This is a genomic window from Paenibacillus macerans, from assembly GCF_050565405.1.
GTDB classification, from domain to species: domain Bacteria; phylum Bacillota; class Bacilli; order Paenibacillales; family Paenibacillaceae; genus Fontibacillus; species Fontibacillus macerans_B.
In genome coordinates, this window is sequence record NZ_JBNYYG010000001.1 from 57,672 (window position 1) to 115,342 (window position 57,671).

Genomic DNA, 57,671 nt, shown 5'->3' on the forward strand with positions numbered 1-57,671 from the left:
TCTGAAGCGAATCCTATGTTAACCTTGGATATCCACGGGGAGGACCTGATGGTGCGGGATTGGCGGGATCCTTATGTTTGGAAAGAGGGAGACCGTTGGCTCTTGGTGCTGGGAGGGAGCGTACAAGGCCAAGGTTGCGCGTTATTGTACGAGTCGGCGAACCTGCGGAATTGGACGTTCCTTGGACTCCTTCATACGGGGGAGGAAAGCCTTTGGGAGTGCCCCAATTACTTCCGCCTGCAAGACAAATCGGTCCTGATTTATTCGCCAAGCGACAAAGTCAAATATCTTGTTGGCTCCATGGGGGAAGACTGGCGTTTTGTAAAGGAACGGGAGGGCATCGTGGATCATGGCGGCTGGGAAGGATATTATGCCCCGCAATCCATGCTTGCTCCGGACGGACGCAGAATCATGTGGGGCTGGCTTCCCGAAACCGCACGCGGAGAGATGACGGATATTCGGGGATGGTCGGGGGCGCAGTCGATCCCGAGAACCGTCGAGCTCCATCCGGATACGAACGCACTGATCTTTAAACCGGCCGCCGAGCTCCAGGTATTAAGGGATAACCCGTACGAACTTCCGAAGACGGTCTGGCCGCAAGGCGATCATGAGCTAGGGACAAAAGGAAAAGCCGTCGAGATCATGGCCGTATTTGAGCTGACCGGATCTGAAGCTGCATTTGGATTCGAGGTATTTCGGTCGCCCGACGGGCAAGAACAAACGACCCTCATGTTCGACGTTTCGGGGGGACGCATTGTACTGGATCGCACCCGATCGAGCCAAGCGGAGGGAGTCCATGCTTGGGAACTCGCTGCCCCATACGAGATGCAGCAGCTTAAAGAGCTCCGGGTTCACTTGTTTATCGACCATTCCATTGTTGAAATGTTCGTCAATGACGAACTCTGCTTGACTGGCAGGGTGTACCCTCTTCGTGTGGACAGCGAATGGATCCGGCTGTTCGTGCAAGGGCCTAGCGTGGTGATGAGATCGCTTTCGGCATGGAATTTGCGCAGTATTTGGTGAGGGGGGGCAGATCTTGCTCCGAACTTGGTTTCTTTTGAGCGAAGCGTCGGGGGGAGATATCCAATAACATATATTGGAATGGAAACGGAGATGCGGATTCGATATGATTATAGGATCGACATATTGACATACAGGCTTTGGTACATCCCCCGCTATACATAACCACGAACCCAGGGTCCGCGGTTATTACTTCAAACTTAGGGGGGAAAGAAATGATAACCGTTCTGAATGTGGATGGCCAGGAACTAACCCCATGCTTGCCGCACCGGGCATGGCGGGAAGTGAACCGAACCCGTGCCGTCTGGATCGACGAGCAGACCATCCAATTACGATACAACCCGTTCTCATTTCGGGACTATCGAAAAGCGGCATTAGAAAGAGACAATCACACATGTTTATGGTGCGGGTGTCCCGCAACGACAGTCGATCATATTATCCCTTCGAGTAAAGGCGGTTCGGATCTTCCTCGGAATTTGCTTGCCTCTTGCAGCGAATGCAACTCGAAACGCGGAAACCGCTCGGCGTTCGCCTATTTCAAGGAAAAGGCGCATTCCGTACCGAATGCTGTAAAGCTGTGTTACCGTATCATGAAAGCAACCTGCGGTTCATCGTCGAGGGTTTGACATAAAAGGGCACTGACATCATCCGTCAGTGCCCTTTCGTTTATATCAAAAAAGGTTTTTGGTAATTTTTTGAGTCAGATGCTCAATTCTCGGCATCATGATTGCATCATCGATTGCCATTTTTGCGTTGCCTTAACCTTGCACCGGCTTGATGGTGTCACGTATGACCAAGCTTGTAGGCAGCATGACTTTCTTATTGCCATAAGACGAGCCTTCGGTAATTTCGAACAGCAGCTTGGCACTCTCATAGCCGAGGACGTCGAAATATTGCTTCACGGTGCTCAAGGCAACCTTGGCGAATTTGGAGCTCTCGAAATCGTCAAAGCCCATTAGGGATACTTGTTCGGGGATACGAATGTCAAGTGCGGTGAGCCGTTCGAGTACCTCAAGGGCCCGCTTGTCGTTCGCGCAGAACAGCGCGGTCAGCTCTCCGTTATGGATAAGGCGCGCAAGTTGGGCGTAGTCCAGTTCCTTGTCCAGGAACAAGAGCGAATCCGGTATCGGAATGGACGCATTCGACATGGCGTTGCAATAACCGTTGTATCTGTCAACCTCCGGACTCAGGTAGTAGTCGTAAGCCGCAAATCCGATTCGTCGATGACCTTGCTTTATCAAGTATTCCACTGCTTCATAAGCTCCATCGTGGTTGTTGCAGGTGACGACGTTGACCGGATAGCCGGAAGGGGAACGATCGAGCATCACGAACGGAATCGCCTTTTTGCGAATCTCCCCGAGATAGCCCTTCGCAGCTTCGGGATCAGAAGAATAGATAAGTATGCCTCTTAGTTCGGTTTGAATCAGCCCCAGTACGAGCTCTCGCTCCTGTTCGAAGTCGTTCTCCACGAATTCGATGATCAGCTTGCAACCCTGCTTGCCCAGAAAGGACTGGATGCCCCTCATGATCTGCATATACGAACTATCGTACAGCTCGACGCCGGAGATGACGAAGGCCACCAGATTTGAGGTCTTCTCCGGGACGGCCGCTTGGCTGGCGACAAAGCTTCCCTTACCCCTGATGCGGTAGATCACGCCTTCGTTTACCAGCTCTGACAGCGCTTTGCGCACAGTAATAGAGCTGACGTCCAGAAGCTTGGAAAATTCCGACTCGCTGGGAATCCGGTCATCCTTCGTAAATTCCTGATTCTCAATCTGGGATAAGACATAGTCTTTCACCATCTGGTACTTTGGCGGAGCCAAGTCCTTCTTGCTCAAGTAGGTTCACCTCGTATCAATATTTCCTCAATTATAGCGCACATCGCTTTAAAAAGTATACGTACTTGGAGCGTATCTCGGAAAAAGATTTTGTCGAATAAGCGGGCGTTTTTCAGAAAACAAGCAGGAATGGAGTGAAATTAGATAAAAGGTTTGAATTTCGTGCAGGTCCGTATTACTATAGGGTCAAATAAAGCATACGTTTTCATTGACCTATCATAATAACTTCAAGACGGAATCCCTTGCAAAATGAATGGTACTATACCACGCCGTCGCGGGACATAAAAAGGAGCCGCCGGGGAATCCGGCAGCTCGATGCTTGAGTATTTCCGTCTATAAGAGTAAGAGGTTGCATTATAAGGCTACAATAGCGCCTTCCTTTTCGAACGGGTAATCGATGACGATGCGCGCCGCTTCGGTATCGCCGATGCCGCTGTACAGATTGACCTTGCCGTCGGGACGCATTTCGATGCCGGCGGTGAACGCGCAGTCGGTCAGATGCGGCTTCTTGGCCGGGCCGTCCGGATAACAAGGACGGGTGCCGATGATTTTCAAATCCGAGAATTGATTCGTCTGCGGGTCCAATACGAAGGCCATGTTCATATAGGTCGATCTATCCCCTTGAGCGTAGCAGATATGGCCGATGACGCCGATCTTCCCGCTCTCGAGCAAGTAGGCCTGGTTGCAGCCGCCCCACTCCTCCTTGTGGAACAGTCCGTGGATATAATTGGCGTTCTCGATGACTTCCGGAGACAGGGCGTCCAGGTTATCGATGACGGTGAATCCCACTAAGGATTCGCTTCCGAATTGCTTGCGCACATCTTCGCCGCGTGGTCGTGAGAAGACGCCGATCCTGCCGTCTTGGAGCTCAACGAGCCGAATGTCCTTCATATAATCCGGACCGGTCGTGAAGTAGAAGAGATCATGAAGATCGCGGCCTTTGTAGAAATAGCCGTAGAAGGTATCGAGCCGCCCCTGCTTGTATCGAACATGCGTGCCGCCCAATACGATCTCTTTGTCGATCACGCTAATATAAGGGTCCTCAAGCTGATAAATCATCGTATTCGGCACGGCCGTCCACTCGTCCGGACCGCTCTGCTCGAACAGGCGAACCCATGACCTCGCCCACTCCTGGCGTTTCTCCACGCGTCCGTAAATGTAGCGCTTGCCGTTCCATTCGAACGGAATCGTAGGATTGTAGACATCAAAGCCTTCGACTCCGCGGAAGACAAGCTTGGCGCTTTCGTAAATGCGTTTGTTTGCTTCGAATTGCTGGCGCTGTTTGGGTAAGTTCATTCGTGGCCAATCTCCTTTCAGGCTTCAATCACAATACTATCCTAAACGAAAGTCTTGCTCCCAATCTTGCTCCATTTTGGAATGCATTATGGTGTTTTGACATCGGAGGAACTTGTCACTATCCAAACAAGGAGGGATATCGCCTATGTTGAAGCTTCTTGCGGCGGACGGCATTGATTCAGAAATCCAGGCCCACTATCGGCTGATCGCTTCGGTGCGCGATACGATCGGCATGCATACTCACGACTTCTTTGAATTGTTTCTTATCCTGAAGGGAAGCGTTGTGCATGTCATTAACGGCAGACGGCAGTTGCTGCAGGAAAATACACTCGTGTTCATACGGGACCGGGACGTCCATTACTATGAGCAGACGGCGGATAGCGATTGCCAGTTCATCAATTTGTCGTTCAATCGAGAGGTCCTGAACGACTTGATTGCTTTCTTGGGAGAAGGCTTCCCAAGCGAAAGGCTGCTTGAGCCGGCCATGCCGCCGTCGACCGTGCTGTCCAAAACGGAGAAGGAATATGTGCGGTACCGGCTGGACCAGCTCAGTCTGATCCCGCAGGAGAAGAAGCTGGCCGTCAAAGCGGAGGTAAGAGCCATCTTGACCGACCTGTTCTCCCGGTACATAAAGGCCGAAGCGGATCCGATTGAACTAACCGGACAGCCGGAATGGTTTAAGGCCCTATGCAGAGAGGCGAGAAAGAAAGAGCACTTCACGCGGGGAACCGCTGCACTTGTTGAGCTGTCGGGCAAATCGCATGCCTACATATGCAGGATGTTCAGGAAGCATCTCGGGATGTCCCCGACCCAGTATATTAACGAATTAAGAATGTCCTACGCCGAGAATTTGCTGCTGAACACGGATATGGACATCGTGGACATCAGCCTAGAGATCGGACTTGATAACGTCAGCTACTTCTACGATTTATTCAAGCGGAAGCATAGCCTAACGCCGCATCGATATCGCCAATTCGGGATAACTCACAGATAGCATACTAATTTTAAATGGATTTACAGACATTTTTATGTGTTGACGAGGTAAATGGTATGTGTTATTTTCTACCTGGTATAATAACGTGTGAACCATCATGATGATCGATCTGTAGGGGACGGCAACTGGAAGCTATTACGTTTTCGACGAACGTAAGAATACGGTCTGGAGGTGAAAATGAATGCGCTTACATATAGAGCGAACCAAATGGCCAGGTTCATGCGTCTGCGAGCAGTAGCACCCGCCGTATCCGACCGCAACATGTTAACAGTCAGGAGGTGTTCCTTTTTGAAGACAACCAACAACAGGCTAGTGGCCAGAATCGTCAAGCACCGCTATCTCTACCTTATGGTGCTTCCCGGCTTTCTGACGCTGTTAATCTTTCACTATTTTCCGATGTACGGAATTTTAATCGCTTTCAAAGATTTCAACGCTTCCAAGGGGATATGGGGAAGCGAATGGGTGGGGGTAAAGTACTTCACTTCTTTTTTTAACGATCCCATGGCGTTCCGGGTTTTAAAGAACACATTGCTTCTAGGTTTGTATACTTTGTTTTGGTCATTTCCGGCACCGATTATATTGGCTCTGCTGTTTAATGAACTGAAAAACAAGGGCTTCAAGAAGTTTGTACAGACGGTTTCTTATTTCCCGCATTTTATTTCGGTGGTCATTGTTGCGGGGATGCTTAAGGAATTTACGGCGAGAGACGGTTTGTTTAACCATATTGTCGCCTTCTTCGGCGGAGATACGGTCATGTTTCTTCTTGAGCCGGGCTTTTTCCGGACTATCTTCATCTCTTCCGGCATATGGCAGGGAGTCGGGTTCGGTACGATCATCTACCTTGCCGCGCTAAGCGGAATAGATCCTACGCTGTATGACGTAGCCGAGGTAGACGGCGCGGGCCGATGGAAGAAGGTCTTGCATGTCACATGGCCGTCGCTCAAGCCGACCACGATCATTTTGCTGATTTTCGCCGTAGGCGGAATCCTCGGGAGCGATTTCCAGAAGATCATTCTGCTCTACTCGCCTGAGACTTACGAGGTAGCGGATGTCATCGGATCCTATGTTTATCGCCAAGGTATACTGGGCGCGCAATACGAATACACGACGGCAATTGGACTATTTATGTCGGTGATTTCCTTTATTATTCTTTACTTGACCAATCGGATAAGCCGGAAAGTTTCAGATACGAGTTTATTCTAGGTGGTGTGATGTTGAAAAAGGCTAACTTGGGTTCCAGAGCTTTCGATGTAATCAATGTTGTTATCATGCTATTCATCCTGATTGTCGTGCTGTATCCGATTCTGCATATTATCGCGACATCGCTAAGCGCTACACGTTACATCTCCTCCGGGAGCGTAACGATTTGGCCTAAGGGATTTAATCTGGAAGCGTACACGACGGTATTTCATGATCCCTACATTTTTAAAGGGTATCTGAACTCGATCCTTTATGCGGTCGGCTCTACGGGCATCATGCTGTTGTTTACGGCGCTGATGGCGTATCCGCTCACGATCCCGGGATTTGCGGGCAAGAAGTTTCTTACCCTTTTCCTCATGATTACGATGTTTTTCGGCGGCGGCTTAATCCCGACCTATCTGCTTATGCGCAGTCTGAACCTGTTGGATACGGTATGGGTCATGATTCTCCCCGGCGCGATCAGCGCTTATAATGTGTTTCTATTTCGAACCTTCTTTCTGAATATTCCTTCTGAACTGAAGGACTCCGCCTATATCGATGGAGCGAATGATTTGGTGGTTCTATTCAAGATTATCCTGCCGTTGTCGAAAGCGCTTTTTGCAACCTTTGCTCTATTTGGCCTGGTCGGAAGCTGGAACAGTTGGTTCGAAGCTTTGATTTATCTTCGAGATCAAGATAAGTATCCTTTGCAGATGGTGTTAAGAAACTACCTGTTCACCTTGGACACGACTGCGATTCAAGGACGAGTGGGCGGCGGCGCGGTTGCCATCAATGCCCCGGGGGAAACGCTTGATCCGAAGGCGGTACGAATGAGCGTCATTATTATTACCATGTTTCCGATCATGTGTATCTATCCGATCTTCCAGAAGCATTTCACCAAAGGGATATTCGTCGGCTCCATCAAAGGCTAAGGTACGGAGGCGGCGGTGTAAGGAGGTGAGTACGCGGACGGTTCATTGCAAGTAATGAATAGCGGATTTGAAGAAGCGGTTTATCGTCAAATTTTAGGGGGAAATCGAATGAACAAACTGGCAAAAATGCTTGTCCTTGGGTTGGTCGCGCTGATGGTTTTTTCCGGATGTTCGAATAATTCCAAAAATTCCGTCGCCAAAGAGGACGATCAAGAAGTGATGCGCTTCTCGGTGACGCTGCCCGCGAACGGCGTGGACAATCCGAATAGCCTGGTAGGCAAGGAATGGCACAAACGTATGGAAGCTTATATGGGCAAGAAGGTAGAAATTGAATATAACTATATTCCGTCTTCCGAGTATGACGAGAAGGTCAAGCTCATGATCGCAAGCGACGATCTGACGGACTTCTTCGTGACGCCGCTATTCTATGACACGAGTGAAATGGCCGCACAAGGCCAGCTTCTCGAGTTAGCCCAATATAAAGATTTAATGCCGAACTATATGAATTACCTTAGCAAGGTAAAGAACGGGATGAAGCGGGTAACGAATTCCGACGGAGAGATGTTCACCTTTAAAGAAACCTCCACGCCCAGGTTCCCCGAGGATCGGGGCATGCTCATCCAGAATACGTCCGCTTACCGCTATGACGTGTTCGAGGCCAATAACATCAAAATTCCGGAAACGCTCGATGAATTTTATGAGGCTGCCCAAAAGCTTAAAGAGCTCTACCCCGACAAATATCCCGTCGCGACAAAATGGAACAGCCTAAGATCGTTGTTCTCTGCGAACCACCTTCGGGACGAAATCTTCTGGAACGGCGAGAAATATGTATACGGGGTTCTGGAAGAAGGATATAAAGACGCGCTCCAATTTGCGAATAAGCTGTATTCGGAGAAGCTGTTAGATCCGGAGTACACGATTGATACGGACGATACGCTGAAAAGAAAAGCGTTGAACGGCGACAACTTCATGTGGTTGACGCAGTGGTTTACGACGCCGGCCGAATACACGAGAACGGCCAACGACGGCAAGATTTTCGCAGTCTCGCTGTATCCCGACAATCCGAAGTATGGGAAGGCTTGGCAGGAAGTCGTGAATGGCAATACTCCTGATTTGGGCTGGGGGGCCTACGCCCTAAGCGCAAAAGTAAAAAATCCTGAAGAATTGATCAAATTCATCGATTATCAATATTCGGATGAAATGATCAGACTCATCACTTGGGGAATTGAGGGCACGACTTATACGATCGGGGAAGACGGCGTTCCGACCTTTGTGGACTCGCTGAAAAATGCTGCGGATCCGTGGTTGGAAGGCGATAAATACGGTATGCGCGCAAGTAAAAACTATAACCCCGGCTTGCAGATGGTTAGCGATGCAAGAGCGTTCGTAGACTTTGCCGCGACAGACTATACGGTATTTAACAGCAAATATGAAGAGGTGCCGATTGAGAAGTCGCCATTCCTGACGAGTCTGCCAATGCCTGAGAACGACTACGTTCCTTCCTGGTTGAGCGAGCCGTCGATTCAACTCACGGGCGAGGAAAGCCAGCGGGTCTCGGAGATTATGAACCCGGTTAAGACGTTCGTTACGGAAGAGCAGGCCAAATTCGTAGCAGGCAAGAACAGCTTCGATGATTGGCAGGCATTTATCGATAAGGTCCAAAAAATGGGCGACATTGATGAGGCGCTGAAAATCTATAATGATGCTGCACAAAGAGCAATAGCAAACTAATAGATAACGAAACCATAGGATGTGAGAAACCTTGAGTGAAAAAAAAGAGATTTTATTCCATGCGGAAAAGCTGCTGAACAAAAGAGATCAATTTATGATTACGAAGCTTTCTTCGATAGATTTTTCCGGTTTTACGACAATGGAACAACTGTTCATTCATGAAATGGATGGACAACCGTTCCGGAGCGTCGCTCCGGGTCAACAGTGGGGAGAAAAATGGGGATACGGCTGGTTCCGCGGGGCCGTCGTCGTTCCCGAGGAGGCCGAAGGCAAACGGCTTGTGGTCAAGCTTGATTTCGGTTCCGAAGCGACCGTATACATTAACGGCATCGTGAGCGGCGCAAAAGATCTTAACCATCATTACTTAACTTTAACCCGTTCGGCGAAAGCCGGAGATCGATTTGAAATTGTCGCGGAAGCGTACGCCGGCCATTCGGATTCCAGGCCGACGTTCGGAGAGTCGCAGCTCTGCGTTTTTGAAGAGGAAGTCTACCAATTTTTCATCGATTTGGAATGCTTGTACGATCTTCGCAATCATCTTGATGCCAAATCCCTCCGCGTTGCGGAGATTGATCATTGCCTGACTCAGGTGTTCGCGACGATCGACCTGACCCTGCGTCAGGAATTGTTGGGAGAGAACGCAAAGCAGTGCCGGAAGCTGATGGAGCCGCTTTTGGCCTGCGTGAACGGTTCGACGGCGCCGACCCTGTACCTTATGGGACAGTCGCACCTGGATGTCGCCTGGCTGTGGCCGATCGCGGAGACGAAGCGGAAGATTGCGCGGACCCTGTCCAATCAGTTGGCGCTCATGGACGAATACCCGGAATACACTTACACCCAGAGCCAGCCGTATTTGTTCCAGGTGGTCAAGACGCTGTATCCGGAGCTGTATGAGCGAATCAAACAGGCGGTGAAGGAAGGCAGAATCGTTCCCGAAGGCTCCATGTGGGTAGAACCCGACACCAATTTACCCGGCGGCGAGAGTTTGATCCGCCAGGCGTTGCACGGCAAGCGGTTCTTCAAGGACGAATTCGGCGTGGATAACGAGATGCTGTGGCTGCCTGACGTATTCGGCTATTCCGGGAACCTGCCGCAAATTATGAAGGGCTGCGGGATCAAGTATTTCGGCTCCGTGAAATTGTTCGGCACTTACGATAATGTAGCGGACCCGTTCCCGCATAATACGTTCCTGTGGGAAGGGATCGACGGCTCGCAAATCCTGTCGCATCTGCTCAACTACGGCGACTACTACCCGATTCGGATCAACCCGTCGTTCTTGATCCATCAGTGGAACGATCGCGTCCAGCTTGAAGGAATCTCTACGCGGCTCACGCAGTTCGGACACGGCGACGGAGGCGGCGGCTCCAATCGGGATGATCTCGAGTTTATGCGCAGGCTCGGGAATTTGGAGGGCGTCCCCAAGACGAAACATGGCTCGCCGATCGAATTTTTTGAGGATCAGATCGAAAAAGGCGTTCCTGATGTCAAATATGTGGGAGAACTCTATTATCCCGCTCACCGCGGGACTTATACGACGCAAGCGATCATCAAAAAGCTGAACCGGAAGGCGGAAATCGGTTTCCGCGAGGCGGAGCTTTGGGGGGCTGCGGCGGAGCTGCTTTATAATCGGACCTACCCTCGCGAGGATCTGGACGGTCTATGGAAGGTTCTGCTGCTGCACCAATTCCACGATATTCTGCCTGGCTCATCTATTCATCGCGTCCATGAAGAGGCGCAGCTTGAGCTGAAGAAATTGAATAAGAACGTGTATTACATGGCTTCTGGCGCAAGAGATGCGCTTACGGACGGCGATGCCTCCTGCGTTACCGTCTTTAACTCGCTGTCCTGGCTAAGAAAGGAACTGGTCGCATTGCCTGCCGGCGTCCATGGAATTGCGAACGAGCATGGCGTGGTTATGCCGGTGCAAATGCACGAAGGCGTTCGCTATGCCGAGGTGGAGGCTCCTCCCATGGGCTGGTCCACGTTCAAGGCTGAACCGGAAGCGGCGGATGTACCTGCGGTGTCTGCAGTCATCGCAACGGAATCGCATCTGGAGAACGAATGGATTGCGCTCGAAATGAACGAGCAGGGCGAGTTTACGCGTATTTTTGATAAAGAGACCGGTACGGAATGGGCGGCGGATCGCTGCAACGTCATGCGGATGTATCGGGATCAAAATTCGGATTTCGATGCCTGGGAGATCGACCGGCGCTACCGCTTGGCACCTATCGAGCTGAATACGAGCGCCAAGGTATCCGTTACCGCGAACGGCCCGCTCTTTGCGAATATTCGGGTTGAGCGCGAACTGAACCAATCGACCATGGTCCAGGATATCCGGCTTTGTGCCGGCAGCCGCCGAGTGGAATTCCATACGACGATTCACTGGCGCGAGAAGAATAAGCTGCTGAAAGTCGATTTCCCAGTTCGCGTTCATACGAACGAGTCGCTGCAGGAAATTCAGTTCGGTTACGTCAAGAGGCCGAATCATGCCTCGCGTCCGCATGATGCGGATCGTTACGAAGTGGTTCAGCATAAGTGGTCGGCGCTTGCAGAGGCGAACCGCGGCTTCGCGCTGCTGAACGACTGCAAATACGGGATTTCCGTCGACGATAACACGATGAGCTTAACGCTGCTTCGGGCTCCGACGTGGCCGGATGAGACGTCCGATCAAGGCGTGCACCGTTTTACTTATGGGTTTACGTTCTGGAACGGCGCGTTCCTGGACAGTCCCGTCGTGCGGGAAGCCTACGAGTTGAACTATCCCGTCAGCCTCGTGTCCGGTGGAAGCCGTGAGGCGCAATCGCTGCTCTCTATCGATCAAGCCAATGTGATCGCGGAGACGGTCAAGCTTGCCGAAGACGGATCGGGCGATTGGATCGTTCGTCTGTACGAGAGCAAGGGAGCCTCCGTCGCGTGCGGGCTTCGCTTCGGGCTGTCCGTTGCGGCGGTTTATGAGACGAATATGCTGGAGGAGAAGTTGGCGGATTTGCCGCGCGAGGGCGAAGCGGTATCGCTTCAGTTCCGTCCGTTCGAGGTGAAGACGATCAGGCTCCGGCCGAATGGGAGAAAGAGAGGATGAAGATGCCATGAACAGGCTCAAATACGTTAACCCGCTGCAGGGGACGGACTCGACCTTCTCGTATTCAAGCGGCAATACGCTGCCGCTCATCACGCGCCCGTTCGGGATGGCGTCGTGGAGCCCGCAGACGAGTGAAGCATCGGGCGGCTGGTTTTTTCATCCGGATCATCGTACCTTCGAAGGGCTCAGGTTAACGCATCAACCGAGTCCCTGGATCGGCGACTACGCCCATCTCGCGGTCATGCCGCAGTCCGGACCGCTCTATCTAGCGGCAGATCGTCGCGCTTCCTCTTTTCGTCCGGAGGATCGGATCGTGAAACCGGACTATGTCCGGTACGAGCTTTTGAGGTACGGAATCGAGTTGGAGTTGACGCCTTCGATTCGGGGCGCCTGTATGCGGCTGCGATTCAAACGAAAGGAGGAAGCGGCAAGGCTGATCATTGCGCCGTTCAACCGCGAGTCCCGGATGGAGATCCTTCCGGAGAAGCGCCGCATTGTCGGCTTTACAAGGGGCAACAGCGGCGGCGCGCCGGACAACTTCGCCATGTACTTTGTCGTCGATTTCGACTGTTCCATCGATGGAACTCAGAGCGGCGTGTTCGACGGTTCCTATACGTCGTATGGGGAATTGACCCGGATCGGCGAACGGACAGGTGCATTCGTTGGTCTGGATCTGCCCGAGTCAGGAACGGTGAATGCAAGAATCGGTACTTCCTTTATCAGCGTGGAGCAAGCGATCCGCAATTTGCATGCCGAGATCGCCGCGAAGTCGTTCGCGGAAATTCGCGACGAAGCGGCAGAGGATTGGGGGCGTTATTTGGGTCGAATCGATGTTGAAGATGAGGATGAGGAGAAACTGCGAACGTTCTACTCCTGCTTGTACCGGACTTGTTTGTTCCCGCGGATCTGGCATGAGCTTGATGAAGAAGGGCGTACGGTTCATTACAGTCCTTACACAGGGAAAGTTCATGAGGGACCGATGTATTCGGATAACGGCTTCTGGGACACGTACAGAACGGAGTACCCTCTGCTCGCGATGCTTGCCCCGACGGTCCTGAGTGAAATACTTCAGTCTTGGGTGAATATCTATCGGGAGAGCGGCTGGATGCCGAAGTGGGTGTCTCCAGGTGAGCGGAGCGGGATGCCCGGGACGTTAATCGATGCCGTCTTTGCCGATGCCTTCGTGAAGGGGATTCGGAATTTCGATGTGGAAATGGCCTATGAAGGCCTTTGCAAGCATGCATTGGAGCAAGCGCCGCAGCCGCATCTAGGGCGTAAAGGCTTCTCGGACTACGCGGCGCTCGGGTATCTCCCGAGCGACCGGTATCACGAGAGCGTGAACAATACACTGGATTACATTTACGGCGATTTTTGCATCGCACAGATGGCGCGGGGGCTGGGCAGACAGGAGGATTATAAGCTTCTGCTGGCACGCTCGCGCGGATATTTGAAGCTGTTCGACCCGGTCGTCGGCTTCATGCGCCCGCTGAAGGAAGACGGCAGTCGTGAGGAGCCGTTCGACCCGCTCGCATGGGGCGGCGCTTATTGCGAAGGAGGTCCTTGGCAATGCAGTTGGGCGGTTCAGCATGATGTTCTGGGACTCGCGCAGGCGGCGGGCGGACGACAGCTGTTCAAGGCCAAGCTGGATGAATTGATGACGATGGCGCCAACATTCAGGATCGGCTCTTATCCGATCGAGATCCATGAGATGTCGGAGATGGCTGCGGTCGACTTTGGACAGTTCGCCATCAGCAACCAACCGAGCTTCCACATTCCGTATTTGTATACAGCCATCGGCTATCCGGCTGAAGCCCAGCACTGGGTGAGGAGAGCTGCGGAGGAACTGTTCAGCGCAAGGCAGGACGGCTTCCCGGGTGACGAGGATAACGGAAGCATGGGCGCGTGGTATGTTTTTGCTGCGTTGGGTCTTTATCCGTTATGTCCGGGCGTGCCGGAATATGTACTGGGCAGCCCGATGTTCGCACGGGCAACGCTGCATCTGGAGAATGGCAACAGGATCTCGCTTCGAACCGAGTATCATCATCCGGCGAACCGGTACGTTGAGAAGGCGCTGTTGAACGGCGAGCCCATTAGCAGGTTGTATGTAACGCATCAGGAGCTAACCCGCGGCGCCGAGTTGAAGTTCGTCATGAGTGGAGAGCCTGCCGCCGAGGCTCATTATGACGAAGCGGACCTGCCTTATTCGCTAAGCGGCGTGGCGCGGTATCAATAAGCAGGGAGGTGATGTGGGAAGAGTTCGTCATCAGCGGTTAGCACAGAAGCTATTCGACAGCGTAGCGATTTCATTCTATCAAAACGACAAAGGTCGGGAGGTAAACGAAATGAAATTGAAACCGTGGAAAAGTGCGGGAATATGGGCTTGCGTCATGCTGATGGTCATGACGGCACCGGGCGCCGCGGCTGCGGCGCAAGCCGAGGATATCGGCGACCGGCAGCAGGATGTGAACGGGGGAAGGATCGTCATCCCGGCGCCATTCATGATCAAGGTCGTGGATGCCGAGACAGGCCGGGGCATTCCTCAAGTTCAGTTGAAGACGACGAACAACGTACTGTATTATACGGACAGTGCTGGTGTTGTGGCATTCGACGAGCCGGGCCTGATGGATCAGTCGGTCTTCTTCCATCTGTCGAGCGACGGCTACGACATCCCTGCCGACATGTTCGGCAATCGTGGGCAGGCTGTGCAGATTAAGCCCGGGGGCAGTGTTACGCTTGAGATGAACCGGATCAACATTGCCGAGCGGCTGTACCGGGTTACAGGCCAAGGTATTTATCGCGACAGCTTGCTGGTTGGTCAGAAAGCGCCGATTCGGGAGCCGCTGATCAACGGCTTGGTCATGGGACAGGATTCCGTACAGACAATCGAGTACAACGATAAGCTGTACTGGTTTTGGGGCGATACCGACAGACCCGCCTATCCGCTGGGGAACTTCCGCGTGACGGGAGCGACTTCTGAACTGCCGCAAAAGGGCGGACTGGATCCGGATGTCGGCGTGAATCTGAGCTATTTTACGAAAGAGGACGGTTTTGTCAAAAGCCTGGTGCCTCCGTTGCCCGACGGTGCAGGCATAGCCTGGGTATTCGGTTTGATGACCGCCAAGGACAGCACCGGACAGGAGCGCCTGCTCGCCGGCTACAGCACGCACAATCCCGAACTCAGCGCCTTCGGCATTCTCGCCTTTAACGACAATACTAAGGAGTTCGAACAGGTCGTCCAGTTCCCTTTCAAGGACGATTGGCGCCATCCGGGCGGCCAGGCAAGCTATTACGAGGAGGACGGGAAGGGATATTGGCTCTTTACCGAACACCGGCTGCCGAATTTGCGAGTTGCCGCCAGCTATGACGCCATCATCGACTACACCCAATACGAGTCGTTTACTTGCCTGACGCCGGGAACGACATACAACGGGGCTCAAACCTCGCTCGAACGCGACGAGAACGGCAACCTGGTATGGGGCTGGAAAAAAGATACCCCGCCGCTCACCCAGGATCAAGAGAAGGAGCTGATCCAGCTTGGACTGCTCAAAGCTGACGATCCGCAATATGATCAACTGAAAGATACCGATACCGGCGAAGACGTTAAAATCGCCTCAAGCTCCATCGAATGGAACGATTACCGGCAGCGTTACGTAATGATTGGGCAGCAGATCGAAGGCAAGGCCTCGGTACTCGGGGAAATCTGGTATGCGGAAGCTCCGTCGCCCCAAGGCCCTTGGACCAAGGCCAAGAAGATCGTAACGCATAACAACTATACTTTTTATAACGTGGCTCAGCACAAATACTTCAATAAGGACGGCGGCCGGGTTATCTACTTTGAAGGAACTTATACGAATACCTTTACGGATCATGCCCCAACGCCGCGGTATAACTACAATCAGGTCATGTACAAACTCGATTTGGCCAATCCGGAGCTCGGGCTTGAGCCGGTTCAAGGAGCAGCCGAGCATCCAGAGTGAGCGTCTGATTGTCGATAACGGAACAAGGACCTTTCCGGTAAAGCCCATTGGTGATTCCGGAGAGGTCCTTTTTGGCTTGAGTGGGGGTTTCTTTACCAGGAGCCTCCGGCTTCGGCATCCCCATGAATTTCCCGATACTGCTTCGGCGTAAGATTCGTGAACTTCTTGAATGCGGAGAAGAAATGACCTTTGGATATGAAACCGCATTGATCCGCGATCTCCAGCACCGAGAGCTGGCTGGATACCAGCTTCTCTTTCACTCTCTCAATTCGTTCCTGGAGGATATATTCGGACAAGGACACGTTCATGATCTCCTTGAATAATTGCCGGATATAACTGACGGAGAAAGAGAAATTGTCGGCCACCTGCTCGATCGATAATTGGGCATCCTGCAAGTGGTTGTCGACGTATTCTTTGATCTCCAGGACGATCTCTTCCTTGCGGTTCGAAGATTTCGGAACTTCGGTGTCGGATGCGAGCGTCGTGACGATGCTCTCCAGCCACGCTTGAAACTCGGAGAGTGTGCTGTACCGCTCCAGCAATTGATGGATGCTGCTGATCTCATGCAAGACGCTGGACTTATTGAAATTTTTGAGCAGATCGTAGGTAAAATAGGTCAGGTATAGTTTGCAGTCGCGATAAGGCAGCTCATGAATATGCTTCATCTGCTGGCGCAGCAGCACGACGGCGGTCTCCGGACGGCCGCAGCGGATCGATTTGATGATCTCGGTTGTCTCCAGTGCCTCGGATGCAGAGGGATACCCTGCCAAAAACTCTTCATAATCGCTCTCCAGAAAAATCTGTCTTTCTCCGTCAAGAAATCGCAGCATCGTCAATTCGTAGATATGATCATATACGTTTCGGAAATTAGCGCCGAAGTCATAGGCGTTGCTGACCGCGACGGTTGTACCGATGCTCAGAATGCGAGCCACCTGATGATGCGTCTCCTCCAGAAGGCGTTGCAGTTGAAGCTCGTCCCGTTCATGCCCGCCGATGATCAGGATGAGATGATCGCCGCCCATATCCAAGCCTTCGGCCGCATAAGAACCGGCGCCAACCACTTCTTCGCTGATATTGCGGATGGCGTATTTAATCAATTTCCGGGAAGGGAAATCGTAACGTTCGCAAAAGACCGTATACGCTTCGATCCGTAGAACAGCCAAGAACAGAACTTCGCAGGAAGTCAGCTTGGTCCGGGAGCGAATATATTCGTAGCTCCTGGTGCCTGGCGTGCCGTGCAGCACCCACTGAGCGAGGAACTCCGTTCGGACAAGCTCGGATTGGTTTCGCATGGAGGCATGAAGCTGCTCCACATTGTTCAGCAGCAAATCGATCCCGTCGTTGATCCATTGGATATCGGCCTTAGCATCTGACGCGGGGTTCGCAAATGCAACCTTCTTCTTCAGCTTTTCCGACAAAAAGGTGATGGAACGCAAGGAACGACGCGAGCTCCAGAAGAACAAAGACGAGACGATTCCCAATAGCATTAATGTATACGTTATCATTTTTTGCTGGAACAAGGTGATATGGCGGGTCAAGATATGATACTCGGTCGAATAGTATACCGCCCAATTTTCAGTAGTCATTTTGGCGGTATTGACGTACCATCTCTGATTCGGAAGCTGGACCTGAAAACTGCTGTCCCGATGCTCCTGCCCTGCTTGATAAAGCTGTTCGTTCAACGCAGCCGAATTGGACGTACCTAATAGGACTAATCCGTTCTCATCGAGAATCCGAATGTCTTGCTCCGAGTAGACCGTTTCGCCGAAGAGAAGCTTGTTCAGCAACGGTTTATCGATCAGAAGCACGAGATAGAAGTCGGACGGCTTCTCGGGAGTTGCAGGCAGAACAAGAGCCAGGCAGTCCGAACCATCCAGCGAATGACTGAAGAAGCGCAAGTATTGGCGCTGGAATGATTTCACCCGCTCCAGCATGCTCTGGTCGGCAAAGGATTCAAAACGGGCGATTCCGGCTTTGGAATCGACGACAAGGCTGTACTTCAAATTAATCAGATAAGATCGTTGAATGAGCGGTTCGGTAGACATGAAGTTGGATTGGGCGACGAGTGCAGCATGGTCGATAAGCGGATCCCAGCTTGTATTGAAGAACCAGTTCTGAATGTTTTGATCGGCGTACATGCTAAGCCCGTAAGCTTTCAAATTGCCGAGAATCATATCGGCTTTCGAAGCCAGGTTGTTGACTTCGTTTTGCGAATTGCTGCGCACCTCCAGCATCGTGTATTTCGCGAATTCCGCAGACAGAAAATAGACGAAAGGAATCATGGAACAGATCAGAACAGTGGTTAGTAATAGAAAGGTACGAAAATAGGTCTTCTGTAAAAAAGGTTTGAGCTTCATATCATTCCAGCACCCCGCGTTTAATTGATTAACTGTTTAAGGGTATGCCTTAACCCTATCGATAGAAGAAGCTAACCGGGACGCTTCTTACTCAATCTTATCCGCATCCTGACTTCCGTGTGAAGTCCTCATTTTGACAAAGTACAAATTAAGATGATTCAGGAAGCCGAATGACTGCACGATTCTTAAATTCAGCACCCTTTGTGACGCAATGAGGACTATGCCCCGGAGCTTCCTTCCGCTCATAATAAACACTGTCAGGATATGGCCACATCGGACAGACCAGCTAGAATGGAGTGATACTATAAATTGAGCATGTTGAAGGAGCTTGTGAAGAACCGGAACTTGTATACGATGGCGATACCGGGCATCGTCTTTCTCGTCGTTTTCTCCTATATTCCTCTGGCTGGACATCTGCTGGCGTTCAAGGACTTTCAGATCAGCAAGGGCATATGGGGCAGCGATTGGGTGGGGCTGAACAACTTTCGCTTTTTTTTCTCCAATCGGGATTGGATCCAAGTTACGGTCAATACGTTGTATTTAAATGCGTTGTTCATTATTTGCGAGATGGTCTTTGCGCTGCTCATCGCGCTCTTCTTGAATGAGATTCGCTTGAGATGGTTTAAACGTACGATCCAATCCGTTGTTTTTCTGCCTTATTTTATCTCATGGGTCGTCGTAGGTTATATGACATTCATTCTTTTCAACAATACGGATGGTCTATTTAACCGCATTCTTAGTGCCAGCGGATTTCAAACCGTCGACTGGTACCAAACCCCGTGGGTGTGGCCGATTATTCTGACTTTAACTCGAATTTGGAAAAGCGCCGGTTACTACTCCATTATTCTGATTGCCGCCATTACCGGTTTCTCTGCCGATTATTATGAGAGTGCCCGACTGGACGGAGCTACGCGGATGCAGCAGATGAGGTACATTACGCTGCCCTTACTGAAGCCGCAAATCATCATACTTGTCCTTTTGGGAGTCGGACGGATTTTCTACGGGGATTTCGGCATGATCTACGGGATTATCGGGGACAACGGCATTCTATTCCCCACGACGGATGTCATCGATACTTACTCTTATCGGGCGTTAAGACAGCTTGGCAATTTCAGCATGTCGTCGGCCGTCGTATTTTATCAGTCTATCATGGGACTTATTGCTGTTGTTTCGTTTAATGCGCTGATCCGGAAGATCGATAAGGACTCCAGGTTGTTTTAGAAGTGAATTAAAGGAGGTGAACCTCATATGAATCGCCCGGTTGCTCTGGTCCCGTCCGTCCATGTTCGGCGGACAAGCGGCATCTCCGATAAAATCGCGTTAGGGTCGTTCGGGCTGTTTTTGATCCTATTTGCGCTGGTTTGTTTGTTCCCATTCTGGCTGATGGTCATTAATTCGTTCGCCAGCACCCGAAGCTTGGCTCTGAACGGATACGCCGTATGGCCGAACGAGTTCACCTTGGAGTCCTATCGGTTCCTGCTTCAAGGCAAGCAAATGTTCACCAGCTATGGCATCACGTTTACCGTGACAGCGATCGGAACGGTGATCGGCCTCGTCGTCACCATGCTGTATGCTTACGTTCTGGCTCATCCGAAGAACCGATACGGCGGCTTTCTCTCGTTCATGACCTACGTGCCAATGGTATTCGGCTCGGGGCTCGTCGGCTTCTATCTTCTGGTCGTTCAGTGGCTGCACCTGAAAGATACGCTGTGGGCGCTAGTGCTCCCTTATGTCATGAATCCGTTCTTTGCGTTTATCTTGGTCTCGTTCTATCGCTCGTTGCCTTATGAGTTGAACGAATCGGCTACCATTGACGGTGCTGGAGAGTGGACGATCTTCTTCAAAATTATCCGGCCGATCTCAACGCCGGTGATTGCGACAATCAGCTTATTCTACGCGCTGCAATATTGGAACGATTGGTGGCTGTCGCTTTTGTTCATTGATAACAGCGATATGTACCCGCTTCAGCTGCTTCTGCGGCAGCTCATGTCGCAGATGCAGCTCTCGTCGCTAAACCACGGCAATGTTCTGACGCTGCCGCCGGCGGAGGGGGTCAAGCTGGCTACCGTTTGTCTGACGATCGGCCCGATTATTCTCGTTTATCCGATGGTCCAGAAATATTTCGTCAAAGGCCTGACCCTCGGCTCGGTAAAAGGCTAGTGGGCTTGATACGAAAATATAATATGATTTAGAAGGGAGTTATTTACATGGTCACAAAACGCAGATTCTTGGGGACGGCGCTGCTCGGACTAGTCATCGCCTTATCCGGGTGTTCCGGCTCCGGCGGGAACGCCTCCGCACCAGACGATTCCGGGGGAACCGGCGCTTCATCCCTTGACCCGGTCACTCTGGAGGTTGTCGTTCCGGGGGCGAAGGGGGCTAACTTTGATGAGGTGCTGGCGGAAGTCAACAAACGGTTAAAGGCCGAGTTAAACACACAGGTTAAATTTACAGTCATCGATTTCGCCGATCTTAACCAGAAGACCAACGTCATGCTGGCTTCAGGAGAGAGCGTGGATCTGATCTTCGATGCTCCCTGGCTGCATCTGGACACGATGGCTTCTCAGGGATATTACGAGGAATTAGGCGAACTTCTGGACAAATTCGGCCCGAATGTACTAAAGACGAGACCGCAGCAAATGTGGGATGCGAACAAAATCAACGACAAAATCTACGGCGTCCCCTTAGGCAGCGCCTATACCCAGCAAAGATCGGTCTTCATCCGAAAAGACTTGCGAGAGCAATTGAACCTGCCGCCCGTGAAGACGTATGAGGACCTGAAAGCTTATCTCTACGCCGTTCGTGACAATATGCCCAATATCACGCCACTGCTCGCAGGTGCGGACGACGTCACCTACAGCTGGGTTAACTGGCTGATTCGGGACGATACCAGCGTTAACATTCGCCCGACGAATTTTGCAGGTGCCAGCTTGATGTTGTATTACAAGGGCAACGATGGGAAGGTCTACAATTTCTTTGAAACCAAGGAACCAAAGATTTGGTCCAATATCCAGGATGTCCGCAAGTTGTTCGTTGACAAGGTCATGTCGCAGGATGTCTTGACAAATAAAAGCGGCCCGATGGAAATGCAGCTCCAGAACAAAGTCGCGGCTACGCCCCAAATGGTCTTTGGTGTTCCCGAATCGTTCAATGAACAGTTGAAGCAGGTCGTGCCCGACGGCGAGCTGGAAGCGGTTCGCCTGTTTGATCTAACTCCGGGAAAGAACATATCCAATTTTAAGATGGATAACTTCATCTGTATTGTAAAGACAAGTAAGCACAAGGACCGCGCGATGATGTTCCTCGACTGGGCGAATCGGCAGGAGAATTACGACCTGTTGGAGCGCGGCATTGAAGGCGTGAACTGGAAAACCGTCGGCGAGCATCAATACGACACCTTGAACAATGACGGCGGTATTGTTTCGTTTCAGCTCATGTTGAACCCGACGTTAGAGCGGGAGTGGGCCGGAACGGACGAAGAGAATCTGAAGTACAATCAATTTATTACTCAAGCCGACAATTTCACCAAGGACGTCTTAACCGGATTTACCTTCGATCCGACTCCTGTGAAGAACGAAGTGGCCCAGTTTTCGACCATTCAAGCGAAATATTATAACGGTCTGTTTAACGGCGCGCTAGATCCGGACGAATACTTTGCCAAGTTTAAAGAGGAGGGCGAAGCGGTGCTGGGGAAGATCCAGAATGAACTGCAGAAGCAGGTCGACGCCTTCTTGGCGAAGAAATCGTAAGTAGGGTAAGCATTTATCCGGGTCTTATCAGGGGCTGCCTTCCGGCAGCCTCATTGCATACATCGAAATGAAACCGCTTACCGAGCGGGTATGAAGAGCCCTTCCCGAGGACGGAGGGGCTGCTTTGCAGTGAATCGGTAGAAGGGGAGTAGTGTCATGGACAAAATTGACCGACTGCGGTGCGAGTATACGAACAATCCCGTTGGTGTGCAAACAAAGATGCCCCGCTTCAGTTGGGAGCTAAGCGCCTCCAAACGCAGCCGAAGACAGATGGCCTATCAAATGATCGTGTCTGAAGAGGAAAGAAATGCGCTTGCCGGGATCGGCGAGTTATGGGATTCCGGCAAAGTCGAATCCGCGGATACCTACCACATTGCTTATGCAGGCAAACCGCTGGTCAGCGGACAACGCTGCTACTGGACCGTCAGATGCTGGGATCAAGATGGAGTGCAATACGAGGCTGAAGCGGTTGCTTTTTTTGAAATGGGCATCCTTAGCCCGGATGAATGGACCGCCCAGTGGATCGGTGCCGATGAGACGATCGCGGCTCCGTTATTCAGAAAGACTTTTCCAGTTGAGAAGCCTGTTAAGCGCGCTGTCCTAGCTATATCCGGCCTTGGCTATTTTGAGCTTTCTATGAATGGCAATCCGATAGGGGACCATGTCCTTGTTCCGAATTGGACGGATTATGACGACCGACATATCGAAGGTTTGCTGTATCCTTTCGATGATCAAACTTCCAAAAGGATCCATTATATTCAGCATTCCGTGACAGGCAATCTTCAGCAGGGAGAGAATACGATTGGCGTCATGCTGGGGAACGGGTTCTACAATCAGACGGAGAGAACCGTTGAAGGAAACATGAGGTATGGCGCTCCCAAGTTGATTTTGCAGCTGGTCATTACCTATGAGGATGGTGCAGTGGACTGCATTCGGAGCGACAATAGTTGGAAATGCAGCTCCGGGCCGATTGTGTTCAATAACGTCTTCTATGGAGAGACATATGATGCCCGCCTTGAACAGCCTGGTTGGACGGGGAACAGCTTCGATGATTCATCGTGGAACTATGCCCGCTTGGTCCGTTCGCCGACCGGGCAGTTGACGGCTCAAATGTCTCCCCCGGATCGAAAAATAGGTACGGTCGCTCCCGTCTCCCGCGTCGAAGTAAAGCCTAATGTATATGTATTGGATTTCGGTCAAAACTTCTCGGGATGGGTACGCATTCGCATGCAAGGAAATGCCGGGCAGCGGATCACGATGAGATTCGCCGAAAATTGTGGGGCTGACGGGGCGCTTGATATGGGAAGCTGCGGAGGAGACGGCCAAATACAGGCCGATACCTACATAATGAATGGACGGGGAACAGAGCGGTATGAGCCCCGATTCGTTTGGCATGGCTTTCGTTACGTGGAGATATCCGGATATCCCGGTGTACCGGATTTAACGGATATCGAAGGCGTCGTCGTTCATGCGTCTGTCGAGCACATCGGTCAATTCACCTGCTCTGAACCGTTGCTGAATCAGGTGCAAGACGCTTATCGTTGGTCACAGCTTACCAATCTGCACGGCGGCGTGCCTAGCGATTGTCCGCATCGCGAGCGGCTTGGATACACGGGAGACGGTCACGTAACCGCCCAAGCGGCGATATACAATTTTGATATGGCTGCCTTCTATGCCAAGTGGATCAGAGATATTGGCGATTCGCAGAATAAACGGACAGGTTTTGTCCCGCACACTGCCCCGTTCAATGGGGGTGGCGGCGGAGTCGCCTGGGGTTCCGCCTATGTGATCATGCCGTGGATCATGTACCGAATCTATGGGGATCGGCGTCTGTTGGCCGAACATTATGAAAGCATGAAATGTTGGATTGGTTATTTGGGTACTCGTAATCGGGGAGGTTATCTGGTTGAATTCGAAGAGCCGGGCAGTTGGTTTCTGGGGGACTGGTGCGTCCCGGGAGAGAACGAGCTTTCCCCCGAACTGGTGAGCACCTTCTATTATGCCTATACGGCAGGCATTATGTCCAAGGTTGCCGGGGTCCTCGGTCATGAAGAGGATCGCAAGCGGTTTGCGGAGCTGTATCGTCTCGTATGCGAATCGTTTAACGAGGCGTTTTTCAATCCTGAAACGGCCAGTTATTCCATCGGGCGGCAAGGCGCGGATTTATTTCCGTTCGTTCTGGGTTGCGTCCCCGACGGCTATGCCGATCAAGCGTGGCGGCGGGTATTGCGGCATTATCGGGATCACCTGCACGGGCACTTGGACACCGGCATATTCGGCACTTCCTTTTTGTTCGATCTGCTCAGTGAACGGGGGGAGACGGATTTAGCTTTGGAAATGGTGCTGTCAAAAGAATACCCCGGTTACGGATATATGATCGACAACGGCGCTACTACGCTGTGGGAATCCTGGGATGGACACGATTCCCATAATCACCCGATGTTCGGTAGCGTTAGCGCCTGGTTCTACAAGCATGTGGCCGGAATCGCTCCGCATCCTGAAGCCATTGCCTTTGGGCAAGCTGTCTTCAAGCCGTTTCGCGCGGGGAGCCTGAGCCGCGCGTCTGCTACGACTCATACGATTCGCGGGCCGTATGCAGTTCGTTGGTCCAAGGAGAGCGGCGTAAGCTGGAAATGCGAGATTCGGATACCGCCAAATTGCAGCGCAGAAGTGTATTTTCCATTACAAAGTCAGGATGCCCTTTTATCTTCGATCTTCGAGCAAGGATACAATCAGATCATCTGGCCTCGTTCCGATGGGGGGCATCTGCCTGATTCGCTCCAATTGAGGAAGGATATTCACGATCTGGTTGTCGTTCTTGGTTCGGGAAGTTACGAGTTTAAAGTGTCCGTTAGGCCGGAGTAATATAAGCGGGCTCAAAATCAAGAGAAAAAAGAGACAGCCTCCTCATAATGAGAAACGGCTGTCTCTTTTGGAGTTCCCAAGGGGCCCTTCTTTTGCCGGTTGTTGATGTTGCTAATAACTGCGGGAAAATGGGGGACGGGGCAAGGAACAAACCTGACTTATCCTCCCGGCTAAGTGTTCGGCCATTTGCCGATGCTTCTTGACGGAGGGATGTCCGCAGCCTCCCATTCCGTCTTCCGGTCGTTTAATGAGGGGGAATTCCACGAAATGAACGTTGGCGTCGCCTTCTTCGTTGAGACTCTTGACGAGAGCCTTCAAATGTGGGGCGGGATCAAGGGTCATCGGACCGATGGCGCAGAACAATTGGGCGGATGGATATCTGCCGCGAATAAAGCCCGTCAATTTGCGATATTGTTCAATGTAATCCGCAGGCCGGATGGGCGCGGACCAATCATTGGTGCCAAGATTAACGACAATCATTTCAGGATGAAACGGATCCATGGCTTCTTGGTCGAGATAAGGACAGAGGGTTTCGATGAAATAATTCGACATGCGCCCTTCCTTGGCACCGCCGAAATTCTGGTAGCAGCCCGTACCGGACGCGCCCGCGATCAAAGTCTCGGCATTCAAAAGCTGACCGGTCAGCGAGCTGTAAGCAAGCGCGATATTTTCGCGTGAAGCATCGCAGTCGCAGGGAATCTGGGCTTCGTTGCCGAAGCCGCACGTGATCGAATCGCCGATGATGAGCAGCCGATGGGGGAGAGGAAGCGGCGGGCTCAGAAAAGTTCCGTTTTCTGCCGTCAAATCGGTAAATTTAATGCTGCCGAATGCCGCCTCCGTACGTTTCTGCAGCGTTAAGGTATGAGGTGCGTCCTCAAGGTCATCCGCAAGCTGGTACAACCGGTTATCCGGATCTATTCTCATCACCCTTACCGGAAGATCGTCGATATAGACGTTAACCCAGCTTTTTCCCTCTCCGTTGACATCTTCGATTTCCGCAGTAATTTTCCGTCCCTGAAAGCGCACGGTGATCGCACTTCCGGGAAGAAAACAGGAGATTCCATCCTGCTCCTGATGGAAGAGCCCGTGTCTCAGACTCGAAGTCAAAAAGTCAAATTTCATAAAGCATTACTTCCTTTCATTGACTATTGAGAGTTAAAAGTTATGCATAAGGGTTCTCGCAGGTAGACTCCCGGATCACCAAAGAAACGCCCGACAATATTTTCGTGTTGCCTCCGTGAGTGTTGCCTTGAATAACCTGGTTCAGTAAATTCGCAGCGTTTCTGCCGATTTCCTCGAAGTCTTGGCGGACGGTAGACAATCCGAGCGACAGGTTGTTGGAATGGTCCCAATCGTCGAATCCCATAATGGAAACATCCTGCGGGATTCTAACGCCGCGGTCGGTCAGTTGCTCGATCATTTCAATGGCAAGCTTGTCATTGCAGCAAAACAAAGCGGTAACCTCCCGCTCCAAAATACTGCCGGCCAGTGCGTCGTAATCCATGCGGGTCAACAAATGATCGTCGGTTACCGGAAATCCTGCCTGACGCATGGCGCTGCAATAGCCGGCGAACCGCTCCTGCTCGGAATGGAGAAAGAAGTGATAGCTTGCGAATTTTATTTTGGTGTGCTTCAGACGGATCAACTCCCGGGTGGCCAGGATCGCCCCGTCGTAATTGTTGCATCCGGAAAAATAGCTGGGATGATCGACATTGTACCGGTCTACCAATAGATAGGGGATGTTGCTTTGTTCAATTAACAGGTAGTTATCCTTGCTTTGGATCGGATCGAACGGATAAATCAAGAAGCCGTCGACTTTCCGGTCCAGCATTTTCTGAATGGATGCTTGCTCCACGGCCAAATTTTCGTTGCTCCATTCCACGATTAAGGAGTAATTGAATTCGGCGGCCGCTTGTTGCGCGCCTTTGATGATCTTCATATAAGAGACATCATAATTGTCCTCAGCCGATAAAATGAATGCGATCAAGCGACTCGAATTGTCCGCGGCTTGTGTTCCGTTTACGAAAGAGCCCTTTCGCTGGATTCTCGTGATAACGCCCTCGTTAGCCAGTTCCGTCAGCGCTTTTCGAATCGTTATTCCGCTTACTTGAAATTGTTTCATAAGCTCTTCTTCATTCGGCAATTTATCGCCGGGTCGAAGCTTGCCGGCTTGAATTTGATGCAGCAGCGCTTGTTTTACCGTCTCGTACTTCGGCTCGTTCACAAGGATTCTCCTCCTTTTACGGTCTGGTGATGATATCCGGGACTTTAAATGATACTATAAAAGTATACTTTATTAATATATCAAAATCAATCCCATAACACTAAAATCGCACGGTGTGTATACGCATATCGAAACAGTTGCTTAATAATTGACTAAATAAATATTAATTGATAATATAAATATAGATTTATTGATTAAATAAAGTATACTTTATTTAATGTGAGTGGAATGCGTGGATTCAATGCAGAAGCTGAAGGGAGGACTTTCTTTGGAGTTTAGCTTTACCAAACATGCCAGGCTGATGGGGAGATTTGACTTAACCGAGAAAGAGAATCCGAAATGCGGATGGGTAAACAGCGCCGTTATTGTTGCCTTCCGAGGTACGGCCATCTCGATGACGGCTGAGGATTCCGACGGCCAGGATTACGTTGAAATCGTATTGGACGGTGTCGCCCGGAATTGGATCAATCTGAAGAAGGGGGTTCATGACTACGTAATCGAACAGGGGCTGCCGGATGGGGAACACACTTTAGAGATCCACAAGCGTACGGGGATTCTGACCGGAAGTATTGCCTTTCGTCATTTTTCTCTGCCTGACGGCGGGAGCTTCCTTGCCCCGCCCGCGGCAAAGCCTGTCCGGCTTGAGTACTTCGGGGATTCCATCACGGATGGGGCAGGGATCGGCCATCCGCATGAGCTCGCTGAAGCTACGCATCTGGACGACGGATACATGTCCTATGTCGGGATCAGCGCCAGAATGCTGAACGCGGAATATCACACGATGGCCATTTGCGGAATTGGCGTTTGGCAGGATGCGATAGGGAACCGGCAAGGCTTGCCGGACCATTTTTACGGGACGCTCGGCAAAGGAACGGCGCCATGGGACTTTTCCCGTTATACTCCTGATGGCATTGTCATTAATTTGGGCCAGAACGATTATTCGACGCCGATTGATGATGAGGAATATATTGCGGCTTATATCGGATTCATCCAGGCTATCCTGGAAAAATATGATGACCCCTATGTCTTTTGCTGCGTCGGTACCATGAATAACAACTATCTTGCCAGTGTGAATAAGGTGGTGTCCTATTTCAATCAAAGCGGAAACGGGAAGGTTTTTGTGGTGGATCTAGGGTTGATTCATCCGGAGGTGGAAGGATGGGGCGGCCGGTATCATCCCGGCTATCAAACGCATTACCGAATGGGCTGGGAGCTGGCCTCTTTCATATCCGCCAAGACCGGATGGGGATTGCTTAAGCGTCCGTTGATCGCCACGGAATGCGTGTTCTGAATCATTCTTAAAGAAGCAGTGCTTATGCATAGAAGGCATGAGCACTGCTTTTTCGATTAAATTAGGATGATTGACAATAGAGGGACCGTAAGGCGTATTACAATTGGCATATTATATGTTATAATGAATATATTATATATGTTATATAGGAGGGATAAATTTGAAGAAAACAACCGCTTGTGTTGATCGGGATTGGGCTTCATACGTCAATACCAATATCGGGACGTTGTCCTACAAAACGTGGTCCACGTCTCCAACCGTCCAGCTTCCTCATGGGATGATGGAGATCGATCCCGTCACCACGCCGGGCATCGGAGACAAGTATTTGGCGGACAAAATATTCGGATTTTCCTTCGGGCCAGCATCGGTGATGGTTTCCGGCGGTCCTTGGTCGGATCGGCAGGAAGCGCATGCCTCCACATTTGATCATGATTTGGAGGAGACCCGGCCATATAAGTATCGCGTCTTCCTGGAGGATCATAACATCGATGCGGAAATGACGGCGGCGCATCGCAGCGCTTATTTTCGTTTTCACGCCGCCGGGCCGGGCCATGTCATCATCGATGGCGGCGATCCTACGCAATTTCACAAGAACGATGGCCGCGTGATCGAAGGGGCGCGCGCCGACAAAGGGCATGTTTGTTATTTCAGCTTGGAAATGAGAGAGGCTGCGTCGTCATTTGGCTTGATCGAAAACAGTGGCAGAATCTACTTGGCCTACGGGCCGGGGCAGGGGGAAGAAACGATAGAGTTGAAGGTAGGTATCTCCTACATCAGTCTGGAGCAGGCCCGTTCCAACCGACGGCAAGAGTTGCCGGACTGGGACTTCGAAGCTGCCGTTTCCCGGGCCCGCGACGCTTGGAACCGCGCGCTATCCGCGATCGAGGTGGATGGCGGGACGGAGGAAGAACGGACGATTTTCTATACGGCGATGTACCGTACGCTGCAACGGATGCGGAATATTACGGAAGACGGCCAATATTACAGCGGCTTCGACGGCAGTGTCCACACGGCGGAGGGGCGGGATTTTTACACGCACGACCAGCTTTGGGATACCTATCGTTGCGCCCGCCCCTTGCAAAGCATTATCGAGCCGCGCGTGTTTGAAGATATGGTGTTCTCGTTGGTAAGAATGTACGAACAAGGCGGGTTGCTGCCGAAATTTCCTCATCCAGGGGGGGATCATGCGGTGATGATCGGCCATCATGCAGCTTCGCTCATTGCCGATGCCTACGCGAAGGGGCTGGATAATATCGATGTTGAGAAGGCCTATGAAGGGATGCTCAAGGATGCGACGGAAATGTCCCTGATTCCCTGGCGGACGGTGCCGGCTACGGAATTGGACCGGGTTTACCGCGAACAAGGCTGGTTTCCGGCACTCCCGGTAAGGGAGGACGCGAAGGTTGCGGATCCGGACGAGTGGAGGAAGAAGCTCTGGGACCTCGTCATGGAGAAGATGCCTAATCAGATTACCTGGGTCCCCGATGTCGGCGTTGATGAATGGGTGCCTGAGGTCGATCCCTGGCACCGCCGGCAATCGGTATCCGTTACGTTGGAGAGAGCTTATGACGATTGGTGCGTCGCCCAAGTGGCCCGTAAGCTGGGACGGAACGAGGAAGCCGAGGAATATCTTCGGCGCGCGGGCAACTACCGCCATCTGTTTCGCCAGGACCTCGGGCTGATGGCTCCCAAGACGGCGGAAGGGGAATGGGTAGAACCGTTTGACCCGAAACTGTCCGGCGGATTTGCCGGGGAGGGTTATTTTGCCGAAGTGAACAGCTGGATCTATACCTTCCATGTGCAGCACGACGTTGAGGGATTAATCCGGCTTATGGGCGGGAGAGAGGCGTTCGTTCAAAAGCTAGACGCGTTGTTTACGGAGCAGTACACGATGGAGAAACCGTGGTTTCTCGGTCAATTTCCCGATATGTCGGGGCTGATCGGCATGTATGCCCATGGCAACGAACCTAGCTTTCATATCCCGTACTTATACAATTATGCAGGAGCTCCCTGGAAAACGCAGCGTCGCATACGCGATATCCAATGCCTGATGTATAACGCCGGACCGGCCGGCCTGTGCGGAGACGATGACATCGGTTCGCTGTCGTCCTGGTACGTATTCAGCGCGATGGGCTTCTATCCGGTGTGCCCGGGGCGGCCCGTCTATGATATCGGAAGCCCGCTATTCGAGAAGACGACGCTTCATGTGGGGGAAGGCCAAACGTTTGTCATTGAAGCGCGTAATGTCTCAAAGGCGAACAAGTACATCCAATCCGCCGTCTTGAACGGGCAGCCGCATCACCGGCCTTGGCTCACCCATCAGGAACTGATGAGCGGAGGACGGCTTGTGCTGGAGATGGGGCCGAGACCCAACAAAGCATGGGGAAGCTCCCCGGAGGATGCCCCGCCTTCGATGACTTCGCATTAGGACCGACTCCCCTCGCCCCATTAGGAGCGCAAAAGCACCCGAGAGGGTGCTTTTTGCTTTGTTAATCGCCATAGGTATCTTGTTTTTGTTTCAACAAATCCCTGATCTCCGTCAGCAGGATCTCTTCTTTGCTAGGAGCCGGCGGTGCTTCCGGTTTCTTGGCTTCTTCCCGTTTAAATTTGCTGATTCCTTTAACGAACAAGAAAATGGACAAAGAGATAATGAAGAAATCCAGGACCGTCTGAAGGAAAGCGCCATAATTCAGAACGGCCTCTCCGTATTTGAAGTGTAGTCCATTCAGGTCGACGCCGCCTAAAAGCAAACCGATGACAGGCGTGATTAAATCATTGACTAACGAAGTCACGATTTTCCCGAAAGCGCCGCCGATAATGACCCCTATCGCCAGATCGAGGACATTGCCTTTCAGCGCAAAGGCTTTGAATTCTTTCCACATAAACAAATCTCCTTAGTATAAGGTTATAGTGAATGCTATATTTCCTTCATTTTATAAGATTATAAAGTAGAGACTGGCAAGCTTCAAGCGATAAGGACGTTAACATGCCCGTTGTAGCCTATCTTGTGACGCATGATGATGGATAAAAAAAGGGCGGTATGCAGCCCTTAAAAGGGAATGCATATCGCCTTTTGTTGATAGGAACTCGATTACAAATTCCAAATCCGGTACAAAATCACCGCCGCTTCCGCGCGGGTGAGCGGGTCGTGCGGTGCAAGCTTGCCGTTCTTACCGTTCATGATGCCGAGTTTTACCAACAGGGCCGCGCTGTCTTTGGCATACTCGGCAAGGCTGGCCGCGTCGGCATAAGCGTTCAAATCGTCTTTGCCTTCGGCTGGCTTGCCGGCTGCAACTAATGCTCGCGCGGTCAACATCATCATCTCCTGGCGGGACATCGAGCTGTCCGGCTTGAACGTGTCGTCGCCGTACCCGTTGACGATCCCGAGGTCCTTGGCAACGGCCAGCTCATGATAATAGGAAGCGTTGTCAGGGATATCGCTGAACATCCCTGCATTGCTGCTGCCCGTGCCTTTCAATTCAAGGACTCTTACCAGAGACGCGATGAAGTCGGCTCGTTTGATGGATGTGACGGGAGCGTAGTTGTTCTCATCCGTTCCTTGGACGACATCGCGAGCGGCCATGGCGTTAATGGCTTGTTTGGCCCAGGGGACGTTCGGCAAATCCATGAAATTCTTGGATACGTACGCTACCGCATAAGTACTGAAGTGGGTCGTTTGAAAAACGACCGTTCCGGTTGCCGCATCGAATTGTCCGTTAGGAATAGACGTTGCCTTGCCTTGGCCATCGATGTACCATACGACGATGTGATCCGGATGGCCGAGCTCTTCCGCTGTCGGCGTGTAAGGGACGGCTACCGTTACCGGCGCATCCGGGTTATTCCAGGCCGTTACTTGGCCATCGACGTCAACGTTCAGATCGATAACCGGGCGGTTTCCGATCCGTTCGCGGGCGGCTGCATCCAAATTGTCCGTAGAAGCTTTGCCGATGCGAATGGACACTTGCTCGCCGGTTTTCGTCAAGTTGGACAGCATATTGCTTGGAATTTGCAAGGCAGCGGTTTCCGTCTTCAACACCAGCTCGAAGTTCTCCTGGCCTTTTAAGCTTTGCGCCGGCAATTGGACTTCGTACGCATTGGCATTCGCTTGCTTCGCCACTTCGATTGCGATTTGTTTCTTTCCGTTTGCGGATGGAGCGGCTTGCTCAAGCGCTTTTATCAAGTTGGCGCTGGAGACGGTTGCGGTTGCCACGCCATGATTGATCTTCACTTCCGGCTTGATCATGCCGTTCGCGGGTTCAACGTTTCCCGGCTGAGGATTAGCGCCGTTTCCGCCGCTACTGTTACCACCGCTTCCGGGTTCGTGGCCAACCGGATCGCTTGATTCCCTAGTAAGCGTTAATACGCCGTATACGGAGGTGTCCTGATAGCCGTTGCCGGTCGTATCATTCCAGGCGGCCACGCTTTGACGGGCACCGTCCTTCGCGTCATTGATCTGGGCATCGAAACCTATTTTCTTGTTGTTGGCCGGCGTAATCGATTTGAACGGGATTTTCGCTTCGACGGTGTAGTTGGTCCCCGATATCTTCGTTGCCGATGCGAATCCGGCCGATAGGCCGGTCGGACTAAACGAAGTCTCGTTATCGAAGTTGATTCGGTACTGCCCGTCATCGTCTTGATAGAACGAGGTCTTGGCATTGTTCTCGTCCAGGAAGATCTCGACGGAGTCCTGTTCCCACACGTTTGCGCTTTCCTTATCGAGCTGCGCGTCGCTAACCTGGATCAGGACGTACAGATTTTGATTGTCCCATAGCGCTTTTGCCGTTCCGCTAGCCCCTTGCCAAGCCAACTGATATTGATTGATCGGCATCGCCGGCGTTTCGCTCCAAAGGGCGTCTACGTTACCGTCGATGACCGGAGTTGCAAACTTGGCGGTGGACTTTTGGGCTGCGGACTCATCGGGCTGATGCTCCCGCATGAATTTATCCGGATCGATCACCCCGTAATAAGCCGGCTTGGCCTGCAGGTTCTTATCGAACAACAACGGGTTGGAGGCGGACCTCCAGCTCGTGCCGTCATCCTGGCCCCAGAAAGTAACGCGGCTGATCTGCTGGGCATGAGCTTTGAAAATACTCATCAGTTGCGCGTATAAATAGCCCTGGGCATTTGCCAGCTTCTCGGAAAGCTGATAGTTGCTGCCTGCCTGAATATCCAGCTCGGTGATGCTGACCTCGACGCCTAGGGAAATGAATTTCTCCAGGGACAGCTTCACGTTCTCTGGATTGGTGTTGATGCTGTAATGCGCCTGCATGCCGACGCCGTCGATGAGGAGCTTGCCGGGATGCGTCTCGGCATATCGGTCGTTGATCTCTTTGACCATGCTATAGATGGCCTCGGATTTATTCTGATTATCTTCGTTATAATCGTTGTAATATAATTTGATGTCCCACTCGGGGTGCGCATCCAGCACTTCTCTTGCCGCCAAGAACGCCTGCTCGACGTAGTCCGGGCCGATGGCGTTGTACCAAGGGGATTTACGCAGCGCGTTTTCCCAATCGGACGGATTCTGCGGGTTATCGTTCATCGCTTCGTTCACGACATCCCAGGAAATCACCTTGTCGCCGAAATGCTCCATGACGGTTTGGATATGGTTCCGCAAATTAGCGAGAGCCTCTTCGCGTCCCAAAGGGATCGTGTTGCCTTCTGTATCCTGCGTCGTATTTAGCCAGGCCGGCGACTGCTGGTGCCAGACCAGGACGTGGCCATGCATCTGCATCCCTTCGGCCAGCACTTTGTCAACCATGGCATCCGCTGCCGCAAACGTAAAGTTGCCCTTCGAAGGCTGCATGGCATCCGGCTTCATGGCGTTGCCTGCTGTGGCGACATTGTAGTGCATGTTAAGCAACTCCAGCCGCACGCCTTCCAGATCCTCCGCCGTGATGGCGTTGCCGATCAGGAAGTCATTTTGATAGGCCGTTTTGACCGGAATCAGGTCCTTTTGGATGGCGATCGGTCCGGAGCCGGTGCTTTCAAAGCCGATATCGTCGATATAAAAGGAAGCTGCAGCGTTATTTGAACTTTCCACATAGATGGTTAAATATTCGTTCCCCACACTATTGTAACGGTAGGTTCCTTCAAATTGGACCCAGCCATCGCTCGTGTTGACCGTTTTGGGGGCAAGAGCTACATAATTCGCGCTGCTCCCGTCGCCGATTTGGGTGGACAACTGGATTTGCGAGCTTGTCGGGGCGATCAGCTTGACCCAGGCGGAAATTTTGTATTCGGCGCCTTTGTCCACGTATTTCTCCACGTGGAGTGTCGGCCCATGCCAGGTGTTGGATCGGCCCTCTACTTTCAGAGCATAGGAGCCGCCTGCGGTATGGTTCGCTTCATTGGTGACGGTTAGCGTTTCGGTGCCTGCTCTGCCTGTAAATCCACCGGCCGTTTGATCCTCAAAGGTAATGGTGGTGAAAGGCAACGCTGGGTCTCTAGGAGGTTCTTCTTCACCGCCCGAGGCCGCTTTTTCGGTGATCAGGATGTCCCCGATGTAGAAGGGGACGGCTTTGCCCGATTCGCCCGATTGGACGCGGACAGCGGAATCTTTGCTCGTATCCACCGTAAACTCTTTCGTCAGCGTGAGCGCGCCTCCGGCTTGATAATCTGCGCCTGCCGTCCAACTGTAACTATCCACGGGTTGCAAATAAGCTTGCGCGCCGCTGGGTACACTCACATCGGCGTCCACGTAGACGGACACGGTAACCGTATAGGTTTTGCCGTTCTCAAGTCCGATGTCGCCGAATTTGAAATCGGCCCCGTCCCAGTTGTTCGTTCGGCCGCTTACGTACAACGCTGCGCCGTCATCATTACCGGCAAAAACCTTGCCGGTGACCGGCACCAGGGTAGCACCGCCCGATTGCGTAGCTTTTCCTGCGCCGTTCGCAAAGGTTTCGTAATAAACCTCTTTGTCCGTAGTCGGCGTGGTATTTTTGGCCGTAATGAGGATATCTCCGATATAGAAGGGGACGGCTTTCCCTGTTCCATTGGATTGAATGCGTAAGCGCGTGTCGCCATTGCTGGTATCCAGGGTAAACTCATTAGTTAAGGTGAAGGCTTCTCCTGCTTTAAAATCAGCGCCTGCCAACCAACCGTAGGCTTTATCCGCCGTTTGGAGGAAGGATTGGGCCCCGGCATCGACGGTTACGCCTGCATCGACATAACCTTGGACGGTGATGGTATACGTTTTGCCGTTTTCCAGTCCGATGTCGGTGAAATAAAAATCTGCCGCATCATAGTCGTTTGATCGGTCGCTAACATATAGCGCGGTTCCGTCGTCGTTGCCGTCAAATACCTTGCCGGCGACCTGCGTCAGGGAGGCGCTGCCCGATTGTACCGCTTTTCCTACTCCGTCCATAAAGTCTTCGTGATAAATCGTTACCGTGTCTTCCGTGGTTGATGTTTCGGCTTTCGTAACCGATGCGGGCCATCCTAGCGGAATAAACAAGGCGATTACGATCATAAGCGAGATCGCTTGTTTGATCGTTTTACCCAAATAAATCACTTCCCCTCGATCATTTGGTCAAATCGGTTAAGCGCTTACATTTCGCTGAAGCGAACCTCCTTTCCTGCCCCAAATCATAACACCTGGGGGCGGAGGCCGACTTACTCAAAATTAAAGAAGATTTCGTGCTTTTTTTATATCATTTGAGCGGGTTGGACGGTTCAAGGGGGTTCTTTGTGAATTCAGGTTCAATGATGAAGAGTTTATGAAGTTCATTGACAATGAGAATCATTAACATATAATAATTATTATAAATAAATCGCATAGCAAGCTAAGGTATTGAGCACCCTATATGTTTGACTGCTATACGGTTTTGTTGAAATTCAAATAGCCCAAGAGGAGAGATTAAATTATGTCATTGATTGGAAAAGAAGTACTGCCGTTTAAAGCATCCGCCTATCACAACGGCAAATTCATCGAGGTATCCGAGGCTGACTTCAAAGGAAAATGGAGCGTCGTTTGCTTCTACCCGGCGGACTTTACTTTCGTTTGCCCTACCGAGCTGGAGGACTTGCAGGATCAATATGCTACGTTGAAAGATCTTGGCGTCGAAGTTTACTCGGTATCGACCGATTCCCACTTCGTGCATAAAGCATGGCATGACAGCTCCGAAGCGATCGGCAAAGTCACTTACATTATGATCGGGGACCCGTCGCACACGATTTCCCGCAACTTCGACGTACTGATCGAAGAAGAAGGCGTGGCAGACCGCGGAACCTTCATCATTGATCCAAACGGCGTCATTCAAGCCATTGAAATTACGGCCGGCGGGATCGGACGCGATGCAAGCACATTGATCGATAAAATCAAGGCTGCCCAATATGTTCACAACCATCCAGGCGAAGTATGCCCGGCAAAATGGAAGGAAGGCTCCGAAACTTTGAAGCCAAGCCTTGACCTCGTGGGCAAGATCTAAGGAGAGACAAGATGAAACTGGACACGGACATCAGACAACAGTTGGAGCAATATCTTCAGCTTATGGAAGGGAATGTGCTGTTGAAGGTCAGTGCCGGAACCGATTCGGTTTCGGGCGAAATGCTGGATTTGGTGAATGAGCTGTCCGGCATGTCCGACAAAATCACGGTGGAGCAAACGACATTGCCTCGAACCCCAAGCTTTAGCGTCAATCGGATCGGGGAAGACGCCGGCGTCACTTTTGCCGGTGTCCCGCTGGGGCATGAGTTTACTTCTTTGGTATTGGCCTTGCTGCAAGTCAGCGGCAGACCTCCTAAGGTGGAGCAAAACGTCATCGATCAAATCAAGGGCATTCAAGGCGAATACCGCTTTGAGACCTATGTCAGCCTGTCCTGCCACAACTGCCCCGACGTAGTGCAGGCGCTGAACATGATGAGCGTGCTGAATCCCGGCATCTCCCATACGATGATCGACGGCGCGGCTTACAAGGATGAAGTCGAAAGCAAGGAGATCATGGCGGTGCCGACCGTATTCCTGAACGGGGAACTGTTCGGAAACGGGCGGATGGCCATCGAGGATATCCTGGGCAAATTGGGTACTTCGGATGCTTCCGAGTTCGATGGCAAGGAGCCTTACGACGTACTGGTCGTCGGAGGCGGGCCGGCCGGAGCGAGCGCGGCGATTTATGCGGCGCGCAAAGGGATCCGCACGGGGGTCGTAGCCGAACGCTTTGGCGGACAGGTGAACGATACCCTGGGCATCGAGAACTTCATCAGCGTGAAGCACACGGAAGGGCCTAAACTCGCGGCGAGCCTGGAAGAGCACGCGAAGGAATACGGCATCGACATCATGAAGGGGCAACGCGCGAAAGGCCTTCAGAAGAAGGAGCTTGTCGAAGTGGAGTTGGAGAACGGCGCGGTACTGAAGAGCAGAACCGTCATCGTTTCCACGGGAGCCCGGTGGCGGAATCTCGGCGTACCCGGCGAAGCGGAATTCAAGAACAAAGGCGTGGCTTACTGTCCGCACTGCGACGGCCCTTTATTCGCAGGCAAGCCTGTTGCGGTAGTTGGCGGCGGGAATTCCGGCATTGAGGCCGCGATCGATCTCGCCGGCGTTGCTTCGCATGTCACGGTGCTGGAGTTTATGCCGGAGCTGAAAGCCGACGCCGTCTTGCAGGAACGTCTGAACAGTTTGCCGAATACGACCGTTCTCAAGAACGCTCAAGTGAAGGAAATCACGGGAACGAACAAAGTGAACGGGATTGCCTACGTCGAGCGGGAAAGCGGCCAAGAGAAGCATATCGAATTGGAAGGCGTCTTCGTGCAAATCGGCCTCGTTCCGAATACGGACTGGCTGGAGGGCGCGCTGGAACGTACCCGCATGGGCGAAATCATCGTAGACAACCGCGGCGCAACGACCATTCCCGGCGTGTTTGCCGCCGGGGACTGCACGAACTCGCCGTACAAACAAATCATCATTTCGATGGGATCCGGCGCTACGGCAGCGTTAGGCGCATTCGATTACATGATTCGAAATCAATAAATGGACGAGAAAGTAGCCCGCTCGGTGAGCGGGCTTTTTGCATGCGAAAATGATCAGTACGGTTCCTAATTAAGATTCATACCCATATCTCATTTGTTCCGACAGTTCTTGGCAGGAGGTTTTGAGGATGTCGATGAATATGGCCAGTTCCTGGTCGCTGATTCGTGAGACTAAGGTAGAAATACTGATCGCCGCAAGCACCTTTTCCTTGCCTTTGAAGATCGGCACCGCCGCGCATTGAACGCCTTGCTCATTTTCCTGATTGTCGATGGCATAACCCTGCTGCCGTATGTTTTCGATTTCCTTGCGAAATACGGCTTCGTTGGTAATGGTGCTGGCGGTTTGCGGCTGGTAGTGATAGTCCTGCAACAGACGACTGATTTCTTGCGGTTCTTGATAAGCCAACAGGACTTTGCCGATGGCGGTAGAGTGAAGGGGAAGTCTTCGGCCGATTCGCGAATAACGGATAATCGATTGTTCTCCTTCCACTTTATCGATGTAAACCCCCTCCCGTCCGTCCAGAATCCCCAAGTGGACCGTTTGCCCCGTTTTGGCGGACAAATCCAGAAGATATTTCCGCGCAGCCTTACGGATATCGATATTGCTGATGACGAAGTTTCCCCGTTCCGCCAGCTTTAACCCCAATCTATATTTGCCGTCCTCCGGATTTTGAGCGATGTAGGCATATTCTTGCAGCGTTTTCAGCAGGGAATGCACCGTACTTTTATGCAGCCCCATTCGTTCGCTAATTTCGGTGATTTTGAGTTCCGTTGTATATTCGTCAAATAAATCCAATATCTTTAGAGCCCGTTCCACCGATTGGATCATTGGCATGTGCGACACCTCTTGTTCTATATTGTAAAACTATAACTTATTATATCAAATAAATCCCGGCTAGGAAGCATAAAAAGGGTAATTTTTCCTGTTAAAAATAGCTTAGCTTTGTAACGTAATAGACACAATGTATCCGTTTGCAGGAAATCGGCTGTGCTATAATCAAACCATCGAATAACTAAATAGTAAAACGTGGTTTTATAATATAAAACACATTGCCTCCAGAGCACCTACAAGAGAACGCATCGCCTAAAGGTGGCAAACCGTGTTTTAATATACCGAGGTGATAGGTCGAACCGGTAAAAGGATAAGAAATGCAAAAGTGGCAAGACGTCTTTGGTGATTATGTGAATGTTATCACATATACAAATTCAAACGATGAGGAGAGATGATGTTGTTAACACCGAGGAAAATTTATTGGCCGGCGATCAATCTTGTCGGTCCGGGAAGCGTGAAGTTTGTCGGGGAGGAAGTCACGAAACTGAATTTAAAGAAAGCCTTGCTTGTCACGGACAAAGTCTTGAATGAGAACGGCGTGGTCAAGCAAATTGCCGACGCTCTGGATCAAGGCGGCATTCATTACAGCATCTTTGACGAAGTGAAGCCCAATCCGACGACGGCCAACGTCCATGATGGATTGGCCGTTTTTCAGAAAGAAGGCTGCGACTTCATTATCACGGTCGGCGGCGGGTCCCCGCAGGACACCGGTTCGGCCATCGGCATTCTGGCGACCAATGGCGGCCATATTGCCGATTACGAAGGCGTCGGCAAGTCGAAGAACAAGTCGGTTCCGATCGTGGCGATCAGCACGACGGCCGGTACGGCGGCCGAAGTCACGATCAATTACGTGATTACGGACGAAGCCCGGAAATTGAAAATGATCATGGTAGATCCCAACGCGCTGCCGGTCATCGCCGTCAACGATCCCGAGTTAATGATGAAGAAGCCCAAAGGGTTAACCGCCGCCACAGGATTAGATGCGCTTACCCATGCGATTGAGGGGTATACCGCAAAAGGAGCTTTCGAGTTGTCCGACGCCATTGCCCATAAATCCATTGAGCTCATTGGAAGATACATTGAGAAGGCCGTGGAGAACGGCACGGATATAGAAGCCCGCTCCGGCATGGGCTGGGGTTCCTTCATCGCCGGCCTTTGCTATTCCAATGCCGGACTGGGCATCGTTCATAGCATGGCGCATCAATTGGGCGGAGAATACGATCTCCCGCACGGAGTAGCCAATGCCATGCTGCTCCCGTACGTCATGGAGTTTAATATGGATGCTTGTCCGCAGAAATTCGCCGAGATTGCCAGAGCGTTAGGCGTGGATACATCGGCTGCCGGATCGGTTGAGGAAGCGGCCCGCATGGCCATTGATGAAGTCCGGCGCATCTCCAAGGCCGTCGGCATTCCGCCGCTTCGCGAATCCGCGTTCCGCGTTGAAGACGTAGAGAAATTAGCCGCACAGGCGTTGAAGGATGCTTGCACGGGGGCAAATCCAAAACCGGTTACGAAGGAAGACCTTGTTGCTATATACATGAAGGCGTATGAGGATTAACGAAATCTGGGAGGGGTTACGATGTCAATCAACTCGATTTTTGGCGAAGAAAACAAAACGATCTACGACATTCAGACGCATGCGGCCGGACCGCAAGGTTTGCTTCCATTGACTCCGGAGATGCTGAGAGAACGGCCGAGCGGCGATATTTTCGGCATGACGCTGAATGCCGGTATGGGCTGGGAACCGTCCAAGCTCCTTGGAAAAGAAGTGCTGATTCTAGGCACATTGGCCGGCATGCGCGACCCGGACGGGACGCCGGTAGCCCTGGGCTACCACACCGGCAACTATGAGCTGGGTCTGCAAATGAGAGCCGCCGCCGAAGAAGTCGCCAAATGGGGCGGCGTTCCTTATGCGTCCTATGTCAGCGATCCCTGCGACGGCCGCTCCCAAGGGACGTCCGGCATGTTCGACTCGCTTCCCTACCGAAACGATGCGGCCATCGTGATGCGGCGCTTAATCCGCTCCATTCCGTCGGGACGTGCCGTGATCGGCGTGGCTACTTGCGACAAAGGCCTGCCGGCCACGATGATGGCGCTCGCCTCGATGCATGATTTAGCAACCGTCCTCGTTCCCGGCGGTTCCACGCTTCCCGCCACCGAAGGGGAAGATGCGGGCAAGGTGCAAACGATCGGCGCCAGATTTGCCAATAACGAGCTATCCTTGGAGGATGCGGCCAGACTGGGTTGTGCAGCTTGTGCCTCCGCCGGGGGAGGGTGCCAGTTCTTGGGGACGGCCGGCACCTCGCAAGTGGTGGTGGAAGCATTGGGATTGGCGTTGCCGCACTCGGCTTTGGCGCCCTCCGGACAGCCGGTTTGGGAAGAAATCGCCAAACAGTCGGCGCGTGCCGTGTTGGAGCTGGAGAAGAAAGGGATAACGACGAAGGATATTATTACGGACAAAGCGATCGAAAATGCGATGTTCGTGCATGCCGCCTTCGGCGGATCCACCAACTTGCTGCTGCATATTCCCGCCGTGGCCCATGCGGCCGGCTGCAAAGTACCTACCGTTGACGACTGGGAAAGAATCAACAAACAGGTCCCTCGTCTAGTCAGCGTGCTGCCGAACGGACCGGTAAACCATCCGACGGTTCGTGCCTTTTTGGCTGGGGGAGTCCCGGAAGTGATGCTTCATTTGAGAAAATTGGGCCTGCTGCATGAAGATGTGCTGACCGTGACGGGGCAAACGCTGGGAGCCAATCTGGATTGGTGGGAGCATTCGGAACGGCGCGCCGAGTTCAGACGGCTATTGGCGGAGCTGGACGGCGTTCATCCGGACGAGGTGATCATGAGCCCGGCGCAAGCCAAAGAACGGGGCCTCACTTCAACGGTGACGTTCCCGAAAGGGAACATCGCGCCGGAAGGATCGGTTATCAAATCCACCTCCATTGATCCGTCGGTGGTGAGTGAAGACGGCTTTTATCGCCATACCGGGGCTGCGAAAGTCTTTACGTCGGAGAAAGCGGCGATCAAAGCGATCAAAACCGGCGGCATCGAAGCCGGAGATATTATGGTCGTCATGGGCGGAGGACCGCTCGGAACGGGCATGGAAGAAACGTATCAATTAACGTCCGCCTTGAAGCACTTATCCTATGGCAAGCACGTTTCCTTGATTACGGACGCCCGTTTTTCGGGCGTATCGACCGGAGCCTGCATCGGGCATGTCGGACCGGAAGCTTTGGCCGGGGGGCCCATCGGCAAATTGCGCGACGGCGATGTCATTGAGATCATTGTTGACCGCAATCGTTTAGCAGGGTCCGTCAACTTCATCGGAACGAAAGACCATCCATTGTCCATGACTGAAGCGACGAAAGTATTGGAAGCGCGCGAAGCGCACCCGGACCTGAAGCCAGAGCCCGGTTTGCCGGACGATACGCGCTTATGGGCCGCGCTGCAATACGTAAGCGGAGGGACTTGGCGGGGAAGCGTGTATGACGTCGACCGCATCCTTGAAGTGCTGAATGCCGGCATGAAGGCATTGACGCAATAATAAGAAGAGGACATTCGTCGCTCTAAGCCATCGGAGGGTTGAAATATTATGCCATTATTTATTGTCGCACTTGGAATTATCTTGTTACTCGTACTAATTACCGGCCTGAAATTAAACACGTTTGTCTCCTTAATCATCGTATCCTTCGGAGTCGCGTTAGCCCTGGGCATGCCCCTGGACAAAATCGTCTCCTCCATTGAAGGCGGATTAGGCGGAACGCTGGGCCATATTGCCTTGATTTTCGGACTTGGCGCGATGCTCGGCAAACTGATTGCCGATGCCGGAGGCGCGCATCGGATTGCCATGACCTTGATCGACAAGTTCGGCGAGCAAAGAATCCAATGGGCGGTCGTCGTGGCTTCGTTTATTGTGGGGATCGCCCTGTTTTTTGAAGTCGGCTTGGTCCTTCTTATTCCTATCGTGTTTACGATCGCGAAACAATTAAAAGTCTCTATCGTGTATTTGGGCATTCCCATGGCAGCCGCTTTATTGGCAACGCACGGATTTTTGCCTCCCCATCCGGGGCCGACGGCGATAGCCGGCGAATACGGCGCCGATATCGGAACGGTTCTGCTCTACGGCATTATCGTGGCCATTCCGGCGGTCATTTTGGCAGGTCCGGTCTATACGAGATTGGCGAAAAAAATCGTTCCCGGCGCTTTTAACAAGACAGGCAATATCGATTCCCTGGGAGAGCAAAAAGCGTTCAAACTCGAAGAAACGCCGGGTTTTGGCATAAGCGTCCTGACTTCGATGTTTCCCGTGATTTTGATGTCCGTTGCCACCATTATTAAGATGGTGCAAACTTCATCCGGGGCAGAAGATAACGCCTTTTTCTCCGTCGTAAATCTCATAGGGAATGCTTCGACCTCCATGTTAATATCTCTAGTATTGGCGATTTATACCATGGGTATTGCCCGGAAAATTCCGATCAAAAACGTGATGAATTCCTGTGCCGTTTCGATTAGCCATATTGGGATGATGCTGTTGATCATCGGCGGCGGCGGTGCCTTCAAGCAAGTGCTGATTGACGGCGGCGTCGGCAGTTATGTAGCCGAACTGTTCCAGGGCTCGAACATGTCCCCTATTTTGTTGGCCTGGATCGTAGCCGCAATCCTGCGCGTTTCCTTAGGATCCGCGACGGTGGCGGCGTTATCGACGGCCGGATTGGTCTTGCCATTGCTTGGCCAATATGATGTTAACCTGGCCCTTGTCGTGCTTGCGACCGGCGCGGGCAGCTCGATCTGCTCCCATGTGAACGATGCCGGTTTCTGGATGATCAAAGAATATTTCGGATTAAGCATGAAAGAAACCTTCGGAACGTGGACGGTTCTTTCGACGATCGTCTCCGTGGTAGGGTTAGGATCGATTCTATTATTAAGCCTAGTCGTTTAAAGGAAGTTCAAAAAGTCATCTTTTGATCACGAAGCTTAGGCACGGCCCCCAGCAAGCTAACGGACACCAGAGACGCTATTTGGCCCACTTTGGGGCAGTTTACGATTCTAACGGACCGAGGAGACCTTATTTCGGTCACAAGCGGCTAAATCTCTGCCATGAGAGCCCAATAAGGTCTCTGGAGTCCGTTACAGCGGGAAATAGTCGGGAAATAGGCAAATAAAGCTGCGGTGCTTTAAAACCTGACTTTTTGAACACGCATCTTAAAAAATATAGACCGTCTATTTAAGGAGAGAGATTCCATGAAAAAAGCGCAATTTTTAACCCCGGTGGTCACGGCCTTTGATGCGGAGGGCCGTTTGGATCGACAGGCGAACGCCAGCATCTATGATTTTTTGATTGACGGAGGAGTAGACGGTTTAGTTGTTATGGGCAGTACCGGCGAGTTTTTCGCCATGACGGATGCCCAAAAGAAAGAATTGATCGACCTTGCGGTGGGCCATGTGAATCACCGGACGAAGGTGTATATCGGGACGGCCTGCATGACGGTCGAGGATACGATCCAGCTGTCCAACTACGCTATCGATGCCGGCGCGGATGGCGTGATGATCGTTAGCCCGTATTATTTTGCGCTGTCGGAGGAGAGCATCGAATCCTATTACGATCAAGTCGCGGAGGCCGTGAAAGGCGATATTTATTTATACAATTTCCCGGCCAGAACGGTCCATGACTTGTCTTCGGAAGTCACGCTTCGCCTTTTAAGAAAACATAAAAATATTAAGGGTTATAAAGATACGGTCACGGAAATGGCGCATACCCGGAAATTGATTCAAACGGTGCAGAACGAGTTCCCCGACTTTATCATTTACTCCGGATTCGATGAGAACTTTGCCCATAACGTGCTTAGCGGAGGAAACGGATGCATCGGAGGGCTTTCCAACGTATATCCGGAAGTCTTTTCCGCGTGGGTAAAGGCCGTCAATGCCAATGACCTCCCCAAAGTCGCCGCGATTCAGCAGATCGTCGATAAAATGATGGGGCTTTACGATATCGGCACCCCGTTTATCCCCATTACGAAAAAAGCGATGATGCTCAGGGGCGTTCCGTTGCAGGGATATTGCAGCGAGCCGTTGATCCAGCCGGATCCCAAACAGACGGAATCGATTCAAGCGCTTTTAGAAGAAATCGATGCATGGATTGCTAACGTTCTGCCTCGTTAATTAACCGGGAGGAAAGACCCTCCTTGTCACTGAAAGCGGCCATGAAGGCCGCTTCTTTTTATGCCCAGCTACTATAATCGTTTATTCCCTTTCCGCTAAACGGGGGATATGTTACCTTTGGGGATATCAATAGAAGGCGATGAAAGGGGTATCCTCTTGAGCAACGAACAGGAAGAAACAGTACTGTCAGCGAGCAAATCGGTTAGCCAAGCCAACGATCTGGTCTTACGGCCGGCAGGGCCGTGGTCGCCGAGCGTACACGCGTTTTTAAGACATCTGGAGGCGGCCGGTTTCTCGTCGGCCCCGCAATGTCGAAGGTACAGGGTTCGCCCCGGATGGGCGGGAAACGCTGAGCTGGAACCGTGCCGTTTTGGAGCAGGCGCTGTTGGATTAGGTTAGGTTAAACGCGGCCCGCTTCATAGTAGACTCGCCTTCGTTTCCCGGATACGCTGACAACGCACGGTTACATCATCAAACGAAAAGCAGCAGGATCCCGGGTCAATATTTGGAATTGGCATCCCCTGAAACGCCGTGTTACCATGTGCGAGTGGGATTGGCGTTAATCCTGGCGGGAGTGTTGCCGGCGGGCGGATTTGCCGCTTTCTTGATTTGTTGCGCCATGATGGGCTTTTCCGGACCGTTCTACAATGGGGTGCAGATCTCTTTATTCCAGGAGAAAATCGAACCGGAGTACTTGGGGCGAGTGTTCGGATTGTATGGAAGCGTGATGGCTCTGGCCATGCCGCTGGGTTTGGTGATTTCGGGGGTTTTTGCCGACCAAATCGGCGTGAATCGGTGGTTCCTGCTATCGGGCCTGATGATTGCCGGCATTGCGGCGTTGTGCCTGCTTGTTCCGGCCATAAGGCACCTGGACCGATCAAATAGCGATAAATCAATGGCAAAGGTATGACGAACCCGTAGATACATGAACCTGTGGAACCGGGCGGGAAATCAGCTTAAGGAAATGGCGGCGAAGGGATCACTCCCTTCCACCGCCATTTCTTTGTTTTTTAGCGTGAACCTAAAGTTTGTTGACTACAGTCTCATGTTTGTTGTCTGGATGAAAGCGCTATATTGCCGATAAAATGAAGTTATCTACAGCAATATACGCTAACGGAAGAGGTGACAGACATGAACTCTAGCCGCAATGGTAAGCGCTTACGAACGCGCTGGCGCAAGCAAGACACGGAGCTGACGTTGTTGGCCTTGCCTACTACCCTGTGGTACATTCTTTTCAGTTTTTTACCTATGTTCGGTATTATTATCGCCTTTAAGAACTTTAAAATAACCGGTGGATTTCTGAGCAATGTATTCAATAGTCCCTGGGCCGGCTTCAAGAACTTTGAATTTCTATTTAAATCGAATGACGCATGGATCATTATTCGAAACACTCTGGGGTATAACATCATTTTTATCATCCTGGGTATTGTGATCCCTGTTGCATTAGCGATCATGATCGGAATGCTCCATAACCGCAGAGCCGGGAAGGCCTATCAAACCATGATGTTCTTGCCTTACTTTCTGTCCTGGGTCGTCGTTTCGGCAGTAGGCTGGGCATTCTTGAGCTTCGATAAGGGGATCATCAATCAAATGCTGGCGGGAATGGGCGGTGAGCCTGTGAACTGGTACATGGAGCCTAAATACTGGCCTTATTTGTTGGTCTTCATGAATGTTTGGAAGGGCTTGGGTTACGGGATGGTCGTTTACCTGGCGACAATTACCGGGATTGATAAGACGTACTACGAGGCGGCCGTGATCGATGGCGCCTCCCTCTGGCAGCAGACGCGGTTTATTACGCTGCCTTTGATGAAGCTGGTCATCGTCATGATGTTTATTCTGGCGGTAGGCCGCATCTTCTACACGGACTTCGGATTATTCTTCCAGGTGCCGCGGGATTCCAATTCCCTGTTTAACGTGACCACAACCATTGATGTGCTGGTATACAAGCAGCTCAAAACGGCAACGGTCGGAATGGCTTCCGCGGCCGCCTTCGTGCAATCCGTTCTCGGCTGTCTGATGATCCTGGCTGCCAACTGGACCGTTCGCAGAATAGATCCGGACAGTGCGATGATCTAAGGAGGGGCGTTTATGGCAACAAGAACGGAATATGAGAGCGGCATGGATCGATTCAATCGTCCGAGCAAAGGCGTCAATGTTCTATTCAATTTCATTTTTCTCATGCTTGCTTTGGTTTGCATCGTACCGATGCTGGTGGTGTTGTCCATTTCGCTTTCAAGCGAGGAAACCATCAGACAAACGGGCTACCACCTGTTCCCGACTGCTTTCTCGTTAGATGCCTACGGTTATATCACAAAGCAAGGAACCATGATTCTGCGAGCGCTTGGCGTATCGGCGTTCGTCACCGTCGTCGGAACCGCGCTGGGCATCTTGCTTACGACCTCGATGGGTTACGCCATCTCCCGTCCGAATTACAAACTGAAGGGACTGCTGACCTGGATCGTGTTTATTCCGATGGTGTTCAACGGCGGTTTGGTTTCCAGCTATTATATCAATGCGAATTTGCTGGGGCTGAAAGACACGGTTTGGGCACTCATTCTGCCGCTGGCGGTCTCCTCGTTTAACGTGATCATATGTAAAACATTCTTCAAAAGCACGATTCCGGACGGTTTGATCGAATCGGCGGAGATCGACGGTGCGGGCCAGCTGCGCATTTTCTTCTCCATCGTATTGCCGATATCGTTGCCCGTCATTGCCACCATTGGATTATTTCTGTGCTTTGGTTACTGGAATGACTGGTTCCAGTCGATGCTGTACATCAACAACCAGGACCTGTATTCCTTGCAGGCGCTGTTGAATAACTTGATGAGCAATGTGGATGCGCTGGCAAGGAACGCCTCTACGATGGGGATCAGTTACGCCGAGCTTGTAGCGACGATGCCTAAGGAGTCTGCCCGCATGGCGGTGGCCATCATCATCGTGCTTCCCGTGGCTTTTGCTTATCCGTTCTTCCAGCGGTATTTTATTTCTGGTCTGACCGTGGGCGCAATCAAAGGTTAATCCGAAATAAGCCGGGCATGCCCGGTGTATGAAGATATCAGAAAGTATAAACTTCAGAGCATCGGCCTCCTGATATCGCAAGAAAAACTACCTCTAAATGCGGTCTGTCTTCTTTGGAAGTACGTCGAAAGACGTTTTTCTTATAAACATTAACCATAATAAGGAGGAAATCGCTATGAAAAGGTCTTTGAAGCTCATCTCTACCCTGTGTATTATGACGCTTCTCCTATCCGTTTTGGCAGCTTGCGGTTCTAATTCGAATTCAAGTTCCAATGCGCCGTCGACCAACGATTCTTCATCTTCTGCTCCGGCTCCGGAATCTTCTGCACCTGCCGAGGTACCAACTTTGGTATGGTGGACGATCGGCGGACAAATTCCGAATAACTATGAAAAAGCGATCGAAGCGATGAATGAGTACACAGCTGAAAAAATCGGCGTCAAGATCGACCTGAAGGTCGCAAGCTGGGGCGAATGGGATACCAAAATCAACACGATCGTAAATACGGGCGAACCGTTCGATATTTTGTTCACCACCGTTTCCAAGTATAACCAGCAAGTTTCGATGGGGGCGCTTGCCGACATCACCGACCTCGTGCAAAGCGAGACGCCGGAACTGTACAAGCTCATTCCCGAAAAGGTATGGAATGGTACCCAAATCGGCGGCAAAATTTATTCCGTGCCGACTTATAAAGATTCGTCTCTGACTCAATATTGGGTATTCGATCATAAGTATGTAGAGAAATACGGCATTGACCTGAACAACGTCAAGACTTTGAAGGATCTGGATAAGCCTTTCCATGATATGAAGGCGGGCGAAGGCAAGAGCTTCTATCCCTTGCCGCTCACCCAAGGCGACGGGTTTAACGGGTTCTTTAATCGATATGACGATCTCGCTCTCGGGTTCCCTCCCATCGGCGTAAAGGCGGATGACGCCTCCCGCAAGGTCGTCTCTGTTCTGGAGCAGCCGGATGTCATGGATGAATTGAAGCTGTTGCATCAATGGTACCAGGACGGCATCATCAATCCGGACGCACCTACCAAGCCGGAGGCGGACAAAGGCCGCGCATTCTTCAGCGCTCAAGGGTTCCCCGGCGCAGATGTCACCTGGCAGATCAACGAGGGCGTTGAGAAGTACGATATGACGCAGATTTTTGGTCCGCTCTACACGACCGCTACCATTCAAGGTTCCCTGAACGGGATCTCGGCGAACTCCAAATACAAGAAGGAAGCCTTGAAGTATCTGGAGCTCGTTAATACCGATCCGAAACTGCGCAACATGCTGGCTTTTGGCGAAGAGGGCGCAGACTTCCAGAAAATTGATGGCGAGAAGGTCGTTGAGCGTATTTCGGATACTTGGCCGCTGGCCGCTTATACGCAAGGTACCTTCTTCAACATGGCGACGACCAAGGGAGCTCCCGAGGATCAATGGGCTCAGGTTCAGAAGCTGAACGAACAAGCGTCCGCTTCAACCTTGCTGGGATTCTCGCTCGACACGACCGATCTGGCTACAGAAGTAGCGAACGTCAAAGCGACATGGGATAAGTACCGTTATGAATTGCTCACGGGCGCATCCGATCCGGAGAAAATGGTGCCTAAAATTATCGATGAGCTGAAAGCTGCGGGAATGGACACGATCATGGAGGCTGCGCAAGAGCAGATTAATGCTTTCTTTAAGTAAAAATAACGCTAGATTTGCGGGCCCGGACGGAGGCGTTTCTGCCGTTCGGGCCTTTGATATGTCGACGGTTTGGATGATAAAGCATAGCATTTTCGGCATTTTGCGGGTACACTTTAGATGGAATCAGCGCCGCAGGACAAATGGCAGAGGAGGCGCCGCATGAGTTCCTTCTGGCAGATCAAAATCTATCGCAGAAAATTTATAGCCTATACTGTATTTGTGGTATCTATAGGTTTGACGCTTGGCATCATGACCTGTGCGGTGCTGCTGTATCAGTGGATCGAGAACGCCCGCAGCGAGGCTGTCGGCGCCTTTGCCCGCATCGAAACCCGTCTGCAGTATAATGCGGATCGGATCGAAGCCTATATGCAGCGGATTTACTCCAATCCGCGTTTGATGACCGACGTGCAATGCTTTCTGGGTAATAGTGCGGAAGGCTACCTCACGAGCAGGCTGCAAAATAGCCATTATAACGAACCGCTCGTCTCCCTTCCCGAAGATATGAAGGCCTTTCTATACAGCTCGGCGCAGGGGGATATTACCCAAATCAGTCTGCATGCCGGGTCGGAGGGCAATGTGGTGCGGTTTGACGGCTACGGCAACGCCAGCTTTTTGTTTCGCCTCCCGGACACGGACGAAGCTTTCCGCGAGCAGATCCAAAAGGGATTTGTTTACCGCAAAAAATTGTCCGATCCGAATCAGATTTCCCGCCAGATCGGGGAGTTCCGTTTCCTGGTCGGCAGCGATCCGTTATTCAGGAGCGTGCAAGGCTACAAACTGGGCACGGCTGCAGCTGTAAGCGCTTCCGGGGACGTGTACGTGATTGCCGGTCGTGACCGCGGGACGGAAGAAGGGGTTCTCAAAGCAATAGAAGCGAAACAAAACAGCGGGTATCTGACCTTGGGGGGATGGAGAAGCGCATTTTTCATGAACTTTACTTCTACCAAGTTTGATTACCGGTTTGTCGTGCTCGTCGATTTGCCTCGGCTCATGCAGGAGAAAGCCCCAATCCTGATTGCCGTGCTTAGCGTTGTATTGATGGCCATGATCAGCGTACTGCTGCTGATCGTTTACAATCTGCTAGACGACGCGAAATTTCTGAGACGCATTATCCATTCCATCAAACGCGTGAAAACCGCGGATTTCACCTCGAATTCTCCCGCCCGTTACCGGAGGAACGAATACGGCATGATCGCCCGGGAACTGGACGATATGGTGCATGAACTCGATAAACATATACGCACCGAGTATTTGCTAAAGCTGAAGCAGCAGGAGACGGAAATGAGGGCGCTTCAGCATCAAATCAATCCGCATTTTTTGTACAATACGCTTGAAGCGATTCGCTCTACGGCCCTGGTTCACCAGGACGTTGACACCGCCGACGCCATCGCGAACCTGGGGGCGTTATATCGCGATATCGTAAAAAAGGAAAATAGGATTTCCATCGGCGACGAGTTGGAGTTGCTGCAAAAATATTTAAGAATCATGGAACTGAAATACCCGGGACGGTTTTATTATCAGCTCAATGTGGATGGGTCGTTATTACCTGTACCGACGGTCAAATTCTGGATGCAGCCTCTGGCGGAGAACTTTTTCGTCCATGGCTTCAACCCGGGCCATGAATTTAATTTGTTAGTCGTAAACGGTTGGGAAACGGACGAATGTTTCGTCCTGGAATTTGTGGATAACGGAAAATGGATCTCCGCGGACCGCCTGGAAGAAGTCAGACGCACGCTTTCCCGCCGGGATGACGCTCCCGTGCGGAGCATCGGTTTGCACAATGTCTATACCCGGCTGCATTTTTTCTATGGAGAGGTCTTTTCCATGGACATTGAAAATAACGAGGAGGCAGGAGTCAAGATTACCGTGATGATCGCAAAGGGGTGATTTCAACATGTATAAGCTTCTGATCGTAGATGACGAACCGCAGATTCTCGAGGGCATGAGGCGGACGTTGGATTGGGCAAGCTACGGCTTTCACCGGATCGAGACGAGCGAAACCCGGGAAGACGCGATTGCGAAATCCGTGGAGATGCTGCCGGATATCGCCATCTTCGATGTATGTATCGGCATAGACCGCGGCTATGAGATCATCAACAAACTTAACGAACTGCGACTTCCTACCAAATATATCGTGATGAGCGGTTATAGCGAATTCAAATATGCCCAAGAGGCCATTCGCTGCGGAGTTAAGGATTATCTGCTCAAGCCCGTGGAGCGTTCCAAGTTGCAGAAGGTGATTGAGAAGATCATTATTGAAGATCTGCACGGCACGTTGAATGGCGTCAACAGTAAGAATACGAACACGGACCCGATCCTGGGGGTGGCTTACGAGGATCTGTCCAAATTGACGGGCCGCATCCTGCTCATGGTTAAGGCGGAGTACGCCCAGAACATCACGTTGAAGTCGGTGGCGGAGCGTTTTCGCATGAACAGTACTTACCTTGGACAGCTGTTCTTGAAGGAAGCCCATATGAAATTTTCGGAATATTTGATGGCTTACCGGATGCTCCAGGCGAGAGAATACATTCTGACGACGGACGAGAAAATTTCCAGTATCGCGCTTGCGGTAGGATATCCGAACTTGAATTATTTTTACACGCATTTTCAAGGATATTTCGGTATGTCGCCTTCGGAGCTAAGAAAAAAAGACTAGGCTTCGCCTGGCGGAAAGGAGGTTACTATGAAGCGCCTCTCTTGCTTCGGCCGGATCGTCAAGTGCGTCTTGTTAACCGGCTTGTTATCCCTGCTTGCTGCGGGATGTTCCCCGTCCTCCGACAAAGTGGACACGGAGCCCGGCGGGGATAGGGTCAATCTGGTCTATTATACGATCGGAGAGCCGGATCAGGATTTGAAAAGGGTCAATGACAAGATCAATGAAGTCTTGGCTAAGAAGATCGGCGTAACCATCACCTATATCAAGGTGGGCTGGCAGGATTATGAAAATCGCCTGAATACGATGGTGTCGGCGGGGACCCCCTTCGACATCGCCTTTGCGCCGGATTTTACCGCTTATGTCAAGCGGGGGGCCTGGTTGCGGCTGGATGACTATTTGGCCGGTACGGGCATGGAGATGTACGAGGTCATCGACCCTATTTTTTGGCAGGGCGTGCGTATGGATGACGGGGGCACTTACGGCGTACCGACCAATAAGGAATTGGCGGTACGCCAACAGTGGATGTATCCGGAGCAACTGGTGGACAAGTATAACATCGATATTTCGGCCTACAACACCCTGGAATCGTTGGAGCCTTTGCTGCGGATGATTAAGCAGCAGGAGCCGGATTATTTGCCGATGGAGCTCGACAAGGATTCCCATAACTTTTTCGCTTTGTATGGGTACGAGTACGTGATCGACAAGAAGCTTCCGCTGATGGTGAAGTCTTTGGGTCCGGGTTCCCGGGTCGTGAACATCTTTGAAACCACGGAAGCGCGGCAGGTGCTGGATACGCTTCGGCGCTATTATCGGGCGGGCTATATCAACGAGGATGCCGCCTTGCGAGAGGGGCAGGAGCTCAAAAGAGGCGAAAAGGTGTTCTGGAAAGCCTCCAGCGGCGGACCTCTTGCCGAGAACAGCTGGAGCAAGGATCGCGGCTACGAAGTGGCGACGCATCCCGTAACGAGCGAGATCGTCACGACAGAAGACGTGCGGGGAGGCGTTATGGCGGTCAGTTCGGATACGAAGCACCCCGTCGAGTGCATCCAGTTTTTGAATCTGCTCAATACCGATCCCGAGGTGCGAAACCTGTTCAATTACGGGATAGAAGGGGTGCATTATACCTTGGACGGCAAAGGACAAGTCGTGTTGATCCCCCCGAAGGACGCCGACGGAAATCCCGTGCCGGACGCAGCGCCAAGCTATTCCGGGGTGACGTACACCCAAGGCAACTGGTTCATTTTGAAGACGATGGGCGGCGAGAATCCGGAACCTTTGAATAAATGGGATGAATTCCGTTCCTCCAACGCACGGGCCGTGAAGTCGAACACGTTTGGTTTTACCCCGGATCTGTCGATGATGCCGATCCAGCTCCAGAACATCGAGATGGTCTGGCAAAAGTATTATCCGAGCCTGATGACAGGCAGCGTGGACATAGACACCGAACTGCCGAAGTTCAATGAGGAGCTCAAGCAGGCGGGCCTCGACGAGGTCCGGGCCGAGGTGCAGAAACAGCTGGACGCTTGGCGTTCTGCCCGCACCTCTTAGGGGATTTTCATTTGTAACCCTTTCTATACTCTTTAGGCCTTGGTAAATGGGACAATTAAGAAGAAATAAATGATGGGATGGAGGGGCACGGGATGAACAAAATTGTCCTAACCTTGGCGTTCTTGTACGTCTTGACGGGATGCGCAAATTCAAACGATGTCCGATCGGCGACGAATACGGGAAATCAACAAAATGCCGAAACAGCTAAAGCACCGTCCTTCGCAGTTACTTATAAGCAAGTCGACACGATGGAGCTCAAACAGGCGGAATCTTCCCCCAAGGGCGAGCTCGTCGAAATCAGAAAGCTGGAGCAGGCGGAGATCGCCGCTATCGTCGGGCGGCCGATGAGAATCGGTTGGTAGCGACCCTTCAGGTCGGATCGCCGAATTCAAACGGCCCGTCCCTGCTTCGTATCGATGCCCATACCGTCGAAGCGGATGTGGATGAAGATGGGGGCGAGGAAATCGTAGATTCGGTCGGCACGGCAGCCGAAACCACCATCTATAAGCTCCGAGATCAACGGATCGCAGCGAGCAACCTAAATGAACTCATGAAGGCTCAAGTTGTTCTTTATGATCTTGTTAGCAATACGTTTCAGGTACAAAGTTAAGGGCAACGAAATGACGAAGTGGAAGCTTCGGGGGAATGAAATGAAAATGGTCCTTTAAGCTATGAATTCTATGAATGGTGTGGTCAAAATGGAGAACGGGAACGAGAAACCTAAAACGACTCGATATACCTGCTTCTGCGGTACATTGACCCCAGCAAAGCGTTTTCGGGGAAGATGCTTACCCGTCTCCAGTCGAGTTTGTCGTCGATATGGCCAAAGGTCTCTATACTCTGGAGGCTGTCGCACGTGTTCTAGAGGAACATTCCAGTGAAAGATGATTCAATCATGATCGTGGGTTTAACGCCCGCAATGGAGCTTGATGAAGGGGGATTATGCACCGAATTTTTGACTTTTGTCGACCATAAAATCATCCAAATGTTTCTCTATAATCGTCTGGACGATTTCAATCTGTATGCTTCGGTAATCATGCGCGGCGATATACGGAAGCCTACCATGGCTTTCAGGTTACGGTTAAGCGACTCGTCAATCACTCCGTTTGTCATCAACAGATCAAACGCATCCCGACTGCTTTGGGGGATTCCCCATTTATTTTCCGAAACAAGATGCATGGCCAGATCAATGCATGCCTCGCAGGCTCGCTGCAAGTTGAGAATAATGGAATCTTGCTTGGTAAAATTCAAGAGATTCTCCATTTTACCCTCATATTCTTCTTTGATTCGTTTTATGCATCGGTTGATAGTCTCCGATTTGTTAGCCACGATATCACGGTTCATATCTTCACCCTCTCCGGTAGCTCTCCATAATTTCTTGCCGCTCGTCGTTAAGCAGAGCATACTCTTTCAAAGCATACATAAATGCCGTCTGACGTGTATAAGGTTCCGAATCATGCAGTATCTCGCCTGTTCCAATGATCTGGGCTTTGAAAACAGGGCTGGCTTGAGGAAAAAAAATCAGGTCTATCTCACGCTGGGCAAGGCCGGCCAACTCCGATGAAGCCATAAATAGTTCATAAGCGGAAGGGGCGGGGATATCGGACATAAACGCAATATCAACATCGCTGTCCTGACGCATCTCTTCCCTGGCAGCCGATCCGAATAAAATCACCGTATGCGCCTTGAAGCGCTCAATCAAATAGCCGGTTATGGCTGATTTTTGCCTTGGATTAAGCCCTGGATTAGGCATAGCACACCATCCGTTCGATAAAACATATTGGATTTACTCTTTCAATTGACGCCTTACCATGAGCGTATCCAAAAATGCGAAGAAATACAAGTGAGAAAACCGGGATTCCTTACGCCTTAGAACAGGGATCTTATTTTTTCTCCAATCGTGTTTATCATCTTCTGCCCCGTGTTTGCCTCCGTAAGGGTGATGTCCCACATCACGGCATTTGTCAGCGGATTGGGATCATGGTTAATTGTTTTTAGGGTAAGTTCATGGGTTCCCTTTAAAGGCACTTGAAAAGAGGAAAGCTGATTCTCCCCGCTTCTGGCTGATAGATCCAGTGAATAAATGACGGTTCCGTCGGCGATAAAAATGATTTCGCTCCTTCCGTTGCTTGCGGCGTTGATTACGTCGTCCGGTATAGCAACATAGCCCGCCATATTTGTATATTTGCGATTTAGAAGATACGAAAACGCATTGTTTTTTGTATTTTTTCTGCTGTACAGATTGATTTGAGGCTCAACTTTGGTTTGGGCCGCTGTAAAACCGGATAGGCTTTCATCCCATAATACAGCCCCATCTTTTAAGGCAAGTTCATTCAGGGCTACGGTTTCTCCGCTCCCTTGTTCTAAATAATGATTGATGCCGCCAACAACGGCAATAGTACCCATCGCCATTACAATCGCTGTCAGGATAATTCTAAAGATCCCCTTAAATTTATCGCGATCATGAGTTACGATGCGTTGTGCCCCATATCCCACCGCAGCCCCTAATGTATTAATGATGATATCGTCTATATCAAACGCGCCTAAACGTGAAAGCATTTGTAAAGTTTCAAGAAGTGTAATGGACAGCATAAATAAAAGGATAAATCGGATAAAACGACAACGAAACAGCAGTGGGATGACAATCCCAAAAGGGATGAACGCTACAAAATTCCCCAATTCAAAAAACCAAATTTGAAAATCTCTCCCCATTGGAAAGTGTAAAGGAATCCCTTCGGGTATGACGCTATATCGCAAGTTAGGGTCTTGAATAAAAGCCCCTCTGTTGAAACCGATATACAAAAAATAGAAGATTAAAACGGTATATACCGCCAACAGTATAATGGCGATTCTTCGTGCCTTCCCTTGAAACATAATTCCATTCCTTTCTTCTTCGCAATGGCCTAATCCGAGCGTATCCAAAAAAACGAAGAGATGCAAGTTGCGCCGCGTGAATTGAGTATTGACAATCATTTAATTCTCGATATACTTTTACTAAAAGCATTTAAAAAAGTATTATTTAAAATGAAGTTCAAAAGTAAAACGATGGGATAGGGTAGAGAAACCGCGAGAATTGAAATGGCAGGGAGGGAGAACATGGGGGAACCCATCAAGCTTAGGGTAGCGCAAATCGAGAAATCTTTTCCGGGGGTCAAGGCTCTAAACAAGATCGATTTTGCCGTCAAGAAAGGCACCGTGCATGTGCTTTGCGGCGAGAACGGCGCGGGAAAATCCACGCTGATGAAGATCATCAACGGCGTGTACCAGCCGGAT

The 57,671-nt window shown here is 51.4% G+C and carries 40 protein-coding genes and 2 pseudogenes (2 of these 42 cut by a window edge); 31 read left to right on the forward strand and 11 right to left on the reverse strand.

The features are described 5' to 3' along the window. Both ACQ4N8_RS00290 and ACQ4N8_RS00295 read left to right on the forward strand, forming a co-directional pair. Nucleotides 1-1,023, forward strand: the 3' portion of a protein-coding gene (locus ACQ4N8_RS00290; RefSeq protein ID WP_430702309.1) for a glycoside hydrolase family 32 protein. Its footprint begins 372 nt before the window's first position; 1,023 of the gene's 1,395 nt are visible here — the last part of the coding sequence; its start codon lies off the left edge, out of view; it ends in the stop codon at nt 1,021-1,023. 212 nt (nt 1,024-1,235) lie between these two features. Beyond that, nucleotides 1,236-1,646, forward strand: coding sequence for an HNH endonuclease (locus tag ACQ4N8_RS00295; protein WP_430702310.1), 411 nt, complete (start codon nt 1,236-1,238; stop codon nt 1,644-1,646). A 132-nt stretch (nt 1,647-1,778) separates the two neighbouring features. On the opposite strand, the gene ACQ4N8_RS00300 is transcribed toward ACQ4N8_RS00295, so the two are convergent. Both ACQ4N8_RS00300 and ACQ4N8_RS00305 read right to left on the reverse strand, forming a co-directional pair. Further along, complete coding sequence (locus ACQ4N8_RS00300; protein ID WP_430702311.1) at nt 1,779-2,858, reverse strand: substrate-binding domain-containing protein; 1,080 nt, start codon at nt 2,856-2,858, stop codon at nt 1,779-1,781. 354 nt (nt 2,859-3,212) lie between these two features. Further along, nucleotides 3,213-4,154, reverse strand: coding sequence for an MTP-1 family protein (locus tag ACQ4N8_RS00305; protein WP_430702312.1), 942 nt, complete (start codon nt 4,152-4,154; stop codon nt 3,213-3,215). A gap of 145 nt (nt 4,155-4,299) precedes the next feature. Here ACQ4N8_RS00305 and ACQ4N8_RS00310 point away from each other — a divergent pair, with 145 nt between their 5' ends. The 7 genes from ACQ4N8_RS00310 to ACQ4N8_RS00340 all read left to right on the forward strand — a co-directional run bounded on the left by ACQ4N8_RS00310 (nt 4,300) and on the right by ACQ4N8_RS00340 (nt 16,046). Continuing rightward, complete coding sequence (locus ACQ4N8_RS00310) at nt 4,300-5,148, forward strand: AraC family transcriptional regulator (RefSeq protein WP_430702313.1); 849 nt, start codon at nt 4,300-4,302, stop codon at nt 5,146-5,148. A gap of 288 nt (nt 5,149-5,436) precedes the next feature. Next, the gene (locus ACQ4N8_RS00315) at nt 5,437-6,351 is read left to right on the forward strand and encodes an ABC transporter permease (RefSeq protein WP_430702314.1); all 915 of its coding nucleotides are present in this window, start codon (nt 5,437-5,439) and stop codon (nt 6,349-6,351) included. 11 nt (nt 6,352-6,362) lie between these two features. Further along, a complete protein-coding gene (locus ACQ4N8_RS00320; protein ID WP_430702315.1) occupies nt 6,363-7,259 on the forward strand; it encodes a carbohydrate ABC transporter permease in 897 nt (298 codons plus the stop codon). Between the two features lie 108 nt (nt 7,260-7,367). After that, nucleotides 7,368-8,990 carry an extracellular solute-binding protein gene (locus ACQ4N8_RS00325; protein WP_430702316.1) on the forward strand — a complete coding sequence of 541 codons (1,623 nt, stop codon included), beginning with the start codon at nt 7,368-7,370 and terminating at the stop codon, nt 8,988-8,990. 31 nt (nt 8,991-9,021) lie between these two features. Continuing rightward, on the forward strand, nt 9,022-12,069 hold the full coding sequence (locus ACQ4N8_RS00330; protein WP_430702317.1) for a glycoside hydrolase family 38 C-terminal domain-containing protein: 3,048 nt from the start codon (nt 9,022-9,024) through the stop codon (nt 12,067-12,069). A 7-nt stretch (nt 12,070-12,076) separates the two neighbouring features. After that, on the forward strand, nt 12,077-14,302 hold the full coding sequence (locus ACQ4N8_RS00335; RefSeq protein ID WP_430702318.1) for a GH92 family glycosyl hydrolase: 2,226 nt from the start codon (nt 12,077-12,079) through the stop codon (nt 14,300-14,302). Nucleotides 14,303-14,411: 109 nt separating this feature from the next. Then, nucleotides 14,412-16,046, forward strand: coding sequence for a hypothetical protein (locus ACQ4N8_RS00340; protein ID WP_430702319.1), 1,635 nt, complete (start codon nt 14,412-14,414; stop codon nt 16,044-16,046). Between the two features lie 92 nt (nt 16,047-16,138). Here ACQ4N8_RS00340 and ACQ4N8_RS00345 read toward each other — a convergent pair whose 3' ends face one another. After that, a complete protein-coding gene (locus tag ACQ4N8_RS00345; protein WP_430702320.1) occupies nt 16,139-18,403 on the reverse strand; it encodes an AraC family transcriptional regulator in 2,265 nt (754 codons plus the stop codon). Nucleotides 18,404-18,718: 315 nt separating this feature from the next. Here ACQ4N8_RS00345 and ACQ4N8_RS00350 point away from each other — a divergent pair, with 315 nt between their 5' ends. The 4 genes from ACQ4N8_RS00350 to ACQ4N8_RS00365 all read left to right on the forward strand — a co-directional run bounded on the left by ACQ4N8_RS00350 (nt 18,719) and on the right by ACQ4N8_RS00365 (nt 25,017). Next, nucleotides 18,719-19,624 (forward strand): ABC transporter permease, encoded by a 906-nt coding sequence (locus tag ACQ4N8_RS00350; protein WP_430702592.1) that lies wholly within the window; start codon nt 18,719-18,721, stop codon nt 19,622-19,624. 27 nt (nt 19,625-19,651) lie between these two features. After that, nucleotides 19,652-20,563, forward strand: a complete 912-nt coding sequence (locus ACQ4N8_RS00355) for a carbohydrate ABC transporter permease (protein WP_430702321.1) — start codon at nt 19,652-19,654, stop codon at nt 20,561-20,563. Nucleotides 20,564-20,610: 47 nt separating this feature from the next. Then, nucleotides 20,611-22,152 (forward strand): extracellular solute-binding protein, encoded by a 1,542-nt coding sequence (locus ACQ4N8_RS00360; protein ID WP_430702322.1) that lies wholly within the window; start codon nt 20,611-20,613, stop codon nt 22,150-22,152. Nucleotides 22,153-22,308: 156 nt separating this feature from the next. After that, entirely contained in the window at nt 22,309-25,017 is a 2,709-nt protein-coding gene (locus ACQ4N8_RS00365; RefSeq protein ID WP_430702323.1) for a family 78 glycoside hydrolase catalytic domain, read from the forward strand. Between the two features lie 111 nt (nt 25,018-25,128). Here the strand turns inward: ACQ4N8_RS00365 and ACQ4N8_RS00370 are convergent, their stop codons facing one another. Continuing rightward, the gene (locus ACQ4N8_RS00370; protein ID WP_430702324.1) at nt 25,129-26,139 is read right to left on the reverse strand and encodes a GDSL-type esterase/lipase family protein; all 1,011 of its coding nucleotides are present in this window, start codon (nt 26,137-26,139) and stop codon (nt 25,129-25,131) included. Nucleotides 26,140-26,179: 40 nt separating this feature from the next. Continuing rightward, on the reverse strand, nt 26,180-27,241 hold the full coding sequence (locus ACQ4N8_RS00375; protein WP_430702325.1) for a GntR family transcriptional regulator: 1,062 nt from the start codon (nt 27,239-27,241) through the stop codon (nt 26,180-26,182). Between the two features lie 268 nt (nt 27,242-27,509). Here ACQ4N8_RS00375 and ACQ4N8_RS00380 point away from each other — a divergent pair, with 268 nt between their 5' ends. Together ACQ4N8_RS00380 and ACQ4N8_RS00385 are read left to right on the forward strand one after the other, a co-directional pair. Beyond that, on the forward strand, nt 27,510-28,532 hold the full coding sequence (locus tag ACQ4N8_RS00380) for an SGNH/GDSL hydrolase family protein (protein WP_430702326.1): 1,023 nt from the start codon (nt 27,510-27,512) through the stop codon (nt 28,530-28,532). 160 nt (nt 28,533-28,692) lie between these two features. After that, a complete protein-coding gene (locus tag ACQ4N8_RS00385; RefSeq protein ID WP_430702327.1) occupies nt 28,693-30,960 on the forward strand; it encodes a GH92 family glycosyl hydrolase in 2,268 nt (755 codons plus the stop codon). A 61-nt stretch (nt 30,961-31,021) separates the two neighbouring features. Here ACQ4N8_RS00385 and mscL read toward each other — a convergent pair whose 3' ends face one another. Both mscL and ACQ4N8_RS00395 read right to left on the reverse strand, forming a co-directional pair. Further along, a complete protein-coding gene (gene mscL / locus ACQ4N8_RS00390; protein WP_430702328.1) occupies nt 31,022-31,414 on the reverse strand; it encodes a large conductance mechanosensitive channel protein MscL in 393 nt (130 codons plus the stop codon). 209 nt (nt 31,415-31,623) lie between these two features. Beyond that, nucleotides 31,624-36,039: an endo-1,4-beta-xylanase gene (locus ACQ4N8_RS00395; protein ID WP_430702329.1), complete on the reverse strand. Its 4,416-nt coding sequence runs from the start codon at nt 36,037-36,039 to the stop codon at nt 31,624-31,626. 361 nt (nt 36,040-36,400) lie between these two features. Here ACQ4N8_RS00395 and ahpC point away from each other — a divergent pair, with 361 nt between their 5' ends. Together ahpC and ahpF are read left to right on the forward strand one after the other, a co-directional pair. After that, nucleotides 36,401-36,964, forward strand: coding sequence for an alkyl hydroperoxide reductase subunit C (gene ahpC / locus ACQ4N8_RS00400; protein WP_430702330.1), 564 nt, complete (start codon nt 36,401-36,403; stop codon nt 36,962-36,964). 11 nt (nt 36,965-36,975) lie between these two features. Next, the gene (ahpF, locus tag ACQ4N8_RS00405) at nt 36,976-38,505 is read left to right on the forward strand and encodes an alkyl hydroperoxide reductase subunit F (protein WP_430702331.1); all 1,530 of its coding nucleotides are present in this window, start codon (nt 36,976-36,978) and stop codon (nt 38,503-38,505) included. Nucleotides 38,506-38,574: 69 nt separating this feature from the next. Here ahpF and ACQ4N8_RS00410 read toward each other — a convergent pair whose 3' ends face one another. Beyond that, entirely contained in the window at nt 38,575-39,339 is a 765-nt protein-coding gene (locus tag ACQ4N8_RS00410; protein ID WP_430702332.1) for an IclR family transcriptional regulator, read from the reverse strand. A gap of 394 nt (nt 39,340-39,733) precedes the next feature. Between ACQ4N8_RS00410 and ACQ4N8_RS00415 the strand changes: the two genes are divergently transcribed. From ACQ4N8_RS00415 to ACQ4N8_RS00475, 13 genes and pseudogenes are all read left to right on the forward strand, one after another. After that, nucleotides 39,734-40,894: an iron-containing alcohol dehydrogenase gene (locus tag ACQ4N8_RS00415; RefSeq protein ID WP_430702333.1), complete on the forward strand. Its 1,161-nt coding sequence runs from the start codon at nt 39,734-39,736 to the stop codon at nt 40,892-40,894. A gap of 21 nt (nt 40,895-40,915) precedes the next feature. Beyond that, nucleotides 40,916-42,883: a YjhG/YagF family D-xylonate dehydratase gene (locus tag ACQ4N8_RS00420; RefSeq protein WP_430702334.1), complete on the forward strand. Its 1,968-nt coding sequence runs from the start codon at nt 40,916-40,918 to the stop codon at nt 42,881-42,883. 48 nt (nt 42,884-42,931) lie between these two features. Beyond that, nucleotides 42,932-44,278 carry a GntP family permease gene (locus ACQ4N8_RS00425; RefSeq protein ID WP_430702335.1) on the forward strand — a complete coding sequence of 449 codons (1,347 nt, stop codon included), beginning with the start codon at nt 42,932-42,934 and terminating at the stop codon, nt 44,276-44,278. 302 nt (nt 44,279-44,580) lie between these two features. Next, the gene (locus tag ACQ4N8_RS00430; protein ID WP_430702336.1) at nt 44,581-45,498 is read left to right on the forward strand and encodes a dihydrodipicolinate synthase family protein; all 918 of its coding nucleotides are present in this window, start codon (nt 44,581-44,583) and stop codon (nt 45,496-45,498) included. 547 nt (nt 45,499-46,045) lie between these two features. Next, a pseudogene (locus ACQ4N8_RS00435) lies at nt 46,046-46,408 on the forward strand (MFS transporter); the annotation flags it as partial. Between the two features lie 221 nt (nt 46,409-46,629). Beyond that, nucleotides 46,630-47,574 carry an ABC transporter permease gene (locus ACQ4N8_RS00440; protein WP_430702337.1) on the forward strand — a complete coding sequence of 315 codons (945 nt, stop codon included), beginning with the start codon at nt 46,630-46,632 and terminating at the stop codon, nt 47,572-47,574. A 12-nt stretch (nt 47,575-47,586) separates the two neighbouring features. Then, nucleotides 47,587-48,516: a carbohydrate ABC transporter permease gene (locus ACQ4N8_RS00445; protein ID WP_430702338.1), complete on the forward strand. Its 930-nt coding sequence runs from the start codon at nt 47,587-47,589 to the stop codon at nt 48,514-48,516. Between the two features lie 346 nt (nt 48,517-48,862). Continuing rightward, nucleotides 48,863-50,194: an ABC transporter substrate-binding protein gene (locus ACQ4N8_RS00450; protein WP_430702339.1), complete on the forward strand. Its 1,332-nt coding sequence runs from the start codon at nt 48,863-48,865 to the stop codon at nt 50,192-50,194. A 159-nt stretch (nt 50,195-50,353) separates the two neighbouring features. Continuing rightward, entirely contained in the window at nt 50,354-52,081 is a 1,728-nt protein-coding gene (locus ACQ4N8_RS00455) for a histidine kinase (RefSeq protein ID WP_430702340.1), read from the forward strand. A 7-nt stretch (nt 52,082-52,088) separates the two neighbouring features. Next, nucleotides 52,089-52,850: a response regulator transcription factor gene (locus ACQ4N8_RS00460; protein WP_430702341.1), complete on the forward strand. Its 762-nt coding sequence runs from the start codon at nt 52,089-52,091 to the stop codon at nt 52,848-52,850. Between the two features lie 27 nt (nt 52,851-52,877). Beyond that, complete coding sequence (locus tag ACQ4N8_RS00465) at nt 52,878-54,398, forward strand: ABC transporter substrate-binding protein (RefSeq protein WP_430702342.1); 1,521 nt, start codon at nt 52,878-52,880, stop codon at nt 54,396-54,398. 92 nt (nt 54,399-54,490) lie between these two features. Continuing rightward, a complete protein-coding gene (locus ACQ4N8_RS00470; protein ID WP_430702343.1) occupies nt 54,491-54,760 on the forward strand; it encodes a hypothetical protein in 270 nt (89 codons plus the stop codon). Further along, on the forward strand, nt 54,754-55,008 hold the full coding sequence (locus tag ACQ4N8_RS00475; protein WP_430702344.1) for a hypothetical protein: 255 nt from the start codon (nt 54,754-54,756) through the stop codon (nt 55,006-55,008). The genes ACQ4N8_RS00470 and ACQ4N8_RS00475 overlap by 7 nt, the downstream gene beginning before the upstream one ends. A 330-nt stretch (nt 55,009-55,338) precedes the next feature. Here ACQ4N8_RS00475 and hepT read toward each other — a convergent pair. The 3 genes and pseudogenes from hepT to ACQ4N8_RS00490 form a co-directional block, all read right to left on the reverse strand. After that, nucleotides 55,339-55,742: pseudogene (gene hepT, locus ACQ4N8_RS00480) on the reverse strand (type VII toxin-antitoxin system HepT family RNase toxin). Between the two features lie 4 nt (nt 55,743-55,746). Continuing rightward, the gene (gene mntA, locus ACQ4N8_RS00485; protein ID WP_430702345.1) at nt 55,747-56,151 is read right to left on the reverse strand and encodes a type VII toxin-antitoxin system MntA family adenylyltransferase antitoxin; all 405 of its coding nucleotides are present in this window, start codon (nt 56,149-56,151) and stop codon (nt 55,747-55,749) included. Between the two features lie 116 nt (nt 56,152-56,267). Then, nucleotides 56,268-57,272, reverse strand: a complete 1,005-nt coding sequence (locus tag ACQ4N8_RS00490) for a VanZ family protein (RefSeq protein WP_430702346.1) — start codon at nt 57,270-57,272, stop codon at nt 56,268-56,270. A gap of 222 nt (nt 57,273-57,494) precedes the next feature. Between ACQ4N8_RS00490 and ACQ4N8_RS00495 the strand changes: the two genes are divergently transcribed. Continuing rightward, nucleotides 57,495-57,671, forward strand: partial view of a sugar ABC transporter ATP-binding protein gene (locus ACQ4N8_RS00495; protein WP_430702347.1) — the 5' portion only. It continues 1,332 nt past the right edge of the window; only the first 177 of its 1,509 coding nucleotides appear in the window; its start codon is at nt 57,495-57,497; the stop codon falls past the right edge of the window.

Coding starts and splice junctions, on each gene's coding strand:
- ACQ4N8_RS00455 (WP_430702340.1), top strand. CDS start 50,354: ATGAGTTCCTTCTGGCAGATCAAAATCTATCGCAGAAAATTTATAGCC.
- ACQ4N8_RS00345 (WP_430702320.1), bottom strand. CDS start 18,403: ATGAAGCTCAAACCTTTTTTACAGAAGACCTATTTTCGTACCTTTCTA.
- ACQ4N8_RS00360 (WP_430702322.1), top strand. CDS start 20,611: ATGGTCACAAAACGCAGATTCTTGGGGACGGCGCTGCTCGGACTAGTC.
- ACQ4N8_RS00490 (WP_430702346.1), bottom strand. CDS start 57,272: ATGTTTCAAGGGAAGGCACGAAGAATCGCCATTATACTGTTGGCGGTA.
- ACQ4N8_RS00295 (WP_430702310.1), top strand. CDS start 1,236: ATGATAACCGTTCTGAATGTGGATGGCCAGGAACTAACCCCATGCTTG.
- ACQ4N8_RS00470 (WP_430702343.1), top strand. CDS start 54,491: ATGAACAAAATTGTCCTAACCTTGGCGTTCTTGTACGTCTTGACGGGA.
- ACQ4N8_RS00370 (WP_430702324.1), bottom strand. CDS start 26,139: ATGAAATTTGACTTTTTGACTTCGAGTCTGAGACACGGGCTCTTCCAT.
- ACQ4N8_RS00365 (WP_430702323.1), top strand. CDS start 22,309: ATGGACAAAATTGACCGACTGCGGTGCGAGTATACGAACAATCCCGTT.
- ACQ4N8_RS00445 (WP_430702338.1), top strand. CDS start 47,587: ATGGCAACAAGAACGGAATATGAGAGCGGCATGGATCGATTCAATCGT.
- ACQ4N8_RS00460 (WP_430702341.1), top strand. CDS start 52,089: ATGTATAAGCTTCTGATCGTAGATGACGAACCGCAGATTCTCGAGGGC.
- ACQ4N8_RS00310 (WP_430702313.1), top strand. CDS start 4,300: ATGTTGAAGCTTCTTGCGGCGGACGGCATTGATTCAGAAATCCAGGCC.
- ACQ4N8_RS00325 (WP_430702316.1), top strand. CDS start 7,368: ATGAACAAACTGGCAAAAATGCTTGTCCTTGGGTTGGTCGCGCTGATG.
- ACQ4N8_RS00355 (WP_430702321.1), top strand. CDS start 19,652: ATGAATCGCCCGGTTGCTCTGGTCCCGTCCGTCCATGTTCGGCGGACA.
- ACQ4N8_RS00350 (WP_430702592.1), top strand. CDS start 18,719: ATGTTGAAGGAGCTTGTGAAGAACCGGAACTTGTATACGATGGCGATA.
- ACQ4N8_RS00440 (WP_430702337.1), top strand. CDS start 46,630: ATGAACTCTAGCCGCAATGGTAAGCGCTTACGAACGCGCTGGCGCAAG.
- ahpC (WP_430702330.1), top strand. CDS start 36,401: ATGTCATTGATTGGAAAAGAAGTACTGCCGTTTAAAGCATCCGCCTAT.
- ACQ4N8_RS00335 (WP_430702318.1), top strand. CDS start 12,077: ATGAACAGGCTCAAATACGTTAACCCGCTGCAGGGGACGGACTCGACC.
- ACQ4N8_RS00420 (WP_430702334.1), top strand. CDS start 40,916: ATGTCAATCAACTCGATTTTTGGCGAAGAAAACAAAACGATCTACGAC.
- ACQ4N8_RS00340 (WP_430702319.1), top strand. CDS start 14,412: ATGAAATTGAAACCGTGGAAAAGTGCGGGAATATGGGCTTGCGTCATG.
- ACQ4N8_RS00425 (WP_430702335.1), top strand. CDS start 42,932: ATGCCATTATTTATTGTCGCACTTGGAATTATCTTGTTACTCGTACTA.
- ACQ4N8_RS00465 (WP_430702342.1), top strand. CDS start 52,878: ATGAAGCGCCTCTCTTGCTTCGGCCGGATCGTCAAGTGCGTCTTGTTA.
- ACQ4N8_RS00430 (WP_430702336.1), top strand. CDS start 44,581: ATGAAAAAAGCGCAATTTTTAACCCCGGTGGTCACGGCCTTTGATGCG.
- ACQ4N8_RS00410 (WP_430702332.1), bottom strand. CDS start 39,339: ATGCCAATGATCCAATCGGTGGAACGGGCTCTAAAGATATTGGATTTA.
- ahpF (WP_430702331.1), top strand. CDS start 36,976: ATGAAACTGGACACGGACATCAGACAACAGTTGGAGCAATATCTTCAG.
- mscL (WP_430702328.1), bottom strand. CDS start 31,414: ATGTGGAAAGAATTCAAAGCCTTTGCGCTGAAAGGCAATGTCCTCGAT.
- ACQ4N8_RS00305 (WP_430702312.1), bottom strand. CDS start 4,154: ATGAACTTACCCAAACAGCGCCAGCAATTCGAAGCAAACAAACGCATT.
- mntA (WP_430702345.1), bottom strand. CDS start 56,151: ATGCCTAATCCAGGGCTTAATCCAAGGCAAAAATCAGCCATAACCGGC.